Genomic DNA, 56,250 nt, shown 5'->3' with positions numbered 1-56,250 from the left:
GGTCGACCTCGACGTGGCGCGCGGCGAGCGGGTCGCGATCGTCGGCCAGTCCGGCTCGGGCAAGTCGACCGTCGTGGCGGCCGTGCTGCAGCTGCTCCCCGGCGCCGGGCACGTCACGGGCGGCACGGTCCACCTCAGCGGCGACGAGCTGACCGGGGTCGGCGAGGCGCGGATGCGATCGGTGCGCGGCGCCCGCATCGGCCTCGTGCCGCAGGACCCGTCGACGAACCTCAACCCCTCGATGACCGTCGGGGCGCAGATAGCGGACGCCCTGCGGGCCGGCGGTGCCCGAGGTCGGGCCGCCGTCGGTCGACGCGTCGTCGAGCTGATGACCGAGGCCGGCATCCCCGAGGCCGACCGGCGGGCGGGCCAGTACCCGCACGAGTTCTCCGGCGGCATGCGCCAGCGCGTGCTGATCGCCGTGGCCCTCGCCCGCGACCCCGAGCTGCTCATCGCCGACGAGCCGACGAGCGCGCTCGACGTGACGGTGCAGCGGCAGATCCTCGACCACCTGCAGACGCTGGTCGACGCGCACGGCACGTCGCTGCTCTTCATCACGCACGACCTCGGCGTCGCGGCCGACCGGACCGACCGGATCGTCGTCATGCTCGACGGCCGCGTCGTCGAGCAGGGCACGCCGCGGCAGATCCTGCTCGACCCGCAGCACGAGTACACGAAGCGCCTGGTGGCCGCGGCGCCGACGGTGGCCGCCGCCGCAGCGCTCCGGGCCGAGGAGCCCGTCGGCGACGGGCAGCAGGGGGCCGAGGAGGTGCGGGCCGACCCGATCCTGGTCGTGACGGACCTCGTCAAGGAGTACCGCCTCCGTGGTCGTCGGGGCGAGACGGTGCGGGCCGTCGACGGCATCTCGTTCGAGGTGCCGCGCGGCACGACCACCGCGGTCGTCGGCGAGTCCGGCTCGGGCAAGACGACGCTGTCGCGGATCGTGCTGGGGATCGAGCCGGCCACGTCGGGCTCCGCCCTCATCGACGGCGAGGGCATCACCGCCAGTCGGGGCGCCGCGCGCCGGGCCCTGCGCCGTCGCGTGCAGCCCGTGTTCCAGGACCCGTACGGCTCGCTCGACCCCACCTACAGCGTCGAGCGGCTGGTCGACGAGCCGCTGCGCATCTTCGGGGTCGGCGACCGTGCCGGCCGACGGGCGCGCGTGGCCGAGCTGCTCGACCAGGTGGCGCTGCCGCGCTCGGTCGCGCAGAGCCGGCCGAACGAGCTGTCGGGCGGCCAGCGACAGCGCGTCGCGATCGCCCGGGCCCTCGCGCTCGAGCCCGAGCTGCTGATCTGCGACGAGGCCGTCTCGGCCCTCGACGTGCTCGTGCAGGAGCAGATCCTCGAGCTGCTCGCCGAGCTGCAGGGCCGCCTCGGGCTCAGCTACCTCTTCATCACGCACGACCTCGCCGTGGTGCGCCAGATCGCCCATAGTGTGGTGGTGATGCGACGCGGTCGCATCGTCGAGCGGGGCAGCGTCGACGACGTCTTCCTCGCCCCGACGGACGAGTACACCCACCACCTCCTAGGAGCGATCCCCGGTGCCAGCCTCGCTGTCTGAGCGACCCCGACGGGCGGGTCGCGTCGCGTCCCGTCCCGTCGTGCCCTGCGGAGCACGACCGTGCTGAGCGTCGTCGACGCCGTGCGGGCGGACATCGTGCAGGGGGTGCTGCAGCCGGGCACGCGCATCACGGAGGCGGCGCTCGCCGAGCGCTACGGCGTGTCCCGGGTGCCCGTGCGCGAGGCGCTCCGCGGGCTCGAGGCCGAGGGCTTCGTCGAGTCCCGGCCGAACGTCGGATCACGGGTGGCCGAGATCCCGTTCGACGAGGCCGACGACCTCTTCGCGGTCCGGGAGGCGCTCGAGATCTCGACCGCGCGACGCGCCGCGGGCAGGGCGCGGGCGCGGTTCAGCGGCGGGGACGACGAGGCGGCCGGAGGCGGCGGCAGCGACGCGGACGACGACTGGCGCCGCGTGAGGCGCTCGCTCGAGCAGCTCCTCGACGAGGGCGACGCCGCCGTCGCCCGGGGGGACCTCGACCGCCTGGTCGACCTCAACGAGCGGTTCCACATCGGCATCGCCGAGCTCAGCCGCAGCAGCACGCTCGCGACGCTGCTGCGCCAGCTGTCGCGCAAGATCGAGTGGCTCTACGCCCTCGACGAGTTCTCCCGCGGCAAGCGGCTCTGGCCCGACCACCGCGTCATCCTCGCCGCCATCGACGCGGGCGACGCCGACCGGGCCGCGGAGCTGATGGGACGGCACGTGCGCGAGTCCCGTGTCGGGTACCTCGGCCGGACGGCACCCGCCGAGGTCGTCGAGCAGCTGCGGGCGGCACCCGTCCCCGTCGCGGGCGGCGTCGCGTGACGCGCCCCGTGACCCGACACCGGCTCGATCCGGCTCCCGCGACGACGAACGACGTGTACTCCCGCGACCACGCCCCCGTCCTCACCGTCGATCCCGGCGACGAGGTCGTCGTCGGGTCGCTCGACGCCTCCGGCCACCTCGAGCGCCAGCGGACGCCCGGCGAGGCGCGGCCGCGCCTGTTCCCGCAGGCGCGGGGCCACGCGCTCACCGGTCCCGTCGCCGTCCGTGGTGCGCGTCCCGGTCAGATGCTCGGCGTCACCTTCGTCGACCTGCGGCCGGGGGAGTGGGGCTGGACGGTCGCGGGCGGCCGCGAGACGCCGGTCACGACGCGGCTCGGCCTGGCCGACGTCCCGCCCGCCTGGCTGCTCTGGGAGATCGACGCCGACGCCGGCGTCGCCACCGAGAGCCGGGGGCTCACGGTGCCGACCGCGCCGTTCCTCGGGGTGACGGGCGTGGCGCCGGCCGAGCCGGGCGAGCACTCCACGACGCCGCCGCGCACGACGGCGGGCGGCAACGTCGACTGCCGCGAGCTCGTGGCGGGGTCGACCCTGTGGCTGCCGGTGCAGGTCGACGACGCGCTCCTGTACCTCGGCGACGGCCACGCGGCCCAGGGCGACGGCGAGGTCGGCGGCACGGCGATCGAGTGCCCGATGACGACCGAGGTGCGGATCGACCTGGTCGACCGGCGCCCGCTCCCGAGCGTGCACGCCGAGACCCCCGCGGGGCGGATCACCTTCGGCTTCGACGCCGACCTCGACGTGGCGACGGGCGACGCCCTCGACGCGATGGTCACGTGGCTGGCGGCCCTGCTCGACGTCGACCGCGCGACCGCCCTCGCCTTCGCCAGCGCCGTCGTCGACCTGCGCGTGACGCAGGTGGCGAACCAGACGTGGGGCGTGCACGCCCTGCTGCCGACGGGCGCACTCAGCCTCTGAGCCGACGCGGACTACGGGAGCTGTGGGGGCGCGATCAGTTCGAGGAATCCACCGTGGGCACCTTCGAGGTAGATGATGCGTGTGCCGACTCGGGCGCCACCGGTCATCCGGTGAGGTGTCCCGACTGGTTCCCAGCCGTGTCCGGCGCAGAGCTCGAGCACACGATCGAGGTCGGAGACCGTGAGCGCGATGTGCACCACGCCGACCTGTGCGGGCGAGCCGGCACACTCGGGCAGTCGGGGCGGGTCGTACTGCAGCAGCTCTACCCGGTGGGGGCCGAGTGTCACCGTCGCCGCGCGGATCACGGCTCCACGGACGCCGGTGGTCGCCGCCGTGACTTCCTCCTCGAGCGTGAAGGTGCGCTCGAGCACGAACCCGAGACCGGAGCACCACAGCGCCAACGCGTCGTCGAGGTCGGCCACGGTGAGACCGGAGTGAGCGATGTCAGAGATGAGCGGTGATGCCATGACGTCAGTATCGAGCTCCGACGTGCCTGCCTGGGGGAAGAGGGCCCCGACACCCGATAGTCCGCCGAGATGCGTCGTCCGCGCGGCCGCCTCCTACTGGTACGTCACGAGGTCCGGCACAGGAGACACCTCGGTCATCGTCTGCTCGGGCGTGAGCATCGGCTCGTCCTCGTCGGAGAAGTTCTTCCAGCCCCAGGCGACCTCGGGGGCGCCGTCGTGCAGCGCGCGCCAGGTGGCCTGCTTGTCGGGCTGGGAGCCCTGGCCGTCGACGTGCACGAGGGTCGTCAGCTCGGGGCGGCTCAGGTCGATCGCCGCCCGGTCGCGCAGCATGCTCGACCGGAACTGGTGGAGCACGAACAACTTCGGCGGCAGGGAGCGCGCGGCGACGAGGTCGGCGAGCCAGGTGGAGACGGCGTTCACCTCGACGGCGTCGACGCCGCCGATCTGCCGGAGCGGCACCTGGTCCGGGGCGAGGCGCCACTCGGGGTCGAGGGCGAGGCCCACGTTCGGCTCGGTGAGCAACGACTCGTACCGGCGGGCCTGCGTCAGGAAGTCGGTCCGTCCCGGCTGCAGGTCGAGCACGACGTACTGCCCGGCGGCGGCCGCGGCCTCCACGTACGGGCGCAGCCGCTCGGGGTCGAGCTCGTTCGAGTAGTCGCCGTCGGGGCCGGCGTCGCCCGCGGCCACCGTGGCGATCAGCTCGAGCATCGGCACGACGGGCCGGTCGGACGACGCCTGGTAGCCGGCCGCCGTGTCGGCCGCGCGCTGCACGGTCGCCGCGACGTCCTGCTCGCCGAGCACGCCCAGAGCCGAGGTGCCAGGGGCGCCGTAGAGGGCGACGAACCGTCGGTCGGGGAAGAACCGCTGGCCGCCGCCCGGCAGCTCGGCGCCCGAGCGCGCCGCGGCGACCGACCACTCGAGGTGGGGCCGGTCGGCGAAAGCGGAGCCGACGACGAGGGTGGAGTCCGCCTCGGAGGCGCCCATCGCGCCGACGACGGAGGCGTCCTGCTGCAGGTCGGTCACGCCCTCGGGCAGCGTGAGGAGCTCGGCTCCCGCGGCCCGGGCGGTGGCCGACGCCGCGGCGTCGTCCGGACCCGACACGACGACGAGCGTCGAGGAGTCGGCGCCCCGGGCCGGGGCAGCCGCGACCTCCGCGGCCGGCACGGCGTCCACGTCGCCGAGCGCCAGGTCGTCCGTCGACGGGCCCTCGCCCACCGTCGCCACCCTCGTCGCACGCAGGCGGTCGACCTCCGTCGCGACGTCGACGCCCGGCGCGGCGATCAGCACGGGCGCGCCGATCCGCTCGCCCTGCCGTGCCGCCTCGGCGACGGCGTCCGGGTCGTCGGCCCCGGCGAGCACCACGACCGGCGAGCTGCCCCACAGCGCGCGGCTGGTCTCGACGGCCCTCTCGGCGGCGGTGCCCGACGCGGCGGCGGTGACCGCCGCCTCCGGCGTGGCCACCGTGAGCTCGACCGTCTCGGGATCGGGGGCCGACATCGTGCACGCCGTGACGGTCAGCAGGGCGCCGACGGCCAGGGCCGCTGCGGGGAGGAGGCGGCGTCGGGAAGTCACCGATCCACGGTAGACCGGGTGCGGGGCCCGACTCAGCTCAGGACGTCCTTCGTCGTGAAGCGTCCGAGCGCCAGAGCGCCGAAGACGGCGATGTATCCCGCCTGCAGCAGCGCGTTGTCCGCGAAGTTGCTCCACGAGATCGGATCGCGCAACAGATCGGCGAAGCCGAGCCAGTAGTGGGTGAACAGCCACGGGTCGAGGAAGTCCAGCTGCGGCAGCGCGTCGACGATCTGCGCGACGGTCGAGAGGACGATCGTCGCCGCCATGGCGCCCACCGGCACGCTGGTGAGCGTCGACGCGAAGAGGCCGATCGCGCTCAGCCCCAGCAGCGAGACGGTGACGTAGAGGGCCATCAGCAGCATGCGGCCCGCGTAGTCGCCGAGTCCGATCGTCTGGCCGGACAGCAGGGTGACCGGACCGACGGGGAACAGGGCCGCACCCGCGATCGCTCCCACGACGACCACCACGAGGGTGCCGACGAGGCAGAACAGGGCGGCGCCCGCGTACTTCACGAGCAGGAGGCGCACCCGGCCCACCGGGGTCACGAGCAGGTACCGGAGGGTGCCGAGGCTCGCCTCGCCCGCGATCGTGTCGCCCGCGACGACGCCCACCGTGAGGGGGAGGAACAGCGGGATGGCCACCGTGAGGGCGGTGAGCGAGACGAAGAGCCCGTTCTGCGTGATGTCCCCGAGGAACGCGGGACCACGCCCTCCCGAGCCGGCGTCGTCGGTCGTCACGCGGACCGCGACGGCGAGCAGGATCGGGATCAGCGCGAGCGCCGCCAGCAGGGCGATCGTGCGGACGCGGCGGAACAGGACGACGACTTCGCTGCCGAGCAGCGCGAGCCCGGAGCCGCGACGGAACTCCGTCGCGAGCGCGTCAGAGGAGGGAACGCCGGCCGAGCTGGCGGCGGTCCCGTCGGCGGCCGAGGAGGCGGTGGCCCCGTCGGACGGGATCGGATTAGCCGGCGACATCGAAGCCCTCCCCGGTCAGGTCGACGAAGCGGTCCTCGAGGCTCGCGCCCGAGACCTCGAAGCCGCGCACGCGCACGTCGGCGGCGACGAGAGCCGCGACGATCGCCTCGGGCGCCAGGCCCTCGACCGTCAGGTCGGCCTCGACGTGCGCTCCCTCGGACGGGGCAGGACCGGCCGAGCCCGGGTCGTCGGGCGCGAGGCCCAGCCGGCTGAGCACGTCACGGGCGAGGTCGGGATCGGGCGTGACCAGGCGCACGCGGTGCGTGCCGAGCGCACGGAGGTCGCCGAGGGTGCCCTGCGTGAGCAGCCGCCCCGCGCTCATGACGCCGATGTGCGTGCACATCTGCTCGACCTCGGCCAGCAGGTGGCTCGACACCAGGACCGTCGTCCCGTCGTCGGCGAGCGATCGGATCAGGCCGCGCACCTCCCTGGTGCCCTGCGGGTCGAGGCCGTTGCTCGGCTCGTCCAGCACGAGCAGGTCGCGCGGCATGAGGAGCGCGTTCGCGATGCCGAGGCGCTGCTTCATGCCGAGGGAGTAGGCGTGCGCCTTCTTGTCGGCGGCGTGGCCGAGGCCGACGCGGTCCAGGGCGGCCGCGACCCTGGCCTTGCGGGTGCCGCCCGGAGCCCGGCGGTCGCCGGAGTCGAGGCGCATCAGGTTCGCGCGGCCCGAGAGGAACGGGTAGAACGCGGGCCCCTCGACCAGCGCGCCGACTCGGGGCAGCACGTCGCGGGCACGATCGGGCATGGCGCCGCCCAGCACCCGGATCGAGCCGCTGGTCGAGCTCGTGAGGCCGAGCAGCATCCGGATGGTCGTCGTCTTCCCCGAGCCGTTCGGTCCGAGGAACCCGTAGACGCTGCCCCGTGGCACCGCGAGGTCGAGGTCGGCGACGGCTTGCTGGCGACCGAAGGTCTTGCCGAGGCCGACGGTCTGGACCGCGAGGCCGACGTCCGGCCTGGCCTCAGCCGCGTCGCTCACGGCACCCGTCGCTCACTGTGCCTGCCGCCCACGTCGACCGCCGCTCACTGCGCGGCGACGGCTGCCTCGAGGGCGTCGGCGTCGACGGCGCCGGCCCATACGCGCCCGTCGTCGCCCACGAACACCGAGACGAGGGAGGTCTGCAGCACCTTGCCGCCGTCGACCGGGGTGAGCACCTGGTCGAGCAGCGCCGAGCTGTCGTCGGCGGCGTCGCCGGTCGGCGCGGGCTCACGGGTCGCCGAGGGGGCGAGGCCGACGATCGTGCTCCAGCCGGAGCCGAGCACCGTCTTCTCCGGTGCCTGACCGTCGGCGTGGTGCGCACGAGCGTCGTCGCCCGTGGGCGCAGGCACCTCGGTCACGTCGGCCCCCGCGGGCGGCGTGAAGGCGAAGACGTCGGAGGAGGGGGCGCTGAAGTCGACGGAGGTGAAGCCGACCGAGACGGCCGGGTCGGCCTGGCCCTTCGCGGCGACGACGACCTTGAGGGGCACGCCCGTCTCGGAGTCGACGGTCAGCGTCGCGCTGCCGACGAGCGTCGCCGGGTCGTCGGGCGTGAGGACGACCTGGTACGCGGTGCGGCCGGCGACCTCGACGTTGTCGGTCGCGGTGACGGTCGTGGTGGGCTCGACGGCCGAGAGCAGGGCCGAGGCGAGCTCGCCGGGGGTCTGGGGCACGGCGGTGCCGTCGGGCAGGGCGGTGGGCACCTCGGTGCCGCTCGCGTCGGGCAGCGTCAGGTGCGCCGCCTCCTTCGACTCGGAGTCCCAGGTCCAGACGCTGTCGCCGTCGCGGACGACGTCGCGCTCGGCCAGGTCCTCCACGACCTGCACGCGCTGCTTGTCCGTGCCGTCGACGAAGACCTTCGCGGTGTGGCTGCCGGTCAGGAGCTCCAGGGCGTCGCTCGTCGCGTCGCCGGCTCCGCCCTGGCCCTGGAAGCTCGACACGTCGGGCAGGCCCAGGTCGCTCGTCTGCTCGACCGTGCCCGAGAACGAGGCGCCGGAGCTCGACGCGGCGAGCTCGAGCACCTGCCGGGGAGTCTTGTCCGGCAGCACGACCTCGGCGTTCGCGGCCATCGACGGCACGACGATGCCGGCGGCCACGACCGCGGCCGGGACGACGACGGCGGGGATCCACCGTGCGGACCTCGATCGTGCCGACGGGGTGCGTGCTGCGTTGTGCATGGTGTCCTGTGCCTCTCGTGGCGGCTCGGTGCGGGTCGCGACTGGTCGGCAGGCTACGCGCCGACCCTGGAGACCACTGGGAAGCCGAGGGGACGTCCCTCGACGTCGAGCGACACCCCTCTGGCGCCTGGCGGGACCGCGGTCAGCTCAGAGCTCGACGACCTCGAACTCGAGCAGGTCGGCACCGGTGGCGACCGGTCGACGGGGCGCCTCGGCGCCTTCGCCGCCCTGGTCGGCCGGCGCGCCCTGGCTCGGGGGAGGACCGGCGTGCGCGGCAGCGGCCCCGTTCGCCTGCCAGTCCTGGAACGACTGCTCGTCGGCCCAGGTCGTCACGACGAAGTACCGGGTGTCACCGGACACGGGACGGAGAAGCTGGAAGCCCTCGAAGCCGGGAGCGCCGTCGACCGAGTGCTTGCGGGCGGCGAAACGGGACTCGAGCTCGGAGCCCGAGCCCTCGGGCACGTGGATGGCGTTGATCTTGACGACGGAGATGGTGCGACTCGCTCTCGTTCGGCCCGGCGGGATGCCCGGCGAGGGGTGACGGAAGGGGCTCGGGGCTAGGCGGTCTTCATCACGTTCGCGGTGAAGCCCTGCACGCGCTCGGCGAGGCCCGACGCGCGGCGCTCGATCTGCTCGGGCGGGTTCAGGTGCGGTGGCGCGACCCTGATGAGCAGGGAGCACGCCAGGTCCTCGCAGATGTACGTGCCGATCGTGTCGCCGTTGGCACCGGCGTCGCCGGCCTTGGGCGCGGTGAAGAGACGCACCTGCGTCGCGGGCTGAGGCGAGTGGCAGAGCGAGCACATGGCGGCGATGCCGGGTCGAAGGGACGAGCCCGACGACCGGACGACGAGACCGACCGGCCGGTCGTCCATCCAGTGCACGATGTAGCCGCGCTGGTGGGCCTGCGGGTCGCGCCAGCCCAGGAACTCGCGCTCGCCCCACAACATCTCGTGCAGGCCGGGGATGGGGAGCCGGTCGAGGTCGCCGGGGAGGGCGTTCACGAACGACTCACGGATGTCGGTCTCGGTCAGCGGCTTCATGATCGAGCCGAGCCTACGCGTCGCCGCCGACAGCGCGTCGGGACCGGCTCGCCGCCCCGCTCGGCCCCTACGCTGGCCCCGTGGTCGACACGGCGGCGGGGCACGGGGCGCGGTGCCCGGACGAGGAGGCGGTGGTCGCGCGCCTGAGGGCGGCCGGCTGCGTCTTCGCGGAGGACGAGGCGCGCCTCCTGCTCGAGGCGGCGGCCGGGCCCGACCTCGAGGTCCTCGTCGCTCGGCGCGCGTCGGGCGAGCCGCTCGAGCAGGTGCTCGGCTGGGCGGCCTTCGACGGGCTCAGGCTCGTCGTCGAGCCGGGCGTCTTCGTGCCGCGACGCCGCACCGAGCTGCTCGCGCGGCTGGCCGACGCGGCGCTCGTCGTCACGCCGGGCCCGCCGTCGGCGCCGGGACGGGGACAGGTCGCGCTCGACGGGACGACCGCCTCCGGCACGGCACCCGTCGTCGTCGAGCTGTGCTGCGGGGTCGGTGCGGTCGCCGCCGCGCTGCTGCGCCGCCGCCCGCTGCTCGACGTGGTCGCCGCCGACCTCGATCCCGTCGCCGTGCGCTGCGCCCGACGCAACCTCGGCGAGCGGGCGACGGTCGTCGGGGGCGACCTCTTCGCCGAGCTCCCCGCACGGCTGCGCGGCCGGGTGGACGTCCTGGTCGCGAACGCGCCGTACGTGCCGACGGCCGCCATCGCGACGATGCCGCCGGAGGCCCGCCTCCACGAGTCCGTCCTCGCCCTCGACGGCGGGGCGGACGGCCTCGATCTGCACCGCCGCATCGCCGAGGGCGCAGGGGAGTGGCTCTCGCCGACCGGCACGCTCCTGATCGAGACGAGCGAGCGCCAGGCCGAGGCCACGGCCGCCCTCTTCCGGGCCGCGGGCCTCGACGTGTCGGTCGAGCGCGACGACGACCTCGACGCGACCGCCGTCAGCGCGACCCGCCCGGTGGCCTGAAGGGGTCCGGCGGCAGGCCGAGTGGTCAGCACCTGTCGCAGGATCCGTCGGGAAGGACGACTCCTGACCACTCGGCTGTCCGTCGATGCCCGGACGAAGGCACGGGTCGGGCCCAGGCGAGGGAGTGCGAGGGGCCTAGACGTCGACCGGCGAGACGAGGTCGACCACGGGCGACTCGGGCGTCCCCGAGATCTGGCAGGTGAACGCCGCCTCGACCCGGCCGTCGGCGAGGTGTCCGAAGCGCACCTCGGCGACCGCGCCCGAGTCCGAGTCGCGGACGTCCGCCTCCTCGTAGGCCCACACGTCGTCGATCGACGGCAGGTCCGGGTACTGGGCCCGGACCGCGGCGACGCAGGCGTCCCAGGCGGGCGGCGCCTCGTGCGCCTCGGCCGTCGAGGGCGCCGGGGGAGTCGTGGTCGGCAGGGGCGTCGCGGTCGCGTCGGGCCCGGTCGTCGTGACGATCCCGGGCGTGGCCGCGGCGCCGGGCTCTCCGTCGGTCCCCGCGCAGCCCGCCAGCAGCAGGGTGACGGCGAGGGCGGCGGTGACCAGCGAGGCGGTCTTGGTGGGCACGGCGCGCTCCAGGAGACGGGACGGGCGTCGGCGGGCGCCGACGGAGGTCGAGGAGGCTCAGACTAACCGCACGGAGGCGCCACGGAGGTCGAGGGTGCAAGCTGGTTCGATGACCGCTACAGAGAACCGCGAACCGACCGCCCTCGAGCAGGCCATCAGCAAGGGACAGGCAGGAGAAGGCGACATGAACGCCGTCCTCGCCGAGTTCGTCAACGCGCAGGTCGTCGTGGCCACCGCCGTCGACGCCCAGGACAGCCTGACCGACCTCCAGCCGGTGCTCTTCGACCGCGAGGGCACGCCCATGCTGGCGGCCTTCACGCACGCCGACATGATCGGCGAGCAGGTCAAGGGCGTCGCCGAGTACCAGGCCACGATCCCCGCGGCCGAGCTCGTCCAGGCGATCCCCGCGCAGACCGGTCTCGTCGTGAACCCGGGCAACCGGGAGGGCTTCGAGATGCTCCCCGAGGGCGTCGCGCAGCTCGCGAACGACGTCCGCGAGCTCGTCGCCGCGCACCGGGCCGCCGGGTCGCCCGAGCCGGGTCAGCCCGCCTCCTAGCCCGAGCCCCCGCGACGCCCCGACCGTGCCCCACGGCCGGGGCGTCCGTCGTCGCGTCCCGAAACACCGCTGTCACATGCCCGCTGTAGGGTGAGCGGCACAACAGAACACCGGGCCACGAACACGTCGCGGGAGAGCCCCGGAGCGCACGCCGATGCGCCGCCGGGCACCGAAGGAGCAAGCTCCCCGCCAATCTCTCAGGTACCGCGTACCGCGACGGACTGGCCACTCTGAAAAGCAGGGGGCACCTGTTACGAGGCGCGCGAGCGTCGCCGACACCGCCTCCTCGCCCACGGTGAAAGTCGGCCCTCGTGGCCGGCGAAGCTCTCAGGCCCATGACAGAGGGGGTGCACGACCGCGGCTCTGCCGTGCCGTGCGCGTCCCCGTCGTGCAGGTGCTGCACGACGCCGATCCCGGCCGAGTCACCTGGTGCCGGGCCGTTCCCCCAGGAGTCCGCAGATGTCCGACGCAGCCTCGAACCTGCCCGCCGCCCCCGGCCCCGACGACGCGGACCTGCGCGACGGCCCCGCAGCCACGACCGGCGACCTGCCCCTCGCCGACGACGGCACCGAGGGCGTCGCGACCGCCGACGGCGCGCCCCTCGACCTGGTCGACGCGGTCGACGCGGAGGCCGTCGCCGACGAGCAGGAGGAGCGCCTCAGCCCCCTGCACGACGTCCACGTCGCCGCCGGTGCCAGCTTCACGGACTTCGCCGGCTGGCAGATGCCGGTCCGCTACAGCTCCGACCTGGCCGAGCACCACGCGGTGCGCACCGCCGCCGGGCTGTTCGACCTGTCGCACATGGCCGAGATCGCCGTCGTCGGGCCCGACGCGGGGGTGTTCCTCGACGCAGCGCTCGCGGGCACCCTCTCGACCATCGCGGTCGGCCGGGCCAAGTACTCGTTGCTGCTCAGCCCCGAGGGCGGGATCGTCGACGACCTGGTCGTCTACCGCCTCGACGAGCACGACTACCTCGTCGTCGCCAACGCCTCCAACCGCGATGCCGCCTTCGGCGCCCTCGCGAGCCGGGCGCACGGCTTCGACGTCACGGTCGACGACGAGAGCGACGACACCGCGCTCATCGCGATCCAGGGCCCCGAGGCCGAGGGCGTGCTCGACGAGCTGGTCACCGCCGACCGGCTGCAGCCCGACGCGCCCCTGTCGACCCTGCGCTACTACCGCGTGCTCCAGGGCACCTTCGACGACGCCCCCGTGCTGATCGCCCGCACCGGCTACACGGGCGAGGACGGCTTCGAGCTCTACCTCGCGCCCGAGCTCGCCCCCGAGCTCTGGGGTGCCCTCGCCGAGGCGGGCGGCCCGCGCGGCCTCGTCCCCGCCGGGCTCGCCAGCCGCGACACGCTCCGCCTCGAGGCGGGCATGCCGCTCTACGGCCACGAGCTGGGCCTCGACGTGCGCCCCGCGCAGGCCGGCCTCGGCCGTGTCGTCGACACGTCGAAGGAGTTCGTGGGCAAGGCGGGCGTCGAGCCCGCCCCCGCGGCTCGCGTGCTCGTCGGCCTGACGCTCGAGGGCCGCCGCGCCGCGCGGGCCGGCTACGCGGTCGTCACCGACGACGGCACCGTCGTCGGCGAGGTCACGAGCGGTGCCCTCTCGCCGACCCTCGGGCACCCCGTCGCCATGGCGTTCGTCGACCCCGAGGTCGTCGACCGCGGCCCGGCGCTGGCCGTGGACGTCCGCGGCACCGCGATCCCCGCTGCCGTCGTGTCGCTGCCGTTCTACAAGCGCGGCTGACCTGCTCCCGCACGCCCGCCTCCTCGACCCCTCCCCCCGCCCCAGCCCCCGCCTCCTCGGCGCCCCTGCCTCCTCGAAAGGACCGGCCATGACCGATCTCACCGCCCTGCAGTACACCTCCGAGCACGAGTGGCTGCTCATCGACGGCGACACCGCCACCGTCGGCATCACCGACTACGCCGCCGAGAAGCTCGGCGACGTCGTCTACGTCGACCTGCCTGCCGAGGGCACCGAGGTCGAGACCGGCAAGGTCGTCGGCGAGATCGAGTCGACCAAGTCGGTCGGCGAGCTCTACGCCCCCGCCCTCGGCACCGTGCTCGAGGCCAACCAGGCCGTCGTCGACAGCCCCGACCTCGTCAACAGCGACCCGTTCGGCGAGGGCTGGCTGATCAAGATCGCCCTGTCGAGCACCGACGGCCTGTCCCTCCTCTCGCGCGACGAGTACGTCGCCCTCACCGCCGAATGAGCGACGCGCAGGGGTCCGTCTTCGGCGACTGGTCCGACCGGGCCGCCACCGGCTTCGTCGACCGCCACGTCGGCACCACCGCCGCCGACCAGGCGGCCATGCTCGAGCTGCTCGGCCACGACAGCGTCGAGTCGCTCGTCCGTGCCGCCGTGCCGGACAGCATCCACGCGGTGCCCGTCGACGCCTCGGTGCTGCCGGCGCCGATCGGCGAGAAGGAGGCGCTGGCCGAGCTCCGGGCGCTCGCCGACCGCGGCCGCCCCTCGCGCAGCATGATCGGCCTCGGCTACTACGACACCGTCACGCCGGCCGTGATCCAGCGCAACGTGCTCGAGAACCCCAGCTGGTACACGGCCTACACGCCGTACCAGCCCGAGATCTCGCAGGGCCGGCTCGAGGCGCTCATCAACTTCCAGACGATGGTGTCCGAGCTGACCGGCCTCACCACGGCCAACGCGTCGATGCTCGACGAGGGCACCGCCGTCGTCGAGGGCATGCTGCTCGCCCGTCGTGCCTCGAAGGCGCGCACCGACGTGTTCGTCGTCGACTCCGACGCACTGCCGCAGACGAAGGCGCTGCTCGCCGGGCGCGCCGAGGCCGTGGGCATCGAGCTCGTCGAGCTCGAGCTCTCCAGCGTCGACCCGGCCGAGATCCCCGACGCCTTCGGCGTGTTCGTGCAGTACCCCGGCGCCTCCGGCTGCGTCTGGGACCCGGAGGCGGTCGTCGCCGCCGTCCACGCCGCCGGCGGCCTCGCGGTCGTCGCCGCCGACCTGCTCGCGATGACCCTGCTCCGCCCGCCCGGCGAGTTCGGGGCCGACGTCGCCGTCGGCACGAGCCAGCGCTTCGGCGTGCCCATGGGCTTCGGCGGCCCGCACGCCGGCTACATGGCCGTCCGCACCGGGCTCGAGCGTCAGCTGCCCGGTCGTCTCGTCGGCGTCTCGCAGGACGTCGAGGGCCACCCGGCCTACCGGCTCAGCCTGCAGACCCGCGAGCAGCACATCCGCCGCGAGAAGGCGACGTCGAACATCTGCACCGCCCAGGTGCTGCTCGCCGTGATGGCCTCGATGTACGCCGTCTACCACGGCCCGTGGGGGCTCCGGCACATCGCGTCGCGCGTCCACGCGCACGCTGCCGACCTCGCGGCCGCCGTGCGCGCGAGCGACCTCGAGCTCGAGAGCGACGTGTTCTTCGACACCCTCCAGGTCTTCGTGCCCGGCCGGGCTGACGAGATCGTCGCCGCCGCGCACGCTCGCGGCTACCTGCTCTGGGCCGTCGACTCCGACTGCGTCCGTCTGTCGCTCGACGAGACCACGACGCGCGACGACCTCGAGGTCGTCGCCGACGTGCTCGGGGTCGCCCTGCCCGCGGCGTCGCCCGCAGGCGGCGGCGAGGCGCGCGACGAGCGCGACGCGGTGCTGCCGGAGGGCCTCCGCCGCACCTCCGACTTCCTGACGCACCCGGTCTTCCGCACGCACCGCAGCGAGACCAGCATGATGCGCTACCTCAAGCACCTCGCCGACAAGGACTACGCGCTCGACCGCGGCATGATCCCGCTCGGCAGCTGCACGATGAAGCTCAACGCCGCGACCGAGATGGCGGCCGTGACGTGGCCCGAGTTCGCGGCCGTGCACCCGTTCGCGCCGGCCTCCGACGTCGAGGGCTACCTCGAGATGATCGGCCAGCTCGAGGGCTGGCTGGCCGAGGTCACCGGCTACGACACCGTCTCGCTGCAGCCGAACGCCGGCAGCCAGGGCGAGCTCGCCGGCCTGCTCGCGATCCGCGGCTTCCACCTCGCCGCCGGCGACACGGCCCGCACCGTGTGCCTCATCCCGCAGAGCGCGCACGGCACGAACGCGGCCAGCGCCGTGCTCGCCGGGCTCCGCGTGGTCGTCGTGGCCTGCAACGAGCAGGGCGACGTCGACCTCGGCGACCTGCGTGCCAAGGTCGAGCAGCACCGTGACGAGCTCGCGGCGCTGATGATCACGTACCCGTCGACGCACGGCGTCTACGAGCACGACATCCGCGAGGTCACCGACGCGGTGCACGCGGCCGGCGGCCAGGTGTACGTCGACGGCGCGAACCTCAACGCGCTGCTCGGCTTCGCCCGGTTCGGCGACTTCGGCGGCGACGTCTCGCACCTGAACCTGCACAAGACGTTCTGTATCCCGCACGGGGGCGGCGGTCCCGGTGTCGGGCCCGTGGCGGCCAAGGCCCACCTCGCCCCGTACCTGCCCGGCCACCCCCTGGCGCAGCAGGCCGACCGTCGCACGGGTGCCGAGCCCGCCGGGGCCGGCGAGCGGCTCGCCCACGCGGGCGTCCCCGTGTCGAGCGCCCCCTACGGGTCGCCGAGCATCCTGCCGATCAGCTGGGCGTACGTCCGCATGATGGGCACCGAGGGGCTGGCCGCGGCGACCGGCGCCGCCGTGCTCTCGGCGAACTACGTGGCGGCGCGGCTGCGCGACCACTTCCCGGTGCTGTACGCGGGAGAGAACGGGCTCGTCGCACACGAGTGCATCCTCGACCTGCGACCGCTCCGCGACGCCACGGGCGTGACCGTCGACGACGTGGCCAAGCGCCTCATCGACTACGGGTTCCACTCGCCGACGATGTCGTTCCCGGTCGCCGGCACGCTGATGGTCGAGCCGACCGAGAGCGAGGACCTCGCCGAGATCGACCGCTTCGTCGACGCGATGATCGCCATCGCCGGCGAGGCCGCCGACGTGGCGTCGGGCCGCTTCACCGCCGAGTCGAGCCCCCTGCGGGGCGCGCCCCACACGGCCGAGTCGGTCATCTCCGGCGAGTGGACCCGCGAGTACAGCCGCGACGAGGCCGTGTACCCGGTCCGCACCCTGGTGCGCGGCAAGTACTGGCCGCCGGTCCGCCGCATCGACCAGGCCTGGGGCGACCGCAACCTGTTCTGCGCCTGCCCGCCGGTCGAGGCCTTCGCCTGAGCCGGCCCGCTCCGCACGTCGAGCCGTGACGCAGGGAGCCGCCCGGTCGCTGATCCCGTCGGCGACCCGGGCGGCTCCCTCCTGGTCCCCGCGGGTGCCGGCCCCTGAGCGGCGCGGACGGCGCCGGCGTGACGGGGGCCGTCCCGGATGACACCCGGGGGGACGGTCGAGGAGGTGCGTGTGGAGTTGTCGAGTCCGTTCGACCCTCGAGACCATGACACGCTCCCCCCGGACGGGTGTCAAGGGGCGCCGATGTCCGGGGCGGCAAGTCAGCGCAGATCGGCGTCGGCGTGGCCGGGGGAGGCCACGCCTCGCGTCCGGCCCGTCGCCTCCTCGGGTCAGCCAGGCAGGCCGAAGGCGGCCGGGAAGGTCGTCGCCGCCCACGGGTAGCCGACGAACACGGCAGCGTCCATCAGGAGGTGCGCGACGACCAGCGGGAGCACCCGGCCGGTCCGCGTGTAGAGCCAGCCGAAGACGAGTCCCATCACGACGTTGCCGACGAAGGCCCCGAAGCCCTGGTACAGGTGGTAGCTGCCGCGAAGCAGGGCGGCGGCGACGATGATCGGCCAGGTGCGCCAGCCGAGGTCGCGCAGCCGGGCGAAGAGGTACGCGACGACGATGACCTCCTCCGTCACGCCGGCCCGCAGCGCCGAGAGCAGCAGCACGGGCACGGTCCACCACTGTGCGGCGAGGTCGGTCGGGACGACGGTGACGGTCAGGTCGAGGGCCTTGCCGACGAGGTAGAGCCCGATCCCCGGGATGCCGATGGCGAGGGCCAGGCCCGCGCCGCCGAGCACGTCGCGGCCGGCACGGGAGAAGTCGACCCCGAGCCGTCTGAGGTGCGGGCGGGCCTCGTTCCAGAGCAGGTAGGCCACGAGCGCGACGGGCACGAGGTCGACGGCGATGCCGACCAGCTGGTAGATCAGGTCGAAGACCGGACGGTCGCTGAGCGACGAGTTGAGCGTCGCCGTCTGCTGCGACAGCGACTCGTCGCGGGTCAGCCGGTTGGCGATCGACAGCACGGAGTAGACCGCGGAGGCGCCGAGCGAGAGCCCGAGCACGATCGCGATCTCGGCGCGGAGGCGCGCCCTGCCAGGTCGACCCGGCCCCGTCTCGAGAGGCCCGGCCGTCCCGTCGCGTGGCCTCGGCCCCGGCGTTGCCGGTAGCGTGTCGTCTCTGTCGCTCACGCGCCGATCGTACGGGACGCTCCGGCCGGCCGCGGATGATACCCGGCAGCTGTCTGATTTCTCGCAGCGGATCCTTGCGCTCTTCGCAGTCGCGGCGCAACAGATCACCCACTGACGCAAAGATCCGGCGAGTTGGTTTCCGTCGTGTAACCGTTCCCCCAGGGGTTTGGAGATGGCTGAGCCCGGTGCTTAGGGTGACTGCATCCAACGCGGCGAGGCTCATGGGGGCCCCGCTGCGTCCTTTCCCGCATCAGGAGGAACATTGAAGAAGACGCGCATGGGCCTCGGGGCCATCGCCGTCGTGGGGACGGCAGCACTCGTCCTCACGGGCTGCGCCAGCGGTGGGGACTCGGGCGACAGCGGCTCGGGCGACTCCAGCGCCATCATCACCACCAACGGCAACGAGCCTCAGAACCCGCTCGTCCCCTCGAACACCACCGAGGTCGGCGGCGGCAAGATCATCGACTCCGTGTTCGCGGGCCTCGTCTCGTACAACGCCGACGGCGAGTCCGAGATGGACGCGGCCGAGTCGATCGAGTCGGACGACAACCAGCTCTGGACCATCACGCTCAAGGACGGCCAGACCTTCACCGACGGCACCCCGGTCACGTCCGAGTCGTTCACGAAGGCCTGGAACTGGGCCGCTCAGGTCTCCAACGCCCAGAGCGCCTCGTACTTCTTCGACAACATCGCCGGCTACGACGCCGAGGCCGACAGCGACCTCCAGCTCGAGGTCGTCAGCGACACCGAGTTCACGGTCGAGCTGTCCGCGCCCGCCGCTGACTGGCCCCTCCGTCTCGGCTACTCGGCCTTCTCGCCGCTGCCCGAGTCGTTCTACGACGACGTCGACGCGTTCGGCGAGAACCCCGTCGGCAACGGCCCGTACAAGCTCGAGAGCGAAGGCGCCTGGACGCACAACCAGGACATCAAGCTCGTCACCAACCCCGACTACGACGGCCCGCGCAAGCCCGTCAACGGCGGTCTGACGATCACGTTCTACACCACGCAGGACGCGGCGTACGCCGACGCACTGTCGGGCAACCTCGACATCCTCGACCAGGTCCCGGACGCCCAGTTCGCCTCCTACCAGAGCGACTTCGCGGACCGTTACGTCAACCAGCCCGCGGCGATCTTCCAGTCGTTCACCATCCCGCAGTACCTCGAGCACTTCGACGGCACGACGGAGGAGGGCAAGCTGCGCCGCCAGGCCATCTCGCTCTCGATCAACCGCGACGACATCACCGACGTCATCTTCCAGGGCACCCGCACGCCGGCCAAGGACTTCACGTCCCCGGTCATCGACGGCTACTCGGACGACCTCGAGGGCTCCGACGTGCTCTCGTACGACGCGGACAAGGCCAAGGAGCTGTGGGCCGAGGCCGACGCCATCTCGCCCTACGGCGACACGACGTTCACCCTCGCCTACAACGCCGACGGCGGCCACCAGAACTGGGTCGACGCCGCGACGAACAGCATCTCCGACACGCTGGGCATCAAGGCCGAGGGTCAGTCCTACCCGACCTTCGCCGAGCTGCTCGACGACGAGGACAACGACGCCATGACCGGCGCCTTCCGCTCCGGATGGCAGGCCGACTACCCGTCGCTGTACAACTTCCTCTCGCCGCTGTACCAGACCGGTGCCGGCTCGAACTACGGCCGCTACACCAGCACCGAGTTCGACGGCCTGCTGTCCGAGGGCGCCGCGGCGACCTCGGCCGACGACGCGACCGCCGACTTCCAGAAGGCACAGGAGGTCCTCTTCCAGGACCTGCCCGTCGTCCCGCTCTGGTACTCGAACGTCACCGGCGTCTGGGCCGACACGGTCAGCAACGTGGAGTTCGGCTGGAACTCGGTGCCCCTCTTCTACGAGGTCACCAAGAACTAGTCGCACCGAGAGCGGCGTAGCCTCTCTCCTCGTCCCGGGGGGTCCGGGCAGGTCATCCTGTCCCGGGCCCCCCGAAGGGCGTCCACCTCTTCCTCCACACGATTGCGACATCCATGCACGCGCAGAAATCCGAGGCGGCCTGATGCTCTGGTACACCGGCCGGCGCCTCCTCCAGCTGATCCCCGTCTTCTTCGGGGCGACGTTCCTCATCTACTTCATGGTCTTCGCCCTGCCGGGCGACCCCGTGGCGGCGCTCTTCGGCGAGAAGCAGCCGAGCCCGGCGGTCATCGAGGCCATCCGCGCCCAGTACAACCTCGACCAGCCGTTCATCGTGCAGTACCTGCTCTACATCGGCGGGCTGTTCACGGGTGACCTCGGCACGACCTTCTCCGGTCGTCCGGTCATCGACGAACTGGTCCGCGCGTTCCCGATCACCTTCCGCCTCGCGATGCTCGCCCTCCTCTTCGAGGCCGTCGCCGGCATCCTGGTCGGCCTCGTCGCCGGTCTGCGCAAGGGCAAGATCTTCGACAACAGCGCGCTGGTCGTGTCCCTGCTGCTCATCTCGGTGCCGACGTTCGTCATCGGCTTCGTGCTGCAGTACGTGTTCGGCATCCAGCTCGGCCTGTTCCGGACGACCGTGAGCTCGCAGGCGCCGTGGAACGAGCTCGTCCTGCCCGCCATCGTGCTGGCGTCGGTGTCGTTCGCCTACATCGTGAGGCTCACCCGCGCCTCCGTGTCCGAGAACATGAGCGCCGACTTCGTCCGCACGGCGACGGCCAAGGGCCTGTCGCGCCGCCGAGTCGTGGGCGTGCACATCCTGCGCAACTCGCTGGTGCCGGTCATCACCTACCTGGGCGTCGACATCGGCTCGCTGATGGTCGGCGCGATCGTCACCGAGGGCATCTTCAACATCCAGGGCGTCGGAGGCACGGTCTACCGCGCCATCCAGCTCGGCGAGGGCCCGACCGTCGTGTCGTTCGTCGCCGTGATGGTCATCATCTTCATGCTGGCCAACCTGCTCGTGGACCTGCTCTACGCCGTTCTCGACCCGAGGATCCGCTATGCCCAGTAACTCGACCCCCGGCCTCTCGCCCGACCACTACGTCGCGCCGATCGAGGACACGCCGCTGAAGGCGGTCGACGCCGTCGACGAGTCGGAGAAGCCCCGCTCGAGCTGGAACGACGCGTGGGACGCGATGAAGACCCGCCCGCTGTTCTGGATCTCCGCGGTGCTCATCCTGCTCGTCATCGTCGTCGCGGTCTTCCCGCAGCTGTTCACGTCGACGTCGCCCACGTCGGGCGCGAACCTCCGCTCGAGCAACGGCGGCCCCGAGGCCGGTCACCCGATGGGCTTCACCCTGCAGGGCCTCGACGTCTACGCCCGGGTGATCTACGGCACCCGCGCCTCCCTGACCGTCGGCCTCCTCGCCACGGTCATCGTGACGATCGTCGGCATCGTGATCGGCTCCCTCGCCGGCTACTACGGCGGCTGGCTCGACGCGATCGTCTCGCGCATCGGCGACATCTTCTTCGCCATCCCCACCGTGCTGGGCGCGATCGTGCTCATGTCGGTGCTGCCCTCGCGCACGCCGCTGACCGTCGCCCTCGTGCTGTCGCTCTTCGCCTGGCCGCAGATCGCGCGCATCATGCGCGGCTCGGTGCTCGGCGCGAAGAGCAGCGACTACGTGATGGCGTCGACGGCGCTCGGCGTCTCGCGGTTCCGCATCCTCCTGCGCCACGTCGTGCCGAACGCGATCACCCCGGTGATCGTCGTCGCGACCGTGTCGCTCGGCACGTTCATCGTGGCCGAGGCCACGCTGTCGTTCCTCGGCATCGGCCTCCCCAGCGGCGTCATGTCCTGGGGCAACGACATCGACGCCGCCCGGTCGTCCCTGCGGGTCGCCCCGATGCCGCTGATCTGGCCGGCCGCCGCGCTGAGCGTGACGGTGCTGTCGTTCCTGATGATGGGCGACGTCGTGCGCGACGCCCTCGACCCGAAGGCGAGGGCCCGTCGATGAGCGACACCTCCACCCGACCCGCGCAGGCGACCACCGCCTCCGGCGCGACCCCCCTGCTCGAGATCAAGGGCCTGAAGATCGGGTTCCGCACCCAGTCGGGCTACGTCGACGCCGTCCGCGGCGTGGACTTCACCATGATGCCGGGCGAGCGCCTCGCCATCGTGGGCGAGTCCGGCTCGGGCAAGTCGACCACCGCGACCTCGATCATCGACCTGTTGCCGGGCACCGGCGAGGTCACGGGCGGTCAGATCCTCTTCGAGGGCAAGGACCTGACGAAGGCCTCGGCGGCCGAGATGCAGGCGATCCGCGGCCGCGACATCGGCTACGTCCCGCAGGACCCGATGTCGAACCTCAACCCCGTGTGGAGCATCGGCTTCCAGGTCGAGGAGGCGATCCGCGCGAACGGCGTCGCCACCGGCAAGCAGGCGGTGCGGCAGCGAGCGATCGAGGTGCTGCAGGAGGCAGGGCTCGGCGACGCCGACCAGCGCCTCAAGCAGTTCCCGCACCAGTTCTCGGGCGGCATGCGCCAGCGCGTGCTGATCGGGATCGGCCTCTCGTCGCACCCGAAGCTGCTGATCGCCGACGAGCCGACCTCGGCCCTCGACGTGACCGTGCAGCGGCGCATCCTCGACCACCTCGAGACGCTGACGCGCGACTACGGCACCTCGGTGCTCTTCATCACGCACGACCTCGGCCTCGCCGCCGAGCGCGCCGAGAAGCTCGTGGTCATGTACAAGGGCCGCGTGGTCGAGTCCGGTCCCTCGAAGGAGATCCTGGCCAACCCCCAGCACCCGTACACGAAGCGTCTCGTGGCGGCGGCGCCCAGCCTCGCCAGCCGGCGCATCCAGTCGACGATCGAGCCCACGCACAGCCACGCGGGCGAGGTCAGCGACGAGGGCGCGGACGACATGGACCTGATCGCCCGTGCCCGTCAGCGCGAAGAGCTCGGCCGCACGAACGCCGAGTTCATCAAGGTCGAGAACCTGTCGAAGGTCTACGCGATCCGTCAGGGCGGCTTCAAGACCACCGAGCTGCGGGCCGTCGACGACGTGTCGTTCTCGATCCCGCGCGGCACGACGACGGCTCTCGTCGGCGAGTCGGGCTCGGGCAAGTCGACCGTGGCCAAGCTGGTGCTGCAGCTCGAGGGCATCACCTCGGGCACCGTGGCGATCGACGGCCAGAGCGTCGGGGCGCTGAAGGGCTCGGAGCTCTTCGGGTTCCGTCGCCGCGTGCAGCCGGTCTTCCAGGACCCGTACGGCTCGCTCGACCCGATGTACAGCGTCGGCAACACGATCGCCGAGCCGCTCGTCACGCACGGCATCGGCGACCACAAGAGCCGCCAGGCCCGAGTGCACGAGCTGCTGAACCAGGTGTCGCTTCCCGTGTCGATGGTCAACCGCTACCCGGGCGAGCTCTCGGGCGGTCAGCGTCAGCGCATCGCCGTGGCCAGGGCGCTCGCGCTCAAGCCCGACGTGATCGTGCTCGACGAGGCCGTCTCGGCCCTCGACGTGCTCGTGCAGGGTCAGGTGCTCGACCTGCTCACCGACCTGCAGACCGAGCTGGGCCTGACGTACCTCTTCATCACGCACGACCTCGCGGTCGTCCGGCTCATCGCCGACAACGTCTGCGTCATGCAGAAGGGGCGCATCGTCGAGTCGGGCACCACCGACGAGATCTTCGCGAACCCGTCGCAGCAGTACACCCGCGAGCTGCTCGAAGCCATCCCGGGTGCGCAGTTCGAGTTCGGCCGCTGAGCGGCTGACGCCCTGAGAGGCTGACGCATCGATCAGCCCGCCTGTGGAGGGGCCCTCCGACCGTGCCGAGAGCGCGGGGGAGGGCCCTTTACCACGTGCCGTAGACTGTTCCCGCCGGGCCCCGTCCCGACCACCTCCCCCTGACTCTTCTCGTAAGGAATTCATCCATGGCGACTGCCATCCGCAGCGACCTGCGCAACGTGGCGATCGTGGCCCACGTCGACCACGGCAAGACGACCCTCGTCGACGCCATGCTCAAGCAGACGAACTCGTTCGACGCGCACTTCGACACCGAAGACCGCATGATGGACTCGAACGAGCTCGAGCGCGAGAAGGGCATCACGATCCTCGCGAAGAACACCGCGGTGCTCTACAACGGTGCCCACGCGACCGACGGCCCGATCACCATCAACGTGATCGACACCCCGGGCCACGCCGACTTCGGCGGCGAGGTCGAGCGCGGCCTGTCCATGGTCGACGGCGTCGTCCTGCTGGTCGACGCGTCCGAGGGCCCCCTGCCCCAGACGCGCTTCGTGCTCCGCAAGGCCCTCGCGGCCAAGCTCCCCGTCATCCTGCTGGTCAACAAGACCGACCGTCCCGACGCGCGCATCGACGAGGTCGTCGCCGAGAGCCAGGACCTGCTCCTCGGCCTCGCCAGCGACCTGAGCGAAGAGGTCGACGACCTCGACCTCGACGCCATCCTCAACGTGCCCGTCGTCTACGCGTCCGGCCGCAACGGCGCCGCGTCCGTCAACAAGCCCGCCGACGGCTCGCTGCCCGACAACGACGACCTCGAGCCGCTGTTCGACGCGATCCTCACGCACGTGCCCGCGCCGACCTACGACGACGAGCACCCGCTGCAGGCGCACGTCACCAACCTCGACGCCTCGCCGTTCCTCGGCCGTCTCGCGCTCCTCCGCGTGTTCCACGGCACCCTGAAGAAGGGCCAGACCGTCGCCTGGGTCAAGGCCGACGGCACCGTCGCGAACGCCCGCATCACCGAGCTGCTCATCACCAAGGCCCTCAGCCGCTACCCGGCCGAGAGCGCGGGCCCCGGCGACATCGTCGCGGTCGCCGGCTTCGACACGATCACGATCGGTGAGACCCTCTCCGACCCCGACGACGTGCGGCCGCTCCCGACCATCACGGTCGACGACCCCGCCATCTCGATGACGATCGGCACCAACACGTCGCCCATCATCGGCAAGGTCAAGGGGCACAAGCTGACCGCCCGCATGGTCAAGGACCGCCTCGACCGCGAGCTGATCGGGAACGTCTCGCTCAAGGTCGTCGACATCGGACGCCCCGACGCGTGGGAGGTCCAGGGCCGCGGCGAGCTCGCGCTGGCCATCCTCGTCGAGCAGATGCGTCGCGAGGGCTTCGAGCTCACCGTCGGCAAGCCCCAGGTCGTCACCCGCCGCGACGAGAACGGCAAGCTCCAGGAGCCGTTCGAGCACATGACGATCGACGTGCCCGACGAGTGGCTCGGCGCGATCACGCAGCTGATGGCCGCCCGCAAGGGCCGCATGGAGAACATGGCGAACCACGGCTCGGGCTGGGTCCGCATGGAGTTCATCGTCCCGTCGCGCGGCCTGATCGGCTTCCGCACGCAGTTCCTCACCGACACGCGCGGCACCGGCATCGCCAACGGCATCAGCCACGGCTACGGCCCCTGGGCCGGCGAGATCTCGACCCGCACCAACGGCTCGATCATCGCCGACCGCTCCGGCGTCGTCACGCCCTTCGCGATCATCAACCTGCAGGAGCGCATGACGTTCTTCGTGCAGCCGACCGAAGAGGTCTACGAGGGCATGGTCGTGGGTGAGAACTCGCGCGCCGACGACATGGACGTCAACATCACCAAGGAGAAGAAGCTGACCAACATGCGTCAGTCGACGGCCGACAACTTCGAGTCGATGACCCCCTCCAAGGTGTTGTCGCTCGAGGAGGCGCTCGAGTTCGCCGGTGACGACGAGTGCGTCGAGGTCACCCCCGACGCCATCCGCATCCGCAAGGTCGAGCTCGACGCCAGCGCCCGCCAGCGCAGCACGGCTCGCCTCAAGAAGCAGAACGCGTAACCAGCACCCGGTCAGGACGACCCGGCCAGGTCACGGAGGAGGCGCCCCGCAGCAGTGCGGGGCGCCTCCTTCGCTGTCTGCCCGGCCCCCGTTCTCGTCCCGAGCCCCGGTGCCACGCCTCGGTCCTCGTGGTGGTGCAGGGGCCGCACGTTCCACGGCTCCGCACAGCGGCGGGCGCTACGGTCGTCGCCGTGACCACGCTGACCCGCACTCCCCGCACCCGCCTCGTCCGCTCCGCCTCCGCCGTGCTGCTGGCCGGCGGGGTCGTCGTCGGCCTGACCGCGTGCGGCGAGGGCTCGATGGTCGACAACATCGTGGGCAGCGCCGTCGACCAGGGCGTCGAGAGCGTGCGCGGCACCGTCGAGGACGCGGTGGGCGACGTGCTCGGCGGCGCGAGCGTGTCGACCGACGGCACCCTGCCCGAGTCGTTCCCGACCGACGTCCCGCTGCTCGACGGCACGGTCCGCGGCGGGGGAGCGGGCCCCGAGGGCACGGGCTGGGTCGCCCAGCTCACCGTCGCAAGCCTCGACGACTTCGCCACGGCCCAGACCCAGCTCGAGGGCGCCGGCTACACGGCGAGCGGGGTGAACGTCGACGGCGACACCGCCCTCGGCACGTTCACCGGGGCGACGTACCGCGTGCTGCTGACGCTCACGACGCAGTCCTCGGACGGTGCCGTCGTCGCGACCTACGTCGTCACGCCCCTCTAGCTCGGCGCGCCTGTCCGGTCGAGGCGTCGGCCAGGCCCTGCGGGGCGGTCGTCCGGGCCCTCCCGCAGGAGGCGCGCCTCAGCCCAGCAGGGACTCGCCGACCCAGCCGCCCTGGCTCGCCCCCGGCGGCACGGCGAAGATGCCCGAGCCGACGTGCTTGAGGTACTCGTTCATCCGGTCGTTCCGCGCGAGCGCCGTCTGGATCGGCACGTACTGGCGTCGAGGGTCCCGCTGGAACGCGATGAAGAAGAGCCCGGCGTCGAGCCGCCCGAGCGAGTCGTTGCCGTCGACGAAGTTGTAGCCACGGCGCAGCAGGGTCGCCCCGTCGTTCTGGTCGGGGTGGGCGAGCGCCACGTGCGAGTCCACGGCGATGGCGGGGCCTGAGCCGTCCGCCGACACGGCCGAGAAGTCGGGGGCCGTGAACTCCGAGCCGCCCGACAGCGGCGCGCCCTCGCCCTTGTCGCGGCCGACGACCGTCTGCTGCTCGGCGAGCGAGGCGTGGTCCCAGGTCTCGATGGTCATGCGGATCTTGCGGGCGACGAGGTACGAGCCGCCGTCCATCCAGCCGGCGCCGTCGCTTCCGGCGGCCCAGACGCCCTGCTCGACGGCCGCGCCGTCCTCCGCGCGCAGGTTCGCGGTGCCGTCCTTGAAGCCGAACAGGTTGCGGGGCGTCGACTGGCCGCGGGTCGTCGACGAGGTGCGGCCGAAGCCGAGCTGCGACCAGCGCAGCGAGGCCCGGCCGAAGGCGATGCGCGACAGGTTCCGGACGGCGTGCACGGCGACCTGCGGGTCGTCGCTGCAGGCCTGGACGCACAGGTCCCCGCCGGTCAGCGCCTCCTCGAGCTGGTCGCCGGAGAAGTGCGGCAGGTCGACGAGCGCGGCGGGCCTCCGGGAGGCGATGCCGTAGCGGTCGGCCCCGGTCGCGTCCGTGAAGAGCGTGGGGCCGAAGCCGATCGTGATCGTGAGCCCGGCGGCGGGCAGCCCTGTCGCCTCCCCGGTGTCGTCCGGCGGTGCGAGGGGCGAGCCTCCGGTCGCCCCCGCCTCGCTGACGTCGAGGCCCTGCGTCAGGCGGGCGGCGGCGGCGCTCCAGTCCTGCAGCAGCTCGACGAGGTCCCGCCGCGTGGTGCCGGCGGCCATGTCGAACGACGCGAAGTGCAGCCGGTCCTGGGCCGCGGTCGTGATGCCCGACTGGTGGCGGCCGGCGAAGGGGTAGCGGGCCGCGGCGCCGGAGGTGCCCTGCGCGTGCGCCTGCAGGGCCCGGTCGCCGCCGACCCCGACGCCCACGCCGAGGGCGCCCGCGCCGACGCCGGTGCCGATCAGGCCCAGCAGTCCGCGGCGGGAGAGCCCGCGCGACGGGGCGCCGCGACCCGGAGTCCCGTCGGCCCCGGCCGTCTCGCTCGTCGCGCCCCGCGCCTCCTCGCTCGTCATCGTCCGCCCTCGCGCACCCGTCAGCCGACCAGCGTCGAGGTGAGCTCGCTGAGGGGCTCGCTCAGGGCGTTGACGGCGTCGCTCAGCTTCTTCTTGTCGGCGTCCGTCAGCTCCGTGTACGAGGGGTATCCGGCCTCGAGGCTGCCGTACGACGAGAGCAGGTCCTCGAGGGCGGAGAGGCGCGAGTCGATGCGGTCGACGAGCTCCGGGTCCTTGTCGGCGACGATGTCGCGCACGCCCTCGTAGGCGACGCGGGCGCCCTCGAGGTTGCCCTGGAAGTCCCAGAGGTCGGTGTGCGACCAGATCTCTTCCTCACCGGTGATCTTGCCGGTGGCGACCTCGTCCATCAGGCCGACGGCGCCGTTGCTGATCGTGTCGATGCTGATCGAGAACCCGCTCGCCGTCACGGCCGACTGCAGCTCGGCCGTGTCTGCCGTGAGCAGGTCGGCGAAGCGGGTGCGCTCGTCCGCGGTCAGGGGCGTGTACGCCTCGCCGCCGTTCTCGTCGACGGTCGGCTGCCAGAGGTCCTTCTCGATCCGGTGCCAGCCGGTCCACTCGGTGCCGGGCTCGACGTCTGCCTCGCGGAAGTCGATCGCCGGGTCGAGGTCGCCGAACGACTCGGCGACGGGCTCGATGCGCTCGTAGTGGGCGCGTGCGGTCGGGTAGAGGCTCCGCGCGAGGTCGTCGTCGCCGGTCGTGTACGCGTCGAGGAAGGCCTGGGTCGCGGGCACGAGCTGCCCGACCTGGTCCTTGACGTAGCCGAGGTAGGCGGCGGCCGCGGCGTCGACCTGCTCCTTCTCGGTGCCCGCGGGCGTCACGTCGGCGCCCGAGTCGGTCACGGTGAACGGCGCCCGGACGCCCTCGCCGACGAGGCCGGGGATGCACGCCGTGACGTAGTCGCCGGGCTGGACCGCGACGGTCATCGAGGCGCTGGTGCCCGGGCCGATGTTCTCCTTCTCGCTGATGATGCGCAGGCCGTCGGAGGCGAGCAGCTCGAACTCGGTGTTGTCGTCGCCCGTGTTCGTCACGGTGAACGTGACGGGGCCGCTCGGCGCCGTGCTGGCCGAGAGCGAGCACGCGTCGGCGTTCCCGTCGACCGTGACGACGGTCGCGCCGGCCGTGGCCGCGCCGCCGGGGGAGTTCGCGACGCAGCCGGTCAGCGCGAGCGCGACGAGCGCCGCTCCGGAGACGAGGGCGAGGGGACGAGGGGTCATCGTGGTGCTCCTGCGGTCGTGCGGGTGGTGGGTCGGTCGGCGGGAGAGCCGCTCGGGGAGGCGGTGGTCGCCTCCGCCGGGCGGGGCGCACGGCCGCGGGCGGCGCGCGCGAACAGCGGGACGACGACGGCGAGGTAGGCGAGCCAGACGCCCGCCTGCAGCCAGCTCGGCGTCGGGGTGAAGTTGACGAGGCCCTGCAGCAGGGTGCCCCACCAGCTCGTCGGGGGCACGGCGGCGCTGACGTCGAAGGCGAGGGAGGTGCGGCCCGGCAGCACGCCCGCCTCCTGCAGGTCTCCCACCCCGTAGGCGAGCACCCCGGCCGCGACGAGCACGAGCAGGTACCCGGTGACCGTGAAGAACCGACGGAGGTCGAGGCGGACGACCCCGCGGTAGATCGCGACCTCGATCGCGACGGCCGTGAGGATGCCGAGCAGGGCGCCCACGACGGGAGCCTCGCCGCCTCCGGTCGACTGCACCGTCGCCCAGACGAACAGGGCGGTCTCGATGCCCTCGCGCCCGACCGACAGGAAGGCGAGCGCGACGACCGCCCAGGCTCCGCCGGCGATCGCGCGGTCGAGGCTCGACTCGAGCTCGCCGCGCATGCTGCGCGCCGTCCGGGCCATCCAGAAGACCATCCAGGTGACGAACCCGACGGCGACGACCGAGAGGCCGCCGCCGATGATCTCCTGGGCCTGGAACGTCAGGCCGTAGGCGCCGAAGGTGAGCACGGCGCCGAGGCCGAGCGAGAGGACGACGGCGGCGGCGACGCCGAGCCAGAGGCGGGGGAGGACGTCACGGCGGCCGAGCTTGACGACGGCGGCGATGAGGATGCCCACGACGAGGGCGGCCTCGAGGCCCTCGCGGAGTCCGATGAGGTAGTTGGCGAGCACGGGCGACGGCTTTCGAGAGGAGGGCGTGCGGCGGTGGGGTGACCGCGACCGGTCCGGATAGTTTGGTTAGGCTAACCTCACCAGCTTCTCGGGCCGGACCGACCATAGTGCGGGGCGGCATATCCTGTCCAGTGATGACGTACTTCGGCTCCGCCTCCGATGCCCGCCAGGGCGACGCCCGCCCCGGCCAGCCCTCCGCCCTGCGGGCCGAGCGGGTCCTCTTCGTGCACGCCCACCCGGACGACGAGACGATCGCGACGGGCGGCACGATCGCCGCCCTCGTCGACGCCGGCGCCGAGGTGACGATCGTCACCTGCACCCGCGGCGAGCTCGGCGAGGTCATGCCCGACGACCTGGCCCGGCTGCGCGGTGACGAAGCCGCGCTCGCCGCCCACCGCGAGGGCGAGATCGCGGAGGCGATGCGCGACCTCGGCGTCCGCGACCACCGGTTCCTCGGCGACCCCGAGGCGCGCACCCACGGGCTGCCGGCGAGGGTCTACCGCGACAGCGGCATGGTCTGGCGGTCGGACGGCGTGGCCGGCCCGACCCCCGACCTGCACGGCGCCGCCTTCTGCGCGGCCGAGTTCGGCGAGATCGTGTCCGACCTGCAGGCCGTGGTCGAGTCCGTGCGGCCGACGGCGATCGTCAGCTACGACGAGGACGGCGGCTACCACCACCCCGACCACGTCCGGGCCAACCGGGCCGCCGTGCGCGTCGCGCGCCTGGCCGAGGTGCCCTTCTTCGCCGTCGTCGCGGGTGCCGAACAGGCCACGGGTGCCGAGGCCGAGGCTCTCGCCGCCGACGACTCGGTCCGCACGGTCGACGTCCGCGCCTCCACGGCCCGCCGTCTGGCCGCCCTGCGCCGCTATCGGACGCAGGTGGAGGTCGTCGACCTGCCCCGGGGAGCAGCGGGGATCCTCTTCCCCCACGGCGCGGTCCAGCCCGTGGGCACGAGCGAGTCGTTCCGCTTCGTGCCGGAGCCCGACTCCCGAGCGTCCGGCCCCGCCGGCGCCTCCGAGTTCGCCGACATGAGCACCGGCGGCCGGGTGGCGACCACGGTGCTCGCCCTCGCGGCGGGGGCCGTCTTCGGGGCCCTCGGCACGGTCGCCCACCAGGGCACCGTCACGGTCGCCGGCACGCCGATCTGGTCCGGCCTCGTGCTGTCGCTGGTGATGGCCGCGGCGCTGCTGGCCGGCATGCGCCTCCTCTTCGGCTCGAGGGTCGTCGCGGTCGCGGTCGCGCTCGGCCTGCTCGGCGCCGCGGCGCTGCTGTCGCAGCCGGGTGCGGGCGGCTCGGCGCTCGTCCCGGCGAACGGTCCCGGCTACGCGTGGACCTTCGGGCCCCTGCTGATCGCGATGGTCGTGATCGCCTGGCCCGCCCTGCCGCAGCGGGGCGCCGGGCCCGACGCCGGGTCGACGGCCGCATCGTCGACCGCGTCCGACTCCGCGCCCACCGCCTCCTCCGCCGGCACCCAGCCGACGGCGCGCTAGGCTGGACCCTCTGCCCGAGGTGAAGGGAACCCCCCGAACGTGACGTATGTGATCGCACTGCCCTGTGTGGATGTCAAAGACCGTGCCTGCATCGACGAGTGCCCCGTCGACTGCATCTACGAGGGCGAACGCTCGCTCTACATCCACCCCGACGAATGCGTCGACTGTGGCGCCTGCGAGCCCGTGTGCCCGGTCGAGGCGATCTACTACGAGGACGACCTGCCCGACAAGTGGGCCGAGTACTACAAGGCCAACGTCGAGTTCTTCGACGAGATCGGCTCGCCCGGCGGCGCGGCGAAGGTCGGGGTCATCGCGGGTGACCACCCCGTGATCTCCGCCCTGCCCCCGCAGGGCGCGCAGGCCTAGGCCCCGGTCGGTCATGGCGCTGTCGCTGCCCGATTTCCCCTGGGACTCGCTCGCGGCGGCGGCCACCGTCGCCCGCCGGCACGAGGGCGGCATCGTCGACCTCTCGGTCGGCTCGCCCGTCGACCCGACCCCCGACGTCGTCGCCAGGGCCCTCTCGGCCGCGACCGACGCCCACGCCTACCCGCAGGTCGCCGGCACCCCCGCGCTGCGGGCGGCCGTCGCCGAGTGGTACGAGCGCAGAAGGGGCGTGTCCGGCCTGCAGGACGCGAACGTCCTGCCCACCATCGGCTCCAAGGAGCTCATCGCGGGCATGGCCCTGTGGCTCGGCCTCGGTCCCGGCGACACCGTCGTGCACCCCGTCGCCGCCTACCCGACCTACGCGCTCGGCGCGGCGCTCGTCGGTGCCGACGTGCTGGCCAGCGACGACCCCGCCGAGTGGCCGGAGTCGACCCGGCTGATCTGGGTCAACAGCCCCGGCAACCCGGACGGAGCCGTCCTCGACCACGAGCACCTGCGTGCGGTGGTGGCGCGCGGCCGCGAGCTCGGAGCCGTCGTCGCCGGCGACGAGTGCTACGCCGAGCTCGGCTGGGAGGGCGAGTGGGCCGACAGCCCGACGCCTTGCATCCTCGACCCGAGGGTCGTCGGCGACGACCTGCGCGGCGTCGTCAGCGTCTACTCCCTCAGCAAGCAGTCGAACCTCGCCGGCTACCGGGCCGGCTTCGTGGCCGGCTGCGACCACGTGGTCGGCCAGCTCCTGGCCGTGCGCAAGCACGCCGGCCTCATGCCGCCCGCCCCGGTGCAGGAGGCCATGCGCGTCGCGCTCGGCGACGAGGCGCACGTGCGCGAGCAGAAGGACCGCTACCGGGCCCGTCGCGCGGCCCTGGCCCCTGCCCTCGAGGCCGCGGGGTTCCGCATCGACCACAGCGAGGCCGGGCTCTACCTCTGGGCCACCCGCGACGAGGACTGCTGGGCGAGCGTCGACTGGTTCGCCGAGCGCGGCGTGCTCGTCGCCCCGGGCAGCTTCTACGGCGTCGACGGCGGCCGCCACGTGCGGGTCGCCCTCACGACTACGGACGAGCGGATCGCCGGGGCCGTGGAGCGCCTCCAGGGCTGACCGCTAGGGTGACAGGGTGACTGATCCTGCCAACGACGCCCAGAAGGCCACGCTGCAGTTCCCGGGGGACGGCCGAGTTCCCGATCGTGCCGAGCACCCAGGGTGCCTCGTCGATCGACATCTCGAGCTTCACCAAGCAGACCGGCTACACGACCCTCGACACGGGGTTCGTGAACACCTCTGCGACCCGCTCGAAGATCACCTACATCGACGGTGACGAGGGGATCCTGCGCTATCGCGGCTACCCGATCGAGCAGGTGGCCGAGAACTCGACCTACCTCGAGACCGCGTGGCTGCTCATCTACGGCGAGCTGCCCACCGCCGACGAGCTCGCCGACTTCGACGCCCGCATCCGCCGCCACACCCTGCTGCACGAAGATCTCCGCCGCTTCTTCGACGCGCTGCCGCACCACGCGCACCCCATGTCGGTGCTCTCGAGCGCGGTGGGCGCGCTCGGCACCTTCTACGAGGGGTCGATGAGCGTCAGCGACCCTGCCCAGGTCGAGCTGCAGACCATCCGCCTGCTCGCGAAGCTGCCGGTCATCGCCGCGTACGCGCACAAGAAGAGCCTCGGCCAGGCGTTCCTCTACCCGGACAACTCCCTCAGCTTCGTCGACAACTTCCTCAAGCTGAACTTCGGCACGATGGCCGAGCCGTACGAGGTGAACCCGGTCCTCTCGAAGGCGCTCGAGCGCCTCCTCATCCTGCACGAGGACCACGAGCAGAACGCGTCGACGTCGACCGTCCGCCTCGTCGGGTCGACGCAGGCGAACATGTTCTCGTCGATCTCCGCCGGCATCAGCGCGCTCTACGGCCCGCTGCACGGCGGCGCGAACGAGGCCGTGCTCACGATGCTCGCCGAGATCCGCGACAGCGGCCAGGGCGTCGAGCGCTTCGTCGAGCGGGTCAAGAACAAGGAAGACGGCGTCAAGCTCATGGGCTTCGGGCACCGGGTCTACAAGAACTTCGACCCCCGCGCCCGCCTCGTGAAGGAGAGCGCGACCGAGGTGCTCGCCGCGCTCGGCGTGAAGGACGACCTCCTCGACATCGCCATGGAGCTCGAGGACATCGCCCTCGCCGACGACTACTTCGTCGAGCGCAAGCTCTACCCCAACGTCGACTTCTACACCGGCGTGATCTACAAGGCGATGGGCTTCCCGCCGCGCATGTTCACGGTGCTGTTCGCCATCGGCCGCCTGCCGGGCTGGATCGCCCACTGGCGCGAGATGAACCAGGATCCGGCGACCAAGATCGGCCGCCCGCAGCAGCTCTACCTGGGCGAGACCCAGCGCGACTGGCCGCAGCGCTAGCAGCGGCACCAGCAACGCAGACGGGCGGGTCCGTCGCGACCGGGCGTCGATGACGACCCGGGGACGACGGACCCGCCCGTCCTGTCGTCGCGGCTACGCGTGCAGCTGCGAGTTGAGCGTGATGCCGTGGCCCTTGCGCGGCAGGACCTCGACGGCGCCGGTCACCGAGTTACGGCGGAACAGCAGCCCCGGGCGGCCCGAGAGCTCGACGGCCTTGACCGTCTGCTGCTTGCCGTCGTTCGTCGGCGTCCCGCCCACGACGACGACCTTGGTGCCCGCCGTGACGTAGAGGCCGGCCTCGACGACGGTGTCGTCGCCGATCGCGATGCCGATGCCGGCGTTGGCGCCGAGCAGCGCGCGCTCGCCGATGGTGATGCGCTGGGTGCCGCCTCCCGACAGGGTCCCCATGATGGAGGCGCCGCCTCCGATGTCCGACCCGTCGCCGACGACGACCCCCTGCGAGATGCGGCCCTCGACCATCGACGCGCCGAGCGTGCCCGCGTTGAAGTTGACGAAGCCCTCGTGCATCACGGTGGTGCCGGGCGAGAGGTGGGCGCCGAGGCGCACGCGCGAGGCGTCGGCGATGCGCACGCGGTCGGGAGTGACGTAGTCGAGCATCCGCGGGAACTTGTCGATGCCCGTCGTCGCGATGCCGGCGCGCTGCAGCGACGGGCGGAGGCGGGTGAAGTCGTCGGGGTGCACCGGTCCGGCGTTGGTCCAGACGACGATGGGCAGGTGGCCGAAGACGCCGTCGAGGTCGATGGAGTTCGGCGCGACGAGCAGGTGGCTCAGGAGGTGCAGCCGCAGGTAGGCGTCGGGGGTCGACGCAGGAGGCGTGGCGAGCTCGATCTCGACGGTCACCGGGACGAGGTCGACGCCTCGACGGGCGTCGGGCCCGGCGGCGTCCGCGATCTCGGCGGGCACGAGGGCCGGGTCGCGGTCGGCGGGCAGCCGCCCGAGCGACGGCGCGGGGAACCAGGTGTCGAGCGTGCTGCCGTCGCTGGCGACGGTGGCGAGCCCGTACCCGTGGGCGTGGGTGGCGGCGGAGGTGTCCGTGGTCATGCCCTCGATCGTAGGGCGGCGGGGAGGCGCCGCCCGGCGACCTGCCGGGCACCGGCCCTACACTCGGGTCCATGCCGCCCTTCGACCTGAGCGTGTCCGCCGTCGACGTCACCCGCCAGCTCTGCGACGTCGAGTCCGTCTCCGGGAACGAGCAGGCGGTGGCCGACTCGATCTGGCAGGCCCTCGAGGGGCGCGACCACCTCACGCTGTTCCGCGACGGCGACGCGATCGTCGCCCGCACCGAGCTCGGCCGCGCCAGCCGAGTGGTGATCGCCGGGCACATCGACACCGTGCCGCTGAACGACAACCTGCCCACCCGGTTCGAGACCGACGACGACGGGGTCGAGTACCTGTGGGGCCGCGGCACCGTCGACATGAAGGCGGGCAGCGCCGTCCACCTCCGACTCGCGGTCGAGCTCACGGAGCCCGTGGTCGACGTCACCTGGGTCTGGTACGACCACGAAGAGGTGTCGGACGCCCTCAACGGGCTCGGCCGGCTCGCACGGCTGCACCCGCACCTCCTCGAGGCCGACTTCGCCATCCTCGGCGAGCCCACCCGCAGCGAGGTCGAGGGCGGCTGCAACGGCAACCTGCGGGCAGAGATCCGCACCTTCGGCGCCCGGTCGCACAGCGCGCGGTCGTGGGTGGGCTCGAACGCCATCCACGCGGCCGCCCCGATCCTCGACGTGCTGGCGGCGTACGAGGCGCGCGAGGTCGAGGTCGACGGGCTCGTCTACCGCGAGGGGCTGAACGCCGTCGGGATCACCGGCGGCGTGGCCGGCAACGTCATCCCCGACGAGTGCATGGTGCACGTCAACTACCGCTTCGCGCCGAGCCGCAGCGCGGACGAGGCCGTCGCGCACGTCCGTGAGCTCTTCGCCGGCTTCGACGTGACGATCGTCGACCTGGCACCGGGCGCCCGTCCCGGCCTCGACGCTCCGCTGGCCCAGCAGTTCCTCGAGGCCGTCGGCGGCGAGGCGAAGCCGAAGTACGGCTGGACCGACGTCGCGCGCTTCTCCGCCCTCGGCGTGCCCGCGGTCAACTACGGCCCCGGCGACCCGCTGCTGGCCCACCACGACGACGAGCGCGTGCCCGTGCAGCAGATCCTCGACAACGAGCGCGGACTGCGGGCGTGGCTGACGGCCTGACCACGCGGCCGTCCCCGGCGTCGTCGACCCGTGCGTCGTCGTCGACCGATCGGGCCTCGCGCAGCTCTGACGCACGCCGCTGGCTGACCGTCCGCTGGCGGCTGCTGCCCTGGTGGGCCCGCGTGCTCGGCGTCTTCGCCGTCTCGCGCGTGGTCAGCACGGCCCTGCTCGTCAGCTTCGCGCAGCGCCAGGGAGCGAACGCCTGGACGCTCGCCAGCCCGGACTACGCGAGCTTCGCCAGCATCTGGGACGGCCATTGGTACTACATCATCGCGGCGGTCGGGTACCCGTCGACGCTGCCGCTCACCGAGACGGGCCACGTCGCCGAGAACGCGTGGGCGTTCATGCCGGCCTACCCGATGCTCGTCCGCGGTCTCATGGAGCTGACCGGCGCCTCCTTCGCGACCCTCGCCGTGGTCGTGTCGACCGTCTTCGCGGGCGGCACGGCCCTCCTGTTCTACAAGCTCCTCCGACACGTGCTGCCCGAGGGCACCGCGCTCTTCGGCGTGGTGCTGTTCTGCGCCTCGCCGCTGTCGCCGCTGCTGCAGGTCGCCTACGCCGAGTCGATGTTCCTGTTCCTGCTCTGTGCGGCCCTGCTGCTGCTCCTGCAGCGGCGCTACGTGGCGATGCTGCCGGTGGTGCTGGTCATGTCGTTCACCCGGCCGGGTGCCCTCCCGCTGGCCCTCGCGCTCGGCCTGCACACGATCTGGCGCTGGTGGCGTCGACGCGACGACCCGTTCCCCGGCCGCGAGATGCTCGCCGCGGGGACGGCCACGGTGGCGACGGCCGTCTTCGGGGTCGGCTGGCTGCTCGTGGCCGGACTCGTCACCGGCAGGCTCGACGCGTACACCGAGACGGAGCTCGCCTGGCGCTCGGCGTACATCGGCTACGGCCCGCTGGTGCCGTTCACGCCCTGGATCGAGGGGGCGAACTGGTGGTTGCCGGGTGGTCTGGGGGTGGCTCTGCTGGTGATCTCGCTGATCGCCCTCGGAGTGCTCCTGCTGGGCCCGTGGGGACGACGACTCGGCGTCGACCTCCGGCTGTGGAGCCTCGCCTACGCGCTCTACCTGCTCGCCGTGTTCTTCCCGCAGTCGAGCACCTGGCGCCTGCTGATGCCGCTGTTCCCGCTGCTCGGAGTGCTCGCGCTGCCGCGCTCGAGGGTCTGGCGAGTCGCGGTCGTGCTGCTCGCCGTGGCGGGCCAGTGGCTCTGGATCGACTGGTGCTGGTGGGTGGACGGGTACGACTGGACGCCCCCGTGAGCCGGGTGACGCCTCCTCTTGTTTAGGTGTCAGCCGCACAATCACGGATAATGGGATCTGAATCTTCGCGAAAGGGGACTATCTGATGGCAGCCATGAAGCCGAGGACCGGCGACGGGCCTATGGAGGCCGTGAAGGAGGGCCGCCTCATCATCGTGCGTGTTCCGCTCGAAGGTGGCGGCCGCCTCGTGGTGTCGGTCAACGACGACGAAGCACGAGAGCTCCACGACGCGCTGGCGAACGTCGTCGGCGACTAGGCACGACCTCCCGCATCACCCTCGACGCCCCGTCGGCCCAGGCCGGCGGGGCGTCGGCGTGCGTGCGGACGGCGAGAGCCCTGCACCGGGCTCGGGGCCGTCAGCGCTTGACGAGCTGGAGCAGGCCGTCGCCGGCCGTCGACAGGGAGCTGATCACGGCGGGCGAGGTCGAGACCTCGGTGAGCAGGGTGCGGAACCCGGTCGTCGTCGCATCGCGCCTCGCCGGGTTGGCGACCGCGCCGTGCCAGAGTGCGTGCGCGACGAGCACGAGGCCGCCGGGGCGGGCCATCCGGATGCCGTGCTCCACGTACTCGATGACCGAGCCGGGGTCGGCGTCGACGAAGACGACGTCGTAGCTGTTCTCGTTCATGCGCGGCAGCACCTCAGCGGCGCGGCCGGTGATCAGGCGCACCCGGGCGGCGGGCACGCCGCCGCGCAGGTAGGCGTCGCGCGCCGCCTGCTGGTGCTCGATCTCGCGGTCGATGGAGGTGAGGGTCGCGTCGGGCGCACCGGCGAGCAGCCAGAGGCCGCTGACGCCCACGCCGGTGCCGATCTCGATGATGCTGCGGGCCCGCGACGAGGCGGTGGCGACGGCCAGCTGCGCGCCCACGGCGGGGGAGACGGCCTCGACCCCGACCTCGAGCGAGTGCTGCCGAGCCTCGGCCAGCGGTCCGCTCTCCGTCACGAGTTCTTCCGCGAACTTCCAGCTCGATTCGATCTGCGACACACTCACTCCTCGGTGCCCAAGCCTAGGGGCTGGCTGTCGGGGGCAGACGTTAGTCTGCATGCGTGTCCCTGTTCGGTCTGACGTTCGACAAGCTGCTGGTGATCGGCGTGCTCGCCGTCTTCCTCCTCGGCCCCGAGCGCCTGCCCGGCTACGCCTCGAAGCTGGCCCAGCTCGTCCGCAGCCTGCGCGACATGGCCAACGGCGCCAAGGCCCGCATGCGCGACGAGATGGGGCCCGAGTTCGACGAGGTCGAGTGGCAGAAGCTCGACCCGCGGCAGTACGACCCGCGGCGCATCATCCGCGACGCCCTCCTCGACGCCCCCGAGGCGGCCACGAAGCCGGTGTCGGGCGCGATGGCCCCGGCGGCGGCTGCCGTGTCGGTCGGGCTCCCCGGCGGCGGCCCGCGGCCGGAGCCCGAGCCGCTGGCCGTCGGCGAGGTCCCCCCGTGGGACGCCGAGGCGACCTAGCCCTGTCCCGCTCCCGGTCGCGCGGCTCAGCCCCGGCGGCACCCCGTCAGACCCCGCCGTGCAGCGCGGCGACCCGCGAGGCCTCCGCGCGCAGGGCGTCGACGACGCGGCGGACCGACGGTCGCTCCGCCCGGTCGCGACGCATCAGCACCGAGACGTAACGGACGGCACGGATGCTCTCGAGGGGCAGCAGGACCATGTCGTCCCGCGCCTCCTTCGCGGTGAACCGCGGCAGGACGGCGATGCCGAGGCCGGCGCCCACCAGCGACTCGGTCACCTTGGTGTCGCTGAAGCGCTGGGCGACGCGCACGGGGCTGCCCGTGACGCGCTCGATCTCGCGGTAGACCCACTCGAACGGGAAGTCGGTGGGGACCCCGATCCAGGTCTCGCCCTCGAGGTCGCCCGGGGAGAGCGAGGCTCGTCCCGCGAGGCGGTGGTCGGCCGGCAGCGCCACGTCGAGGGGCTCCGTGAGCAGCGGGACCGTCACGAGCCCGCGCCCGCGCCAGGCGCGCCCGTCGGGGGAGTGCGCGACGACGACGTCGTGGTCGGCGGCGAGGTCGGCGAACTCGAGGATGGACGGGTCGTGGTCGGTGGCCACGACCGTGAGGCCCGGGGTCTCGGCGATGGTCCGGAGCAGGCCCGGCAGCAGCATCTGCCCGCCGGTGGGGAAGGTCGCGAGGGTGACCTCACCCTGGGGCGTCGCGACGAAGTCGGCCCAGACGGCCTGGGCGCGCTCGAGGGCCACGGCCACGTCGGTGGCGGTCTGGGCGAGGACGCGGCCCGAGCCCGTCAGGACGACGCCTCGGCCCACCCGCTCGGTCAGGGCGACCCCGGCCTCCTTCTCGAGGACCTTCAGCTGCTGCGAGACGGCCGACGGGGTGCGGTGCGTCGCCTTGGCGACGGCGGCGATGCTGCCTCGCTCGGCGAGCTCACGGAGCAGTTCGAGCCTCTTGACGTCCATGTAGCGATTCTACGGTGTCACGGTAGAAAAGCATGGTTGTGCTTCCCTTTGTGAAGGCGCAGACTTGTCTTTGTCATCAGAGGGACCCCATGCCCTCTCCGCTCGGTCGACCTGGTCCCGAGCATCCGCAACGAGGCTGACCGACCGCCTACGAGACCTGTCGTCGTGCCCTGCACGACACCGGTCGAGGAGGCGGTCGATCGTCCTGCCCACACCGCGCGACAGCGCAGACAAAGAGAAGAACATGTTCACCGGAATCATCGTCCTGGCCGTCGCCGCGAGCATCGGCATCGTCGGATCCGTCGTCGCGGTCGCCCGTGACGGCTACCGTGCCATCCCGACCCGCACCTTCACCCGCTGGTCCTAGTCGGCTCGTCGCCGCCTCCCCTCGCCGTCGGTCCGTGCTGGAACCGATGACGAGCCGGCGGGCAGGTCGCGTCTCCTCCTGAGCGCGCCAGCCCGCGAGAGGCGGGCGATCGAGACACCCGAGAGGCCCCCGTGCACCTGCACGGGGGCCTCTCGTGCCCCCGCGAACGGCGGGCAGCGAGGCTCGCGCCACCCGGGGCGGCCGCTCCGCTCGAGGGCGGGGCACCCTCCGGGGAGAGTCGACCGACGAGTCAGCTGACGCTGAGGCCCAGCCGCCGACCGACGAGGCTGCGCGGGCGCACTGCGAGCGTGCCCGCGAGCGCGTCGATGACCCGCGCCGCAGGGTCGTCGGGCGCCGCGACGACGACGGGCGCCCCCAGGTCGCCGCCCTCGCGCAGACCGAGGCTCAGCGGCACGCTGGCGAGCAGCGGCACGTCGGACTCCTGCCCGGCCGAGAGGCGGCGTGCGGTCTCGGCGCCGCCGCCGGTGCCGAACAGCTCGAGCACGGTGCCGTCGGGCTGGGCGAGTCCCGCCATGTTCTCGACCACCCCGAGGAGGCGCTGCCCGGTCTGGCGTGCCACGACGCCGCTGCGCTCGGCGACGTCGGCCGCCGCGGGCTGCGGCGTCGTCACGACGAGCACCTCGGCGTGGGGCAGCAGCTGCCCGACCGAGATCGCGACGTCGCCCGTTCCGGGCGGCAGGTCGAGCAACAGCACGTCGAGGTCGCCGAAGAACACGTCCGTGAGGAACTGCTGGATGGTGCGGTGCAGCATCGGTCCGCGCCAGGCCACCGCGACCGACGAGTCGTCGACGAACATGCCGATCGAGATCACCTTCACCCCGTGGGCCACCGGGGGCAGGATCATGTCGTCGACCTGCGTGGGCTTGACGGCGGCGCCGTCCGGGCCGACCAGGCCGAGCAGGCCCGGGATGCTGAAGCCGTAGACGTCGGCGTCGACGATGCCGACCGACAGGCCGCGGGCCGCGAGCGAGACGGCGAGGTTGGCGGTCACGGTCGACTTGCCCACGCCTCCTTTCCCGCTGGTGACCGCGATGACGCGGGTGAGCGAGTCCGGTCCGAACTGCTGCACGCGGGCCCCCCGGCCGGCTCGGAGCTTCTCGGTGAGCGCGTGCCGTTCCTCCTTCGTCATGACGGTGACGTCGACCGTCACGTCCGTGACGCCGTCGACCGAGGCCGTCGCAGCTCGCACGTCGCGCTCGATCGTGTCGGCCGCGGGGCAGCCCACGATCGTCAGCTTGACCGAGACCGTCGCCGCGCCGGCCGCGTCGACCGACACGTCGCCGATCATGTCCAGCTCGGTGACCGGTCGGCGGATCTCGGGGTCGAGCACCGATCCCAGCGCCGTCCGCACGCGGGCTGCGGGGGTGCCTGCGTCAGCGGTGTCAGCCACGGGGCGCGTCGTCCGTCGTGGCCGCCGCAGCCGCCTCCTCGTCCCGGCGGTCCATCTCGTCGAGCAGCCCCCTCAGCTCGGCCCGGATGAAGTCCTTGCTGGCCATGTCGCGGATCGCGATGCGCAGCGCCACGACCTCGCGGGCGAGGTACTCGGTGTCGGCGAGGTTGCGCTCGGCCCGCTGGCGGTCCTGCTCGAACTGGACGCGGTCGCGGTCGTCCTGGCGGTTCTGCGCGAGGAGGATCAAGGGCGCGGCGTAGGAGGCCTGCAGCGACAGGATCAGGGTCAGCGCCGTGAAGCCGATCGCGGCGCTGTCGAAGCGGATGCTCTCGGGCGCCGTGGTGTTGTAGACCATCCACAGCACGCAGAACGCCGTCAGGGCGATCAGGAACTGCGGCGTGCCCATCGCCCGGGCGATCGCCTCGGTGGCGCGCCCGAAGCGGTCGCGTCCGACGCGGCGGCGTCCCGGCAGCACCCGGGTGCGCAGGCCCTTGGGGGAGTCGAGACGGACCGTGCTGCGGTTATCGCGTGCCACCGGTGGTCCTCCTCGTGGTCGTCGTCGGGGTCGTGGTCAGGGGGGCGCGGCGGGCACGGGCCCGCGAACGGCTGAGCGGTCTGTCCTGGTCGTTGCTGCGCCAGTCGTCGGGCAGCACGTGGTCCAGGACGTCGTCGATGGTCACCACCCCGACGAGGCGGTGGGCGGCGTCGACGACGGGCACGCTGACGAGGTTGTACGTCGCCATGACCCGCGTCACCTCGAGAGCCGTCGCGTCGACGCGCACCGGCTCGAGCTGCTGGTCGAGCAGCGTGCCCAGCCGCTCGTTGGGCGGGTAGCGGAGCATCCGCTGGAAGTGCACCATGCCGAGGAACCGCCCGGTCGGCGGCTCGTACGGCGGCAGGGTCACGCAGACGGCGGCCCCGAGCGCGGGCGCCAGCTCGTGGCGACGGATGAGGGCGAGGCCCTCGGCCACGGTCGCGTCGGCCGAGACGATGACCGGCTCGGTGGTCATCAGCCCGCCGGCGGTGTCCGCGTCGTAGCTGAGCAGCATGCGGACGTCGTCCGCCTCCTCCGGCTCCATCAGCTGGAGCAGCTGCTCCTTGCGCTCGTCGCCGAGCTGCGACATCAGGTCGGCGGCGTCGTCGGGCTGCATCTGGTCGAGCACGCCTGCGGCGCGCTGGTCGTCGAGCTGGGAGAAGATCTCGACCTGCTCGTCCTCCGGCAGCTCCTCGAGCACGTCGGCCAGGCGGTCGTCGGACAGCTCGGAGGCCACCTCGAGGCGGCGCTCGGGGGTCAGGTCGAGCAGGGTGTTGGCGAGGTCGGCGGGCACGAGGTCGGAGTAGGCGGCGATGAGGTGCTCGGCGCTCTGGGCCTCGCCCGTCTCGTTCTCCTCCGTCACCTCGTCCCACGTGGCGAACGCGGTGGGGCCCTTGCCGAAGGGCGACGGCGTGGTCTTCGGGCGGCGCAGGAACAGCTGGCCGATCTCCCAGTCGCCCTCGCTGACCTCGTCGATCGCGACGTCCTCGACGACGGCGCGGCCGCCGTCCCGGCGGAGGGAGACGCGGCGGCCGAGCATCTCGGCGATGACGCGGGTCTCGCCGCCGCGCTGCTCGAACCGACGGAGGGTGATGGTGCCGCTCGTGATGATCTGCCCCGAGCCGATGCTCGTGACGCGGCCGATGCTGACGAAGACGCGGCGCTTGCCGGGCACCTCGACGATCAGGCCGACGACCCGCGGCGGGTCGTCACGGCGGTAGACGACGAGGACGTCCCTCACCTTGCCCACCTTGTCGCCGGCGGGGTCGAAGACGGAGCACCCGGCGAGACGGGCGACGAAGACTCTGGTGGCGCTCACGGCTCCAAGTTAGTCGCTCAGCCCGACCGCGCCGCGTGCTGCCGTCCATGCCGACGTGTTTCACTGCTCTCATGACGAACCCGAGCCCGTGGGGCCGCCGAGCGCCGAGCATCCCGACCCTGCCCCGCGGCGACGTCCTCGGGACGTACGCGAGCTACCCCGAGGCCCAGGCCGTCGTCGAGCGCCTCTCGCACGCCGACTTCCCCATCAAGCAGCTCGCGATCATCGGGAACGAGCTCACCACGGTCGAGCGGGTCACCGGCCGGCTGACCTACGGCCGTGCGGCGCTGGCCGGCGCCGTCACCGGCCTCTGGATCGGCGTCTTCTTCGGGGCCGTCATGCTCCTCTTCTCGCCCGACACCGCCTCCGTCACGACGATCCTCGCGGCGTCGCTGATCGGCGCCGGCTTCGGCATGCTCTACGGCCTCGCCAGCTTCGCGATCAGCAGGCGCCGCCGCGACTTCACCTCGACCCACCAGGTGCTCGCCCGCAGCTACCAGATCGTCGTCGACCCGGAGCTCACCCACCGCGCGCAGCAGATCCTCGCGGGGCAGACGCCCGGGCGCTGAGGCGACCGGCACGCCCGCCGGTCGGGATCGTTCCGGACCCGTGACCCCGCTGTCCCGCACCCGCACCCGCAGTGGCAGCCGCAGGTGCAGCCCTCGCCTGCCTCCGTGCCGCCCGGCAGGAGAGGTCGCTCGGCGTCGACGGACCTGACCCGTCCCGGCCCGTGGCCGACCCCGGCCCCCGGTAAACTGGCGCGACCGTCCCCGACCCCGAGAGAGCGCCATGGCCCCGAGATGGACGCGGTTCGTCCGCGGCTGGCTGACCGCCGGCTTCTCCGTCGTCGTCGCCGCCTTCTCGCACGTCGCGGGCGGCGGTGCCGAGCCCGGCACGCTCGGGGTGGTGCTCGCGCTCGCCTTCTCGGTGCCCCTCTGCATAGCGTTGACCGGCCGTCGGGCCTCGCTGCTCCGTCTCGCCGTCTCGGTCGCCGCCAGCCAGCTCGCGTTCCACCTCCTGTTCTCGCTGGGCGCCGCCGCCGGCTCCGGCGCCTCGTCCGTGGGCGGGCACCACTCGCCCCTGGTCGTCACGGCCGGCGCGTCCGACGTGCTCGCCGCGCCCGGCGGGCACCACATGGCGACGGCCGGCGGGCTCATGTGGGCCGCCCACGCGGCCGCCGCGCTCGTCACCGTGGTCGGGCTGCGCTGGGGCGCCCACTGCCTCGAGCGCCTGGCCGCCGTGGCCGCCCACGGTCTCGCCCGCGTGCGCCGTGCGCTCTCCGGAGCCGTGCCGCGCGTGAGCACGGGCCCGCGCCTCCGTCCCGTCCTCGCCCTGCCCGGCCGACGTGCGCCGCCCCTCCGGGCGATCGGCGCGAGGCCCCTGCGCGGTCCGCCCCTGCCCGTCTGACCACCGCTCCGGCGTCGACTCCCGACGCCGGTGCCCGGCCCGCCGTCCGCTCGACGACGAGGCCCGGACCAGACGACACCGGCCGCCGCCGCGCGGCCAGACAGGACCACCACCATGACCACCACACGCTCCTCCTCGCGCCCGGCCGTCGCCGCGCGCGTCGCCGCAGCCCTCGGCGCCGCGGCCCTGCTCACGCTCGCCGCGCCCCTCGCGGCGTCGGCGCACGTGCGCGTCAACCCGGCCCAGGTCGACCCCGGCTCGTACGCCACCCTCACGTTCAAGGTGCCGACCGAGTCGGCCACGGCCGGGACCGTCGGCCTCACCGTCGACCTGCCTACCGACACGCCCTTCACGTCGGTCACCTACCAGCCGCTGCCGGGCTGGACGACGGTCGTCATCACGAGCACCCTCCCCGAGCCCGTCGAGCTCGACGGCGCGACCGTGACGGAGGCGCCCACCGAGGTCACCTGGACGGCAGACCCCGGCACGCAGGTCGGCCCGGGGGAGTTCCAGCAGTTCGTCCTCTCCGCGGGCGCCGTGCCGGAGACCGGCTCGATCACGCTGCCCGCTCACCAGACCTACTCGGACGGCTCGGTCGTCGACTGGGCGGACGAGACTCCCGCCTCGGGTGAGGAGCCGGAGTTCCCGGCCCCGGTGCTGTACGTCGAGGACGCCCCGCCCGCCGACGAGCACGGCGGCCACGACATGTCGGGCGGTGCGGACGGCGCTGCCGTCGCGGCCGGCGACGACTCGTCGTCCGGCGACGCCGGCTCCGCCTCGGACTCGGTCGCCGTGGGCCTCGGCATCGGCGGTCTCGCGCTCGGCGCCGTCGCGCTCGTCGTGAGCGTCGTGGCGCTGACCCGACGGCCCCGAGCCGCGGGTGCGACCCGACCCGGCACGGACGCGGCGGGGGAGCGCCGGTGATCCGCGGCTCCTCGACCCTGCCCGGTCGGGCGTCGGCCGGCCGGCGACGGTCCCGTGCCGCTCTCGTCGCCGGCGTCGTGGGCGTCGGGGCGGCGGGGCTGCTCGCGCTCGCACCGGTCTCGTCCGCCTCGGCGCACGACTACGTCGTGAGCAGCACGCCCGCCGAGGGCGGCACGCAGTCCGCCGAGCTGACCGAGGCCTCGATCACCTTCAACGACGTGATCCTCGACCTGTCGGGAACCGGCTCGTCGAACGTGCTCGAGGTGACCGACGCCTCCGGGCGGCACTTCGAGGACGGCTGCTCGGCCACCAGCGGGGCCACGCTGAGCACCGGGGTCGCGCTCGGCGCGGCGGGCGACTACACCATGACCTACCAGGCCGTCTCGGCCGACGGCCACACCGTGTCGGCGTCGCTGCCCTTCACCTGGGCGCCGCCCGCCGGGGCGAGTGTCGCCGAGGGAGCCGCCACCCGGCCCGCCTGCGACACCTCGGACGAGGGGGCGGGCGCGGACGGTGCGGGTCAGCCCACGGCCTCGGCGGAGCCGGGAGGCGCGGAGTCGACGGGCGCAGCCGTCCCGTCGGCCTCGGCCGACCCGACCGACGGCGCCACCGGCGAGGCCCTCGCCCAGAGTGATGACCCGGACGAGTCGAACCTCGGCCTCGTCGTGGGCATCGGGATCGGCATCGTCGTGCTGGCCCTCGTGGCCGTGGTCGTCGTGCTCGTGACGAGCCGACGGCGCGGCGACGACGTCGCCGGTCCCGCAGGCGAGGTGGACCGGACGGACGGGGAGGACGGCGCGGGACGCGCACACGGCCCGGACGGCACGGAGCCGGGCCCCGGCGCGGGACGCGACTGACGCAGCTGCCCGGCATGCGCCTCCTGCGGGGCCCGTGCTCCGGGCACGCGAGAGCCCCGGCCCCCTGAGGGGGACCGGGGCTCTTCCCGTGGGCGCGGCGCTACGGGCGTGGTGCTACGGGCGCGCGATCCAGGCCTCGACGTCCGCGACCGTGCGCGGGATGCCGACCGAGAGGTTCTCGGCACCGTCGGCCGTCACCAGGATGTCGTCCTCGATCCGCACGCCGACGCCGCGGAACTCCTCGGGCACGGTGAGGTCGTCGGGCTGGAAGTACAGCCCGGGCTCGATGGTGAACACCATGCCGGGCTCGAGGACGCCGTCGAGGTAGAGGTCACGGCGCGCCGCGGCGCAGTCGTGCACGTCCATGCCGAGGTGGTGGCTCGTGCCGTGCACCATGTAGCGGCGGTGGTACTGGTGGTCGGGCTCGAGGCTCTCCGCGGCGCTGACGGGCAGGAAGCCCCACTCGGCTGTGCGTTCGGCGATGACCTGCATCGCAGCGGCGTGGATCTCGCGGAACGCGATGCCGGGGCGCACGATGGCGAACGCGGCGTCGGCGGCCTCGAGCACGGCCTCGTAGACGAGTCGCTGCACGTCGCTGAAGCGGCCCGACACCGGGAGCGTCCGGGTGATGTCGGCGGTGTAGAGGCTGTCGAGCTCGATGCCGGCGTCGATCAGGATCAGGTCGCCGTCGGCGACCGGGCCGTCGTTGCGGGTCCAGTGCAGCACGCAGGCGTGGTCGCCGGAGGCCGCGATGGTGTCGTAGCCCACCGTGTTGCCGTCGGCCCGGGCGCGACGGTTGAAGGTGCCCTCGACGAGGCGCTCGCCACGAGGGTGGGCGACGATGTCGTCGAAGTCCGCGATGACGTCCGAGAAGCCTCGGCCGGTGACGGCGACCGCCTGCCGCATCTGCGCCACCTCCCACGCGTCCTTGACGAGGCGCAGCTCGCTCGCGTCGCGGGCCAGGACGTCGACGGCGGCGGCGGACGACGGGTCGGCGGCGGTCGCGTCCGCGCCCGTCTCGTCCGGGCCGGCGGAGTCGACCGCGGCCGCGACGACGGCGTCGACGCGCGCGGTCAGCTCGGGGTCGGCCTCGCGGAGCACGAGTGTGGCGCCGGTCGACGAGGCGACCACCGCGTCCAGCTCGGCGAGCTCACGGGTGGCGAGGTCGAGGTCGGCGCCGACCTGCGCGAGCGAGGGGCGAGGTCCCGTCCAGAACTCCCCGATCTCGGGGTCGGCGTAGAACTCGTCCGACTCGCGACCGGCGCTGGCGCGGAAGTACAGCGTGGCCTCGTGTCCGTCGCCGGAGGGCTCGAGGACGAGCACCGAGCCGGGCACGGTGGCGGAGCCCCAGCCGGTCAGGTGCGCGAAGGCGGAGTGCGCCCGGAACGGGTAGTCGCAGTCGTTCGAGCGGACCTTCGCGCGCCCGGCCGGGACGACGAGGCGCTCGCCGCGGTGCAGCTCGGAGAGGCGAGCTCGGCGGGCGGCTGCGAACGCGGCTTCCGCGCGCGCCGGGGGCATCACCTCGTCGCGATCGGCCCACTGGGACGAGATGTAGTCCTTGAACGAGTCCGAGCGGGGGGTGGTCGATCGGTTCGTGGTGGCACGGGGTGCCTTCTGTGCGTCCATGCCGCCATTGTCCCGCGAAGTCGCGGGCCGTCCAACCCGGTGCGGGGTCAGGCGCCCGTCACGGTGAGCTGCGCGACGACGGGGCGGTGGTCGCTGCCGGCCTCGTCCAGGTCGGTGACGACCTTGTAGCCGGTGGGCATCCAGGACCGCGTCGCGAGGACGTGGTCGATGGGGGTGCCGAGCAGCGGCGGGAGATCGGTGGGCCAGGTGCCCAGGCCGGCGTTCGCGGTCGTCACCCCGACGTCGCGGCAGCGGCCGAGGGCGCCGCCCGCGGTCCCGAGGCCGGCCATGTGGTCGAGGGTGGCGTTGAAGTCGCCCGCCATGATGACGTTCCCGTCTGCGCAGGCGTCCGCGAGGTACCGGAGGCCCGCCTCCCACGGGTCCATCTGCGCGGTCGTGGGCGCGACCGGGTGGGCCGCGACGATCACCGGCCCGACGCCCGAGACCGGGGTGGCGACCACCGAGGGCATGAGCGGCGTCGTCTCGACGGCGGTGCCGTCCTCGGCCAGGGCGACCGCGTACTCGCCGAGGGCCGCCGCGATGAGCAACGAGGTCGGCGCCGAGCCGCCCTGGGCGGGGTACTCGACGGTCTTGACGGTCATCGGCAACCCGGCCACGGCCATGGCGTCGGCCACCGCGGTCGCGGTCTCGGCGCTCGTCTCGGGAAGGCTCACGATCTCCGCGCCCTCCTCGACGGCCAGCGCGGCGATCGCCTCGGCGCCGGGCGCGCCTCCCTCGGTGTTCCAGACCACGACCGTCAGGTCGGTCGGCAGCGCCTCGACGAAGTCGTCACGGCCGAGGCCCCTGGCGGCGGCCACGCCGATCGACACGGCCCCGAAGACGAGCAGCAGCACCCCGAGGGAGGCGGCGATCGACCGGAGCGGACGAGCCGCGATCCCGACGACGAACAGGACCACGGCCAGCGCACCGGCGACGGCCGCTGCCGCACCGCGGAACGAGACCAGCTGGGCGACCGGCCACGTCCTCTGGAGGTCGAGCTGCTGCGGCCAGAGCAGGACGAACAGGGCAGCGGCGACCGCGAGGACGATGACGAAGGCGACGAGACGACGGATCATGGCGGGACCGAGCATAGGCGACCGCCCGTCCTGTGCCGGGAGGACGCTCGGGCGGGCCGGAGCAGGGTCGGCCTACGATGAGGGGATGTCCCACCGCCCGATCGACCTGCACACCCACAGCAGCGTCTCGGACGGCACGGAGACCCCCGCCGAGCTCGTGGCCGCGGCCGTCTCCGCGGACCTCGCCGTCGTGGCCCTCACGGACCACGACTCGACGGCCGGCTGGTCCGAGGCCACCCGGGCCGTCGCGGGCACCGGCCTGACGCTCGTCCCGGGCATGGAGATGAGCACGAGGCTCGGCATGAACAGCGTGCACATGCTCGCCTACCTGTTCGACCCCGAGGACGCCGACCTCGTCGCCGAGACCGCACGCCTGCGCGACAGCCGGCTGCACCGGGCCGAGCGCATCGTCGAGAGGATCGCGGCGGACTACGACGTGAGCTGGGCCGACGTCCTGGCCCAGTCGACGCCGGGCGCGACCCTGGGGCGGCCCCACATCGCGGACGCTCTCGTCGCCGCGGGCCTCGCGCCCGACCGCAGTGCGGCCTTCGCCGGCATCCTGCACTGGCGCTCCGGCTACTACGAGCCGCACGAGGCGCCCAGCCCGATCGACGCGATCCGGCTCATCCGTGCAGCAGGCGGCGTCCCCGTGATCGCCCACCCGGCGACGCGCGGGCGTGACACGAACATCTCGGCGCGCTCGTTCGAGCAGCTCGTCGAGGCGGGCCTGCTCGGGGTGGAGGTGCGGCACCGCGAGAACACGGAGGCGGGCGCCGAGCGCCTGCGCGAGCTCGCGACCCGCCACGACCTCATCATGACCGGGTCGAGCGACTACCACGGGACGGGCAAGCCCAACCGGCTGGGCGAGAACAGCACGGACCCCGAGCAGCTGGCGCGCATCGTCGACGCCGCGACCGGCTGGCGACCCGTCGAGGGCTGATCCTCCTGGGGTGCGCCGTCGGGCGCGGTCGGTCCGGCCGACGAGCGCGGCGGGCGACGACGGAGGCCCCGCACCGTGTCGGTGCGGGGCCTCGGGGTCGAGCGGGGCAGGTGCTACGACGCGGGGGCGTCGCCGGCCGGGCGCCGACGACGCGTGCGGCTGCGTCGGCGAGGGGCCTCGCCGTCGCCGGCGGGCGCTGCCGTCGGGGCCTCGGTGGGCGCCTGGTCGCGGCGGGGCGCCTGGTCGCGACGCGACGACTGCTCGCCCCCGCGACGACCGGACTCGCCCTCGGCGCTGCGCGACCGGCTGCGCGAGCCGGGGTTGCGCTCGCGGGCCGTGGCGGCGCCGCCCTCGACGGCGGCCTTCGGGGCCGACTTGAGGCGTCCCTTCGTGCCGACGGGGATGTCGAGGTCCTCGAAGAGGTGGGGGCTCGACGAGTACGTCTCGACGGGCTCGGGCTGGCCCATGTCGAGGGCACGGTCGATGAGGGCCCACTTGTGCAGGTCGTCCCAGTCGACGAACGTGACCGCGATGCCGGTCTTGCCCGCGCGGCCCGTCCGGCCGGCACGGTGCAGGTACGTGTCGTGGTCGTCGGGGACCGTGTGGTTGATCACGTGCGTCACGTCGTTCACGTCGATGCCGCGTGCCGCGACGTCGGTCGCGATCAGGATGTCCTTCTTGCCGGCCTTGAAGGCCGCCATCGCGCGCTCGCGCTGCTCCTGGTTCAGGTCGCCGTGCACGGCGGCGGCGTTGAAGCCGCGGTCGTTCAGCTCTTCGACCAGCTTCGCGGCGGCGCGCTTCGTGCGGGTGAAGACGACGGTCTTGCCGCGGCCCTCGGCCTGCAGGATGCGCGCGATGACCTCGTCCTTGTCGAGCGAGTGGGCCCGGTAGACGACGTGCTTGATGTTCGCCTGCGTCAGGCCCTCGTCGGGGTCGGTGGCGCGGATGTGGATCGGCTTCGTCATGAAGCGGCGGGCCAGCGCCACGATCGGGCCGGGCATCGTCGCCGAGAACAACATGGTGTGGCGCGTCGCCGGCACCTGCTGGAAGATCTTCTCGATGTCGCTGAGGAAGCCCAGGTCGAGCATCTTGTCGGCCTCGTCGAGCACCACTTCCTGCACGCCCTTGAGGTCGAGGAGGCGCTGGCCGGCCAGGTCGAGGAGGCGCCCGGGGGTGCCCACCACGATCTGCGCGCCGGCCTTGAGCTGCTCGACCTGGCCCTCGTAGGCCTTGCCGCCGTAGATGCTGACGACCTTGGTGTCGCGGTTCGACGTGGCCACCACGAGGTCCTCGGCGACCTGCACGCAGAGCTCCCGGGTCGGGACGACGACCAGCACCTTGACGCCGGGCTCGGGGGAGAGGCCGATGCGCTGGACGATGGGGAGGCCGAAGCCGAGGGTCTTGCCGGTGCCCGTCTTGGCCTGGCCGATGATGTCCTGGCCGGAGAGCGCGAGCGGGATGGTCTGGGTCTGGATGGGGAACGGTTCGAGGATCCCCTTCGCAGCCAGTGCGTCGACCATGTCCTGGTCGATCTGAAGATCGGTGAAAGTCACGTAGTTGCCCTGTCTCATGTGTAGGCGGATCGCGGACAGTTTAGCCCGTCGTGCGGCCACGACCCCCGGACCCCGTAAGCTTGCGGCGTGGTGTCATGGAAGGGCCGGAGGTCTCAGCGCGGCGTCCCGTCCATCCAGTGGCCGCGGCCCGCCTCCAAGGCTGTGCCCGTGAACCGGGTCGAGCTCGGCGACTTCACCCCAGACCTCGACGTCTACCTCGGTCAGGCCGCCTACCTCGAGCTGTCCCTCTTCGAGGGCCTCGGCCGTGCCGCGGAGTCCGCCCCGCACGTGCGCGCGCAGCGGATGACCGCCCGTGTGGCCGGCAGCACCCTCGACCGGCACCGGGGCCTGCTCGCCGAGATCGAGCGCACGGGAGGCGACCCGACGGTCTCGATGGAGCCTCACCGCCACGCCGTGGACGAGTTCCGCCGACGCACCGAGGGCGCCGACTGGCACGAGGCGATCCTCGCCTCCTACGTCGCCGCCGGTCTGCTGAACGACGTGTTCGTCCGACTGGCGGCGGGCCTGGCCGCCGACCACCGCGAGCGCATCGTTCGCGTGCTGGAGGCGGGGGACGACGAGTCCGCCATCGTGGCCGAGCTCTCGACGGCCATCGAGGACGACCCGCAGCTCGCCTCGCGCCTGGCCCTGTGGGGCCGCCGACTCGTCGGCGACACGCTGCTCGTGGCCCGCGCGGCGATCTCCGCCTCGCACGAGTCGGCCGACGACGAGCGGCTCGAGCCGGTCTTCACCGAGCTCGTGGCGGCGCACACGCGCCGGATGGACGCACTCGGCCTCACGGCCTGACGGCACGGCGCCACCGGGCAGCCCTCGCGGCGTCAGCCCCGCATGAGGCGGGCGAGCAGGTCGCCGTCGCGGCGCCTCCTCGCCGTCGCCGCGACGCGGCAGACCACGATCGCGACGACGCCCGACAGCACGAGCGAGACGACCCAGATCCAGCCGCCGTCGGGCGTCAGCCCCGCCAGGAGGAGGACCTGCCAGGCGACGGCCGCGACGGACGCCGCGGCCGCGGGGGCCAGGAGCACCCCGCGGGTGTCGTGGGCCGGCAGCGCGAAGTGGGCGACGAAGCCCAGCAGCGCGCCGCCGAGCACGACGAAGAGGAGCTCCATGTCAGCTGACGAAGCCGACGCGGCGGTTCTCGTCGGAGCCGACCTCGACGTAGGCGAGGGAGGCGGTGGGCACGAGGTAGGTCTTGCCCTTCGAGCCGGCGAGGGTGACGTACGTCTTGCTGCCGTCGAGGGCGTCGGCGACGATCGCCTCGACCTCGGCCGCGGTCTGCGACGTCTCGAAGCTGATCTCACGGGGGCTGTTGGTGATGCCGATGCGAATGTCCACGTCGCCACGATATCCGACCGGGCCCGGTGCGGCCTGACGCGTTCACCGAGAGCGCAAGCGGCGTCGCGGGACCGACCCGCGCCGCTCCTCGGTGTCGGCGGCAGCCGCTAGCGTCGACCACATGGTGACGACCTCCTTCCGCCCGGTCGCGGGCACCGACACCAGGCCGTCGGTCGAGCTCGACGCGTCCCAGCGGGCGGTGCTCGAACTGCCCGACGGCGTCTCCGCCGCGGTGATCGGGGCCCCGGGCACCGGCAAGACGACCGCCCTCGTCGAGTTCGTCGCCGACCGGCTCGAGACCCGGGGCTGGGCACCCGGCTCCGTGACGGCGCTGACGCCGTCCCGCACGACGGCCACGCGCCTCCGCGACGTCCTGGCCTCCCGGCTCGACGTGCCCACCCCCGGCCCGCTCGCGCGGACGGTCTCCTCCCTCGCCTTCGACGTGGTCGGCCACGCCGCCCGTCTCGCGGGCGCCGAGCCGCCCGCGCTCCTCACCGGGGGAGACCACGACTCGGTCGTGCGCTCGATGCTCGAGGGCCACGAGGCCGACGGCACGGGCCCTCGGTGGCCCGACGACCTCGGCCCCCGCGTCCGCGTGCTCCGGGGGTTCCGCACCGAGCTGCGCGAGGTGATGATGCGTGCGACCGAGCAGGGCCTCTCGCCCGACGACCTGCGTCGGCTCTCCGCGGCGCGCGACCGGCCCGAGTGGGGCGCCGTCGCCGACTTCGTCGACGAGTACCACGGCGTCGTCGACGCCATGCCGGGCCGCCGGCTCGACTCGGCCGAGCTCGTCGACTGGGCCGTGGCGGCGCTCGACCGCGGCGAGACCGCACCGGTCGTCGACGGCCTCCGTGCCGTGCTCGTCGACGACGCCCAGGAGGCCACCGAGTCCACTGTCGCCCTGCTCCGCGCCCTGGCGCGCCGCGGGGTCGCCGTGATCGCGCTCGGCGATCCCGACCTGGCCACGAGCGCGTTCCGCGGCGGCAGCCCCGACGTGCTCGGCCGGCTCGGTCAGCGGCTCGGCCTGCCCGACGCGCGGACGCTGTGGCTGTCGACCGCGCACCGGCACGACCCGCCGCTCCGGGAGCTCGTGCAGCGGGTCACCGCGCGCATCGGCACGGCCGGCGCCGGGCGCCAGCACGCCGCCGAGCCCGGGCGGCCCGCGGCGGGAGCGCCGGGCGCGCCAGGCCCTCGTCCGGACGGGCAGCCTGACCGTGACGTCCCTCCGGTGCTCTCCGTCCAGGCCGACAGCCCCGCCCACGAGCTCTCGACGGTGGCGCGCGTGCTGCGCGAGCACCACCTCGTCTCCGGCGTCCCGTGGTCGAGCATGATGGTCGTCGTGCGCAGCGGCGGCCAGGTGCCCGGCGTCGCCCGCGGCCTCCAGCTGGCCGACGTCCCCACGCGCACCTCGGCGGCGGGCCGCGCGGTCCGTGACGAGCACGGGGCGCGACACCTCCTGCTGGCCGCCTCGGTGGCCGTCGGGCGGGACGAGCTCACGGCCGAGCTGGCGGCCGAGCTCCTGCTCGGCCCGCTCGCGGGCTTCGACGCGCTGTCCCTGCGTCGCCTCCGGCTCGCCCTGCGGGCGGACGAGCTCGCGGGGGGAGGCACGCGCTCCGCCGACGCTCTCCTCGTCGAGGCGCTCGCCGGGCCGGGGCGCTTCGCGACGATCGACTCGAGGCCGGCGGCCCGGGCGGGCCGCTTCGCGGCCAGCCTCGACGGCGCCCGTCGCGAGGCCGCGGCCGGCGCGAGCATCGAGGAGGTCCTCTGGGGGCTCTGGGACCGCAGCGGCCTCGCGCGCGAGTGGAGCGACCGCGCCGCGGGCCGGGGGATCGTGGCGGCCGAGGCCGACCGGCACCTCGACGGGGTGGTCGCGCTGTTCACGGCGGCGAAGCGGTTCGTCGAGCGCACCCCCGAGGCCCCGGCCGTCGGGTTCCTCGACGCCCTGCTCGGCGCCGAGGTGCCCGAGGACACCCTCTCGCCGCAGGCGTCCGCCGAGTCGGTGCTCGTCTGCACCCCGTCCGCTGCCGTGGGCCTCGAGGTCGACGTCGTCGTCGCAGCCCGCCTGCAGGACGGCGTGTGGCCGAACCTCCGGGTGCGCGGCGCCCTGCTCGGCCCCGACGACCTCGTCGACGCGGCGCAGGCGGGCGAGGTACCAGACCAGGGGCCGACCCCGGTCGACGCCCGTGCCGCCGTGCTCAGCGACGAGCTGCGCATGTTCGCGCTCACGGTCTCGCGAGCGCGTCGCCAGGTCGTCCTCTCCTGCACCTCCGACGACGACGAAGGGCCGTCGGTCTTCTTCCGGCTGCTGCCGACCGACGCGCCGTCGCCGTCCGGGGGGCACCCGCTCTCGCTCCGCGGCCTCGTGGGGCACCTCCGGCACGTCGTGGTCGAGTCGGCCCACCAGGGCCGCGCGGAGTCGGCGACGGCGGGCCTCGCCCGTCTCGCCGCGGCCGGCGTCGCCGGGGCGCACCCGGGCGAGTGGTACGGCCTCGCCGAGCCGAGCACGTCGGCGCCCCTGGTCGACCTCTCCGAGCCCGAGGCCCACGTCGCGGTCTCGCCCTCCCAGCTCGGCTCGTTCGAGGAGTGCCCGCTGCACTGGTTCGTCGACCGGTTCGGCGGATCGGCGCCGAACGCCTCGATGGGCATCGGCACGGTCCTCCACTCCGTCATGGAGCACGCGCTCGACACCGACGTCGAGGCCCTGTGGGACGCGGTCGAGGAGCGCTGGGACGAGCTCGACTTCGAGTCGCCCTGGATCGCCGAGGCCGAGAAGCGCCGAGCCCGACAGATGACCGAGAGCCTCGCCTCCTACC

Annotated in this window: 52 protein-coding genes, 1 pseudogene and 1 riboswitch (2 of these 54 only partly in view); of the genes and pseudogenes, 30 read left to right on the top strand and 23 right to left on the bottom strand. The window is 73.2% G+C overall.

Going from position 1 to position 56,250, the window contains the following annotated elements:
- The 3 genes in view from ACZZ97_RS09850 to ACZZ97_RS09840 are tightly spaced (at most 60 nt apart) and all read left to right on the top strand, a layout consistent with a single transcriptional unit that may run on beyond the window.
- On the top strand, positions 1-1,561 hold the 3' portion of the coding sequence (locus ACZZ97_RS09850) for a dipeptide ABC transporter ATP-binding protein (protein WP_463473029.1). 146 nt of this gene lie to the left of the window's left edge; the window shows 1,561 of its 1,707 coding nt (coding positions 147-1,707); its start codon lies beyond the left edge, outside the window; its stop codon occupies positions 1,559-1,561.
- A gap of 60 nt (positions 1,562-1,621) precedes the next feature.
- Entirely contained in the window at positions 1,622-2,362 is a 741-nt protein-coding gene (locus ACZZ97_RS09845; protein ID WP_314103805.1) for a GntR family transcriptional regulator, read from the top strand.
- A gap of 8 nt (positions 2,363-2,370) precedes the next feature.
- On the top strand, positions 2,371-3,297 hold the full coding sequence (locus ACZZ97_RS09840) for an acetamidase/formamidase family protein (RefSeq protein ID WP_463473028.1): 927 nt from the start codon (positions 2,371-2,373) through the stop codon (positions 3,295-3,297).
- A gap of 11 nt (positions 3,298-3,308) precedes the next feature.
- Here ACZZ97_RS09840 and ACZZ97_RS09835 read toward each other — a convergent pair whose 3' ends face one another.
- From ACZZ97_RS09835 to ACZZ97_RS09805, 7 genes are all read right to left on the bottom strand, one after another.
- Positions 3,309-3,764 carry a VOC family protein gene (locus tag ACZZ97_RS09835; protein ID WP_463473027.1) on the bottom strand — a complete coding sequence of 152 codons (456 nt, stop codon included), beginning with the start codon at positions 3,762-3,764 and terminating at the stop codon, positions 3,309-3,311.
- 93 nt (positions 3,765-3,857) lie between these two features.
- Positions 3,858-5,336 carry a hypothetical protein gene (locus ACZZ97_RS09830; RefSeq protein WP_463473026.1) on the bottom strand — a complete coding sequence of 493 codons (1,479 nt, stop codon included), beginning with the start codon at positions 5,334-5,336 and terminating at the stop codon, positions 3,858-3,860.
- A gap of 32 nt (positions 5,337-5,368) precedes the next feature.
- Positions 5,369-6,310, bottom strand: a complete 942-nt coding sequence (locus ACZZ97_RS09825; RefSeq protein WP_463473025.1) for an ABC transporter permease — start codon at positions 6,308-6,310, stop codon at positions 5,369-5,371.
- Complete coding sequence (locus ACZZ97_RS09820) at positions 6,297-7,286, bottom strand: ABC transporter ATP-binding protein (protein WP_463473024.1); 990 nt, start codon at positions 7,284-7,286, stop codon at positions 6,297-6,299. The genes ACZZ97_RS09825 and ACZZ97_RS09820 overlap by 14 nt, the downstream gene beginning before the upstream one ends.
- Positions 7,287-7,330: 44 nt before the next feature.
- Positions 7,331-8,461: a LolA family protein gene (locus ACZZ97_RS09815; protein ID WP_463473023.1), complete on the bottom strand. Its 1,131-nt coding sequence runs from the start codon at positions 8,459-8,461 to the stop codon at positions 7,331-7,333.
- A 147-nt stretch (positions 8,462-8,608) separates the two neighbouring features.
- Positions 8,609-8,953 (bottom strand): antibiotic biosynthesis monooxygenase family protein, encoded by a 345-nt coding sequence (locus ACZZ97_RS09810; RefSeq protein ID WP_314104160.1) that lies wholly within the window; start codon positions 8,951-8,953, stop codon positions 8,609-8,611.
- Between the two features lie 65 nt (positions 8,954-9,018).
- Complete coding sequence (locus tag ACZZ97_RS09805; protein ID WP_192041133.1) at positions 9,019-9,501, bottom strand: FBP domain-containing protein; 483 nt, start codon at positions 9,499-9,501, stop codon at positions 9,019-9,021.
- Between the two features lie 80 nt (positions 9,502-9,581).
- On the opposite strand from ACZZ97_RS09805, the gene ACZZ97_RS09800 reads away from it, so the two are divergent.
- Positions 9,582-10,454 (top strand): methyltransferase, encoded by an 873-nt coding sequence (locus ACZZ97_RS09800; RefSeq protein ID WP_463473022.1) that lies wholly within the window; start codon positions 9,582-9,584, stop codon positions 10,452-10,454.
- Positions 10,455-10,589: 135 nt separating this feature from the next.
- Here ACZZ97_RS09800 and ACZZ97_RS09795 read toward each other — a convergent pair whose 3' ends face one another.
- Positions 10,590-11,024 (bottom strand): hypothetical protein, encoded by a 435-nt coding sequence (locus tag ACZZ97_RS09795; RefSeq protein ID WP_463473021.1) that lies wholly within the window; start codon positions 11,022-11,024, stop codon positions 10,590-10,592.
- 109 nt (positions 11,025-11,133) lie between these two features.
- Here ACZZ97_RS09795 and ACZZ97_RS09790 point away from each other — a divergent pair, with 109 nt between their 5' ends.
- The 4 genes from ACZZ97_RS09790 to gcvP all read left to right on the top strand — a co-directional run bounded on the left by ACZZ97_RS09790 (position 11,134) and on the right by gcvP (position 16,743).
- The gene (locus tag ACZZ97_RS09790) at positions 11,134-11,580 is read left to right on the top strand and encodes an SseB family protein (RefSeq protein WP_463473020.1); all 447 of its coding nucleotides are present in this window, start codon (positions 11,134-11,136) and stop codon (positions 11,578-11,580) included.
- Positions 11,581-11,699: 119 nt separating this feature from the next.
- Positions 11,700-11,804, top strand: a riboswitch (glycine riboswitch).
- A gap of 235 nt (positions 11,805-12,039) precedes the next feature.
- Complete coding sequence (gcvT, locus tag ACZZ97_RS09785) at positions 12,040-13,329, top strand: glycine cleavage system aminomethyltransferase GcvT (RefSeq protein WP_463473019.1); 1,290 nt, start codon at positions 12,040-12,042, stop codon at positions 13,327-13,329.
- Positions 13,330-13,417: 88 nt separating this feature from the next.
- Complete coding sequence (gcvH, locus tag ACZZ97_RS09780; RefSeq protein WP_314102184.1) at positions 13,418-13,795, top strand: glycine cleavage system protein GcvH; 378 nt, start codon at positions 13,418-13,420, stop codon at positions 13,793-13,795.
- The gene (gcvP, locus tag ACZZ97_RS09775; protein ID WP_463473018.1) at positions 13,792-16,743 is read left to right on the top strand and encodes an aminomethyl-transferring glycine dehydrogenase; all 2,952 of its coding nucleotides are present in this window, start codon (positions 13,792-13,794) and stop codon (positions 16,741-16,743) included. Before gcvH ends, gcvP begins: the two co-directional genes overlap by 4 nt.
- A 338-nt stretch (positions 16,744-17,081) precedes the next feature.
- Here the strand turns inward: gcvP and ACZZ97_RS09770 are convergent, their stop codons facing one another.
- Entirely contained in the window at positions 17,082-17,930 is an 849-nt protein-coding gene (locus ACZZ97_RS09770; RefSeq protein WP_463473017.1) for a CPBP family intramembrane glutamic endopeptidase, read from the bottom strand.
- A 262-nt stretch (positions 17,931-18,192) separates the two neighbouring features.
- On the opposite strand from ACZZ97_RS09770, the gene ACZZ97_RS09765 reads away from it, so the two are divergent.
- The 6 genes from ACZZ97_RS09765 to ACZZ97_RS09740 all read left to right on the top strand — a co-directional run bounded on the left by ACZZ97_RS09765 (position 18,193) and on the right by ACZZ97_RS09740 (position 26,375).
- Positions 18,193-19,815, top strand: coding sequence for a peptide ABC transporter substrate-binding protein (locus tag ACZZ97_RS09765; protein ID WP_463473016.1), 1,623 nt, complete (start codon positions 18,193-18,195; stop codon positions 19,813-19,815).
- 142 nt (positions 19,816-19,957) lie between these two features.
- A complete protein-coding gene (locus tag ACZZ97_RS09760; protein WP_463473015.1) occupies positions 19,958-20,887 on the top strand; it encodes an ABC transporter permease in 930 nt (309 codons plus the stop codon).
- Complete coding sequence (locus ACZZ97_RS09755) at positions 20,877-21,833, top strand: ABC transporter permease (protein ID WP_314102180.1); 957 nt, start codon at positions 20,877-20,879, stop codon at positions 21,831-21,833. Before ACZZ97_RS09760 ends, ACZZ97_RS09755 begins: the two co-directional genes overlap by 11 nt.
- Entirely contained in the window at positions 21,830-23,587 is a 1,758-nt protein-coding gene (locus ACZZ97_RS09750; protein ID WP_314102179.1) for an ABC transporter ATP-binding protein, read from the top strand. The genes ACZZ97_RS09755 and ACZZ97_RS09750 overlap by 4 nt, the downstream gene beginning before the upstream one ends.
- Positions 23,588-23,754: 167 nt before the next feature.
- Positions 23,755-25,665, top strand: a complete 1,911-nt coding sequence (gene typA, locus ACZZ97_RS09745) for a translational GTPase TypA (protein WP_123548121.1) — start codon at positions 23,755-23,757, stop codon at positions 25,663-25,665.
- Positions 25,666-25,856: 191 nt separating this feature from the next.
- On the top strand, positions 25,857-26,375 hold the full coding sequence (locus tag ACZZ97_RS09740) for a hypothetical protein (protein ID WP_463473014.1): 519 nt from the start codon (positions 25,857-25,859) through the stop codon (positions 26,373-26,375).
- Positions 26,376-26,453: 78 nt separating this feature from the next.
- Here ACZZ97_RS09740 and efeB read toward each other — a convergent pair whose 3' ends face one another.
- Genes efeB through efeU form a run of 3 tightly spaced genes read right to left on the bottom strand, consistent with a single transcriptional unit; the run spans position 26,454 to position 29,907 of the window.
- Positions 26,454-27,803, bottom strand: coding sequence for an iron uptake transporter deferrochelatase/peroxidase subunit (gene efeB, locus ACZZ97_RS09735; RefSeq protein ID WP_463473013.1), 1,350 nt, complete (start codon positions 27,801-27,803; stop codon positions 26,454-26,456).
- A 20-nt stretch (positions 27,804-27,823) separates the two neighbouring features.
- Complete coding sequence (gene efeO, locus ACZZ97_RS09730) at positions 27,824-29,017, bottom strand: iron uptake system protein EfeO (RefSeq protein ID WP_463473012.1); 1,194 nt, start codon at positions 29,015-29,017, stop codon at positions 27,824-27,826.
- Positions 29,014-29,907: an iron uptake transporter permease EfeU gene (efeU, locus tag ACZZ97_RS09725; RefSeq protein WP_463473011.1), complete on the bottom strand. Its 894-nt coding sequence runs from the start codon at positions 29,905-29,907 to the stop codon at positions 29,014-29,016. The genes efeO and efeU overlap by 4 nt, the downstream gene beginning before the upstream one ends.
- A 134-nt stretch (positions 29,908-30,041) precedes the next feature.
- Between efeU and ACZZ97_RS09720 the strand changes: the two genes are divergently transcribed.
- The 4 genes and pseudogenes from ACZZ97_RS09720 (at position 30,042) to ACZZ97_RS09705 (ending at position 34,187) form a co-directional block, all read left to right on the top strand.
- Positions 30,042-31,397 (top strand): PIG-L family deacetylase, encoded by a 1,356-nt coding sequence (locus ACZZ97_RS09720; RefSeq protein WP_463473010.1) that lies wholly within the window; start codon positions 30,042-30,044, stop codon positions 31,395-31,397.
- Positions 31,398-31,436: 39 nt separating this feature from the next.
- Positions 31,437-31,763, top strand: a complete 327-nt coding sequence (gene fdxA, locus ACZZ97_RS09715; protein ID WP_123548127.1) for a ferredoxin — start codon at positions 31,437-31,439, stop codon at positions 31,761-31,763.
- Positions 31,764-31,776: 13 nt separating this feature from the next.
- Positions 31,777-32,877 (top strand): succinyldiaminopimelate transaminase, encoded by a 1,101-nt coding sequence (gene dapC, locus ACZZ97_RS09710; RefSeq protein ID WP_463473009.1) that lies wholly within the window; start codon positions 31,777-31,779, stop codon positions 32,875-32,877.
- A 16-nt stretch (positions 32,878-32,893) separates the two neighbouring features.
- A pseudogene (locus ACZZ97_RS09705) lies at positions 32,894-34,187 on the top strand (citrate synthase).
- Between the two features lie 93 nt (positions 34,188-34,280).
- Here the strand turns inward: ACZZ97_RS09705 and dapD are convergent.
- Positions 34,281-35,249, bottom strand: coding sequence for a 2,3,4,5-tetrahydropyridine-2,6-dicarboxylate N-succinyltransferase (dapD, locus tag ACZZ97_RS09700; protein WP_463473008.1), 969 nt, complete (start codon positions 35,247-35,249; stop codon positions 34,281-34,283).
- A gap of 71 nt (positions 35,250-35,320) precedes the next feature.
- On the opposite strand from dapD, the gene dapE reads away from it, so the two are divergent.
- The 3 genes from dapE (at position 35,321) to ACZZ97_RS09685 (ending at position 37,912) form a co-directional block, all read left to right on the top strand.
- A complete protein-coding gene (gene dapE / locus ACZZ97_RS09695; protein ID WP_463473007.1) occupies positions 35,321-36,397 on the top strand; it encodes a succinyl-diaminopimelate desuccinylase in 1,077 nt (358 codons plus the stop codon).
- Positions 36,382-37,656 (top strand): hypothetical protein, encoded by a 1,275-nt coding sequence (locus ACZZ97_RS09690; RefSeq protein ID WP_463473006.1) that lies wholly within the window; start codon positions 36,382-36,384, stop codon positions 37,654-37,656. The genes dapE and ACZZ97_RS09690 overlap by 16 nt, the downstream gene beginning before the upstream one ends.
- 85 nt (positions 37,657-37,741) lie before the next feature.
- Positions 37,742-37,912, top strand: a complete 171-nt coding sequence (locus ACZZ97_RS09685) for a DUF3117 domain-containing protein (protein ID WP_123548132.1) — start codon at positions 37,742-37,744, stop codon at positions 37,910-37,912.
- Positions 37,913-38,012: 100 nt separating this feature from the next.
- Here ACZZ97_RS09685 and ACZZ97_RS09680 read toward each other — a convergent pair whose 3' ends face one another.
- The gene (locus ACZZ97_RS09680; RefSeq protein WP_463473005.1) at positions 38,013-38,639 is read right to left on the bottom strand and encodes an O-methyltransferase; all 627 of its coding nucleotides are present in this window, start codon (positions 38,637-38,639) and stop codon (positions 38,013-38,015) included.
- A gap of 68 nt (positions 38,640-38,707) precedes the next feature.
- Between ACZZ97_RS09680 and ACZZ97_RS09675 the strand changes: the two genes are divergently transcribed.
- Positions 38,708-39,106, top strand: coding sequence for a Sec-independent protein translocase family protein (locus ACZZ97_RS09675; RefSeq protein WP_463473788.1), 399 nt, complete (start codon positions 38,708-38,710; stop codon positions 39,104-39,106).
- A gap of 46 nt (positions 39,107-39,152) precedes the next feature.
- On the opposite strand, the gene ACZZ97_RS09670 is transcribed toward ACZZ97_RS09675, so the two are convergent.
- Positions 39,153-40,067 carry a LysR family transcriptional regulator gene (locus ACZZ97_RS09670; RefSeq protein ID WP_123548134.1) on the bottom strand — a complete coding sequence of 305 codons (915 nt, stop codon included), beginning with the start codon at positions 40,065-40,067 and terminating at the stop codon, positions 39,153-39,155.
- Between the two features lie 244 nt (positions 40,068-40,311).
- Here ACZZ97_RS09670 and ACZZ97_RS09665 point away from each other — a divergent pair, with 244 nt between their 5' ends.
- A complete protein-coding gene (locus tag ACZZ97_RS09665) occupies positions 40,312-40,434 on the top strand; it encodes a hypothetical protein (protein ID WP_255416193.1) in 123 nt (40 codons plus the stop codon).
- A 250-nt stretch (positions 40,435-40,684) separates the two neighbouring features.
- Here ACZZ97_RS09665 and ACZZ97_RS09660 read toward each other — a convergent pair whose 3' ends face one another.
- The 3 genes from ACZZ97_RS09660 to ACZZ97_RS09650 are packed head-to-tail and all read right to left on the bottom strand — an operon-like array spanning position 40,685 to position 43,698.
- A complete protein-coding gene (locus ACZZ97_RS09660; protein ID WP_463473004.1) occupies positions 40,685-41,845 on the bottom strand; it encodes an Mrp/NBP35 family ATP-binding protein in 1,161 nt (386 codons plus the stop codon).
- A complete protein-coding gene (locus tag ACZZ97_RS09655) occupies positions 41,838-42,380 on the bottom strand; it encodes a DUF1003 domain-containing protein (RefSeq protein ID WP_314104258.1) in 543 nt (180 codons plus the stop codon). The genes ACZZ97_RS09660 and ACZZ97_RS09655 overlap by 8 nt, the downstream gene beginning before the upstream one ends.
- Positions 42,367-43,698: a magnesium transporter MgtE N-terminal domain-containing protein gene (locus ACZZ97_RS09650; RefSeq protein ID WP_463473003.1), complete on the bottom strand. Its 1,332-nt coding sequence runs from the start codon at positions 43,696-43,698 to the stop codon at positions 42,367-42,369. The genes ACZZ97_RS09655 and ACZZ97_RS09650 overlap by 14 nt, the downstream gene beginning before the upstream one ends.
- 71 nt (positions 43,699-43,769) lie before the next feature.
- Here ACZZ97_RS09650 and ACZZ97_RS09645 point away from each other — a divergent pair, with 71 nt between their 5' ends.
- From ACZZ97_RS09645 to ACZZ97_RS09630, 4 genes are all read left to right on the top strand, one after another.
- The gene (locus tag ACZZ97_RS09645) at positions 43,770-44,267 is read left to right on the top strand and encodes a YflT domain-containing protein (RefSeq protein WP_314104255.1); all 498 of its coding nucleotides are present in this window, start codon (positions 43,770-43,772) and stop codon (positions 44,265-44,267) included.
- A gap of 220 nt (positions 44,268-44,487) precedes the next feature.
- A complete protein-coding gene (locus tag ACZZ97_RS09640; RefSeq protein ID WP_463473002.1) occupies positions 44,488-45,105 on the top strand; it encodes a hypothetical protein in 618 nt (205 codons plus the stop codon).
- A gap of 114 nt (positions 45,106-45,219) precedes the next feature.
- Entirely contained in the window at positions 45,220-46,029 is an 810-nt protein-coding gene (locus tag ACZZ97_RS09635) for a YcnI family copper-binding membrane protein (protein ID WP_463473001.1), read from the top strand.
- Complete coding sequence (locus ACZZ97_RS09630) at positions 46,026-46,886, top strand: copper resistance CopC family protein (protein WP_463473000.1); 861 nt, start codon at positions 46,026-46,028, stop codon at positions 46,884-46,886. The genes ACZZ97_RS09635 and ACZZ97_RS09630 overlap by 4 nt, the downstream gene beginning before the upstream one ends.
- Before the next feature lie 114 nt (positions 46,887-47,000).
- On the opposite strand, the gene ACZZ97_RS09625 is transcribed toward ACZZ97_RS09630, so the two are convergent.
- Both ACZZ97_RS09625 and ACZZ97_RS09620 read right to left on the bottom strand, forming a co-directional pair.
- Complete coding sequence (locus ACZZ97_RS09625; protein ID WP_463472999.1) at positions 47,001-48,512, bottom strand: aminopeptidase P family protein; 1,512 nt, start codon at positions 48,510-48,512, stop codon at positions 47,001-47,003.
- Positions 48,513-48,559: 47 nt separating this feature from the next.
- Positions 48,560-49,588: an endonuclease/exonuclease/phosphatase family protein gene (locus tag ACZZ97_RS09620; protein ID WP_463472998.1), complete on the bottom strand. Its 1,029-nt coding sequence runs from the start codon at positions 49,586-49,588 to the stop codon at positions 48,560-48,562.
- Positions 49,589-49,673: 85 nt separating this feature from the next.
- Here ACZZ97_RS09620 and ACZZ97_RS09615 point away from each other — a divergent pair, with 85 nt between their 5' ends.
- On the top strand, positions 49,674-50,528 hold the full coding sequence (locus ACZZ97_RS09615) for a PHP domain-containing protein (protein WP_314104135.1): 855 nt from the start codon (positions 49,674-49,676) through the stop codon (positions 50,526-50,528).
- A 113-nt stretch (positions 50,529-50,641) separates the two neighbouring features.
- On the opposite strand, the gene ACZZ97_RS09610 is transcribed toward ACZZ97_RS09615, so the two are convergent.
- Complete coding sequence (locus ACZZ97_RS09610) at positions 50,642-52,081, bottom strand: DEAD/DEAH box helicase (RefSeq protein WP_463472997.1); 1,440 nt, start codon at positions 52,079-52,081, stop codon at positions 50,642-50,644.
- A gap of 168 nt (positions 52,082-52,249) precedes the next feature.
- Between ACZZ97_RS09610 and ACZZ97_RS09605 the strand changes: the two genes are divergently transcribed.
- Positions 52,250-52,888 (top strand): ferritin-like fold-containing protein, encoded by a 639-nt coding sequence (locus tag ACZZ97_RS09605; protein WP_463472996.1) that lies wholly within the window; start codon positions 52,250-52,252, stop codon positions 52,886-52,888.
- A gap of 32 nt (positions 52,889-52,920) precedes the next feature.
- Here the strand turns inward: ACZZ97_RS09605 and ACZZ97_RS09600 are convergent, their stop codons facing one another.
- A complete protein-coding gene (locus ACZZ97_RS09600) occupies positions 52,921-53,211 on the bottom strand; it encodes a hypothetical protein (protein WP_314104324.1) in 291 nt (96 codons plus the stop codon).
- 1 nt (position 53,212) lies between these two features.
- Positions 53,213-53,437, bottom strand: a complete 225-nt coding sequence (locus ACZZ97_RS09595; RefSeq protein ID WP_123548145.1) for a DUF3107 domain-containing protein — start codon at positions 53,435-53,437, stop codon at positions 53,213-53,215.
- 121 nt (positions 53,438-53,558) lie between these two features.
- Between ACZZ97_RS09595 and ACZZ97_RS09590 the strand changes: the two genes are divergently transcribed.
- A protein-coding gene (locus ACZZ97_RS09590; RefSeq protein WP_463472995.1) for an ATP-dependent helicase crosses the window boundary here: on the top strand, positions 53,559-56,250 show its 5' portion. The gene runs 488 nt beyond the window's last position; only the first 2,692 of its 3,180 coding nucleotides appear in the window; it begins with the start codon at positions 53,559-53,561; its stop codon lies beyond the right edge, outside the window.

This window comes from Frigoribacterium sp. AC512, assembly GCF_979258295.1.
Note: the sequence above shows the minus strand (reverse complement) of the source record. Positions and strands in the feature narration are given on the sequence as shown.

What these genes read in the sequence shown, in the direction of transcription:
- dapD (WP_463473008.1), bottom strand. Translation starts at nt 35,249, where the DNA reads ATGACCACGGACACCTCCGCCGCCACCCACGCCCACGGGTACGGGCTC.
- dapC (WP_463473009.1), top strand. Translation starts at nt 31,777, where the DNA reads ATGGCGCTGTCGCTGCCCGATTTCCCCTGGGACTCGCTCGCGGCGGCG.
- ACZZ97_RS09750 (WP_314102179.1), top strand. Translation starts at nt 21,830, where the DNA reads ATGAGCGACACCTCCACCCGACCCGCGCAGGCGACCACCGCCTCCGGC.
- ACZZ97_RS09760 (WP_463473015.1), top strand. Translation starts at nt 19,958, where the DNA reads ATGCTCTGGTACACCGGCCGGCGCCTCCTCCAGCTGATCCCCGTCTTC.
- dapE (WP_463473007.1), top strand. Translation starts at nt 35,321, where the DNA reads ATGCCGCCCTTCGACCTGAGCGTGTCCGCCGTCGACGTCACCCGCCAG.
- ACZZ97_RS09755 (WP_314102180.1), top strand. Translation starts at nt 20,877, where the DNA reads ATGCCCAGTAACTCGACCCCCGGCCTCTCGCCCGACCACTACGTCGCG.
- ACZZ97_RS09600 (WP_314104324.1), bottom strand. Translation starts at nt 53,211, where the DNA reads ATGGAGCTCCTCTTCGTCGTGCTCGGCGGCGCGCTGCTGGGCTTCGTC.
- ACZZ97_RS09790 (WP_463473020.1), top strand. Translation starts at nt 11,134, where the DNA reads ATGACCGCTACAGAGAACCGCGAACCGACCGCCCTCGAGCAGGCCATC.
- ACZZ97_RS09720 (WP_463473010.1), top strand. Translation starts at nt 30,042, where the DNA reads ATGACGTACTTCGGCTCCGCCTCCGATGCCCGCCAGGGCGACGCCCGC.
- ACZZ97_RS09645 (WP_314104255.1), top strand. Translation starts at nt 43,770, where the DNA reads ATGACGAACCCGAGCCCGTGGGGCCGCCGAGCGCCGAGCATCCCGACC.
- ACZZ97_RS09685 (WP_123548132.1), top strand. Translation starts at nt 37,742, where the DNA reads ATGGCAGCCATGAAGCCGAGGACCGGCGACGGGCCTATGGAGGCCGTG.
- ACZZ97_RS09625 (WP_463472999.1), bottom strand. Translation starts at nt 48,512, where the DNA reads ATGGACGCACAGAAGGCACCCCGTGCCACCACGAACCGATCGACCACC.
- typA (WP_123548121.1), top strand. Translation starts at nt 23,755, where the DNA reads ATGGCGACTGCCATCCGCAGCGACCTGCGCAACGTGGCGATCGTGGCC.
- ACZZ97_RS09635 (WP_463473001.1), top strand. Translation starts at nt 45,220, where the DNA reads ATGACCACCACACGCTCCTCCTCGCGCCCGGCCGTCGCCGCGCGCGTC.
- ACZZ97_RS09815 (WP_463473023.1), bottom strand. Translation starts at nt 8,461, where the DNA reads ATGCACAACGCAGCACGCACCCCGTCGGCACGATCGAGGTCCGCACGG.
- ACZZ97_RS09620 (WP_463472998.1), bottom strand. Translation starts at nt 49,588, where the DNA reads ATGATCCGTCGTCTCGTCGCCTTCGTCATCGTCCTCGCGGTCGCCGCT.
- ACZZ97_RS09615 (WP_314104135.1), top strand. Translation starts at nt 49,674, where the DNA reads ATGTCCCACCGCCCGATCGACCTGCACACCCACAGCAGCGTCTCGGAC.
- efeB (WP_463473013.1), bottom strand. Translation starts at nt 27,803, where the DNA reads ATGACGAGCGAGGAGGCGCGGGGCGCGACGAGCGAGACGGCCGGGGCC.
- ACZZ97_RS09805 (WP_192041133.1), bottom strand. Translation starts at nt 9,501, where the DNA reads ATGAAGCCGCTGACCGAGACCGACATCCGTGAGTCGTTCGTGAACGCC.
- gcvP (WP_463473018.1), top strand. Translation starts at nt 13,792, where the DNA reads ATGAGCGACGCGCAGGGGTCCGTCTTCGGCGACTGGTCCGACCGGGCC.
- ACZZ97_RS09670 (WP_123548134.1), bottom strand. Translation starts at nt 40,067, where the DNA reads ATGGACGTCAAGAGGCTCGAACTGCTCCGTGAGCTCGCCGAGCGAGGC.
- ACZZ97_RS09640 (WP_463473002.1), top strand. Translation starts at nt 44,488, where the DNA reads ATGGCCCCGAGATGGACGCGGTTCGTCCGCGGCTGGCTGACCGCCGGC.
- ACZZ97_RS09825 (WP_463473025.1), bottom strand. Translation starts at nt 6,310, where the DNA reads ATGTCGCCGGCTAATCCGATCCCGTCCGACGGGGCCACCGCCTCCTCG.
- ACZZ97_RS09665 (WP_255416193.1), top strand. Translation starts at nt 40,312, where the DNA reads ATGTTCACCGGAATCATCGTCCTGGCCGTCGCCGCGAGCATCGGCATC.
- gcvT (WP_463473019.1), top strand. Translation starts at nt 12,040, where the DNA reads ATGTCCGACGCAGCCTCGAACCTGCCCGCCGCCCCCGGCCCCGACGAC.
- efeO (WP_463473012.1), bottom strand. Translation starts at nt 29,017, where the DNA reads ATGACCCCTCGTCCCCTCGCCCTCGTCTCCGGAGCGGCGCTCGTCGCG.
- ACZZ97_RS09835 (WP_463473027.1), bottom strand. Translation starts at nt 3,764, where the DNA reads ATGGCATCACCGCTCATCTCTGACATCGCTCACTCCGGTCTCACCGTG.
- gcvH (WP_314102184.1), top strand. Translation starts at nt 13,418, where the DNA reads ATGACCGATCTCACCGCCCTGCAGTACACCTCCGAGCACGAGTGGCTG.